The sequence below is a fragment of the Pelagibius litoralis genome, from assembly GCF_011683915.1.
GTDB classification, from domain to species: domain Bacteria; phylum Pseudomonadota; class Alphaproteobacteria; order Kiloniellales; family Kiloniellaceae; genus Pelagibius; species Pelagibius litoralis.
In genome coordinates, this window is sequence record NZ_JAAQPH010000026.1 from 1 (window position 1) to 56,983 (window position 56,983).

General features: G+C 62.9%; 50 protein-coding genes and 1 pseudogene (1 of these 51 cut by a window edge). 27 read left to right on the plus strand and 24 right to left on the minus strand.

Annotated elements, in window-relative coordinates; translation table 11 throughout:
- Window positions 1–115, plus strand: a pseudogene (locus tag HBA54_RS24455) (IS5/IS1182 family transposase); the annotation flags it as partial.
- A gap of 9 nt (window positions 116–124) precedes the next feature.
- Here the strand turns inward: HBA54_RS24455 and HBA54_RS24460 are convergent.
- From HBA54_RS24460 to HBA54_RS24500, 9 genes are all read right to left on the minus strand, one after another.
- The gene (locus HBA54_RS24460; protein ID WP_167229853.1) at window positions 125–1,927 is read right to left on the minus strand and encodes an acyl-CoA dehydrogenase C-terminal domain-containing protein; all 1,803 of its coding nucleotides are present in this window, start codon (window positions 1,925–1,927) and stop codon (window positions 125–127) included.
- Window positions 1,928–1,949: 22 nt separating this feature from the next.
- Window positions 1,950–4,280 (minus strand): 3-hydroxyacyl-CoA dehydrogenase/enoyl-CoA hydratase family protein, encoded by a 2,331-nt coding sequence (locus HBA54_RS24465; protein WP_167229856.1) that lies wholly within the window; start codon window positions 4,278–4,280, stop codon window positions 1,950–1,952.
- The gene (locus tag HBA54_RS24470) at window positions 4,280–5,419 is read right to left on the minus strand and encodes a thiolase family protein (RefSeq protein WP_167229859.1); all 1,140 of its coding nucleotides are present in this window, start codon (window positions 5,417–5,419) and stop codon (window positions 4,280–4,282) included. Before HBA54_RS24470 ends, HBA54_RS24465 begins: the two co-directional genes overlap by 1 nt.
- Before the next feature lie 44 nt (window positions 5,420–5,463).
- Complete coding sequence (locus HBA54_RS24475) at window positions 5,464–5,862, minus strand: MerR family transcriptional regulator (protein WP_322096112.1); 399 nt, start codon at window positions 5,860–5,862, stop codon at window positions 5,464–5,466.
- Window positions 5,859–7,571 carry a long-chain-fatty-acid--CoA ligase gene (locus HBA54_RS24480; RefSeq protein ID WP_167229862.1) on the minus strand — a complete coding sequence of 571 codons (1,713 nt, stop codon included), beginning with the start codon at window positions 7,569–7,571 and terminating at the stop codon, window positions 5,859–5,861. The genes HBA54_RS24475 and HBA54_RS24480 overlap by 4 nt, the downstream gene beginning before the upstream one ends.
- Window positions 7,572–7,939: 368 nt before the next feature.
- Complete coding sequence (locus tag HBA54_RS29525; RefSeq protein ID WP_167229865.1) at window positions 7,940–14,044, minus strand: type I secretion C-terminal target domain-containing protein; 6,105 nt, start codon at window positions 14,042–14,044, stop codon at window positions 7,940–7,942.
- Window positions 14,045–14,540: 496 nt separating this feature from the next.
- Window positions 14,541–15,197, minus strand: a complete 657-nt coding sequence (locus tag HBA54_RS24490; protein ID WP_167229868.1) for a DUF2306 domain-containing protein — start codon at window positions 15,195–15,197, stop codon at window positions 14,541–14,543.
- A gap of 94 nt (window positions 15,198–15,291) precedes the next feature.
- The gene (locus tag HBA54_RS24495; RefSeq protein WP_167229871.1) at window positions 15,292–16,515 is read right to left on the minus strand and encodes a fumarylacetoacetate hydrolase family protein; all 1,224 of its coding nucleotides are present in this window, start codon (window positions 16,513–16,515) and stop codon (window positions 15,292–15,294) included.
- Window positions 16,516–16,523: 8 nt separating this feature from the next.
- Window positions 16,524–17,366 carry a MipA/OmpV family protein gene (locus tag HBA54_RS24500; protein ID WP_167229874.1) on the minus strand — a complete coding sequence of 281 codons (843 nt, stop codon included), beginning with the start codon at window positions 17,364–17,366 and terminating at the stop codon, window positions 16,524–16,526.
- Window positions 17,367–17,610: 244 nt separating this feature from the next.
- Between HBA54_RS24500 and HBA54_RS24505 the strand changes: the two genes are divergently transcribed.
- Window positions 17,611–18,249: a TetR/AcrR family transcriptional regulator gene (locus HBA54_RS24505; protein ID WP_167229877.1), complete on the plus strand. Its 639-nt coding sequence runs from the start codon at window positions 17,611–17,613 to the stop codon at window positions 18,247–18,249.
- Window positions 18,250–18,281: 32 nt separating this feature from the next.
- On the opposite strand, the gene HBA54_RS24510 is transcribed toward HBA54_RS24505, so the two are convergent.
- The 3 genes from HBA54_RS24510 to HBA54_RS24520 are packed head-to-tail and all read right to left on the minus strand — an operon-like array spanning window position 18,282 to window position 21,196.
- Complete coding sequence (locus HBA54_RS24510; protein WP_322096113.1) at window positions 18,282–19,556, minus strand: TRAP transporter large permease; 1,275 nt, start codon at window positions 19,554–19,556, stop codon at window positions 18,282–18,284.
- A 22-nt stretch (window positions 19,557–19,578) separates the two neighbouring features.
- A complete protein-coding gene (locus HBA54_RS24515) occupies window positions 19,579–20,169 on the minus strand; it encodes a TRAP transporter small permease (RefSeq protein ID WP_167229883.1) in 591 nt (196 codons plus the stop codon).
- A 28-nt stretch (window positions 20,170–20,197) separates the two neighbouring features.
- Complete coding sequence (locus HBA54_RS24520) at window positions 20,198–21,196, minus strand: sialic acid TRAP transporter substrate-binding protein SiaP (protein ID WP_167229885.1); 999 nt, start codon at window positions 21,194–21,196, stop codon at window positions 20,198–20,200.
- 180 nt (window positions 21,197–21,376) lie between these two features.
- Between HBA54_RS24520 and HBA54_RS24525 the strand changes: the two genes are divergently transcribed.
- The 3 genes from HBA54_RS24525 to HBA54_RS24535 are packed head-to-tail and all read left to right on the plus strand — an operon-like array spanning window position 21,377 to window position 24,858.
- Window positions 21,377–22,141, plus strand: coding sequence for a FadR/GntR family transcriptional regulator (locus tag HBA54_RS24525; protein WP_167229888.1), 765 nt, complete (start codon window positions 21,377–21,379; stop codon window positions 22,139–22,141).
- Between the two features lie 30 nt (window positions 22,142–22,171).
- A complete protein-coding gene (locus HBA54_RS24530; protein ID WP_167229891.1) occupies window positions 22,172–23,740 on the plus strand; it encodes a UxaA family hydrolase in 1,569 nt (522 codons plus the stop codon).
- A complete protein-coding gene (locus HBA54_RS24535) occupies window positions 23,737–24,858 on the plus strand; it encodes an Ldh family oxidoreductase (protein WP_322096114.1) in 1,122 nt (373 codons plus the stop codon). The genes HBA54_RS24530 and HBA54_RS24535 overlap by 4 nt, the downstream gene beginning before the upstream one ends.
- A gap of 18 nt (window positions 24,859–24,876) precedes the next feature.
- On the opposite strand, the gene HBA54_RS24540 is transcribed toward HBA54_RS24535, so the two are convergent.
- Both HBA54_RS24540 and HBA54_RS24545 read right to left on the minus strand, forming a co-directional pair.
- Entirely contained in the window at window positions 24,877–25,689 is an 813-nt protein-coding gene (locus HBA54_RS24540; RefSeq protein ID WP_167229894.1) for a DUF8692 domain-containing protein, read from the minus strand.
- Between the two features lie 162 nt (window positions 25,690–25,851).
- Window positions 25,852–26,088, minus strand: coding sequence for a DUF2061 domain-containing protein (locus HBA54_RS24545; protein WP_205944894.1), 237 nt, complete (start codon window positions 26,086–26,088; stop codon window positions 25,852–25,854).
- Window positions 26,089–26,286: 198 nt separating this feature from the next.
- On the opposite strand from HBA54_RS24545, the gene HBA54_RS24550 reads away from it, so the two are divergent.
- The 4 genes from HBA54_RS24550 to HBA54_RS24560 are packed head-to-tail and all read left to right on the plus strand — an operon-like array spanning window position 26,287 to window position 27,728.
- On the plus strand, window positions 26,287–26,997 hold the full coding sequence (locus tag HBA54_RS24550) for an HD domain-containing protein (protein WP_167229897.1): 711 nt from the start codon (window positions 26,287–26,289) through the stop codon (window positions 26,995–26,997).
- Window positions 26,998–27,007: 10 nt separating this feature from the next.
- On the plus strand, window positions 27,008–27,175 hold the full coding sequence (locus HBA54_RS28825; protein ID WP_205944895.1) for a hypothetical protein: 168 nt from the start codon (window positions 27,008–27,010) through the stop codon (window positions 27,173–27,175).
- 1 nt (window position 27,176) lies between these two features.
- A complete protein-coding gene (locus tag HBA54_RS24555; RefSeq protein WP_205944896.1) occupies window positions 27,177–27,374 on the plus strand; it encodes a transporter substrate-binding domain-containing protein in 198 nt (65 codons plus the stop codon).
- A 3-nt stretch (window positions 27,375–27,377) separates the two neighbouring features.
- A complete protein-coding gene (locus tag HBA54_RS24560) occupies window positions 27,378–27,728 on the plus strand; it encodes an ABC transporter permease subunit (RefSeq protein WP_167230059.1) in 351 nt (116 codons plus the stop codon).
- A 76-nt stretch (window positions 27,729–27,804) separates the two neighbouring features.
- Here the strand turns inward: HBA54_RS24560 and HBA54_RS24565 are convergent, their stop codons facing one another.
- Together HBA54_RS24565 and HBA54_RS24570 are read right to left on the minus strand one after the other, a co-directional pair.
- Window positions 27,805–28,887 carry a hypothetical protein gene (locus HBA54_RS24565; RefSeq protein WP_167229900.1) on the minus strand — a complete coding sequence of 361 codons (1,083 nt, stop codon included), beginning with the start codon at window positions 28,885–28,887 and terminating at the stop codon, window positions 27,805–27,807.
- A 71-nt stretch (window positions 28,888–28,958) separates the two neighbouring features.
- A complete protein-coding gene (locus HBA54_RS24570; RefSeq protein WP_167229903.1) occupies window positions 28,959–29,249 on the minus strand; it encodes a type 1 glutamine amidotransferase family protein in 291 nt (96 codons plus the stop codon).
- Between the two features lie 225 nt (window positions 29,250–29,474).
- Between HBA54_RS24570 and uxaC the strand changes: the two genes are divergently transcribed.
- The 8 genes from uxaC to HBA54_RS24610 all read left to right on the plus strand — a co-directional run bounded on the left by uxaC (window position 29,475) and on the right by HBA54_RS24610 (window position 39,160).
- The gene (gene uxaC, locus HBA54_RS24575) at window positions 29,475–30,890 is read left to right on the plus strand and encodes a glucuronate isomerase (protein ID WP_167229906.1); all 1,416 of its coding nucleotides are present in this window, start codon (window positions 29,475–29,477) and stop codon (window positions 30,888–30,890) included.
- A gap of 51 nt (window positions 30,891–30,941) precedes the next feature.
- Window positions 30,942–32,429, plus strand: coding sequence for a mannitol dehydrogenase family protein (locus HBA54_RS24580; protein WP_167229908.1), 1,488 nt, complete (start codon window positions 30,942–30,944; stop codon window positions 32,427–32,429).
- Window positions 32,430–32,539: 110 nt separating this feature from the next.
- The gene (locus HBA54_RS24585; RefSeq protein WP_167229911.1) at window positions 32,540–33,556 is read left to right on the plus strand and encodes a LacI family DNA-binding transcriptional regulator; all 1,017 of its coding nucleotides are present in this window, start codon (window positions 32,540–32,542) and stop codon (window positions 33,554–33,556) included.
- A gap of 35 nt (window positions 33,557–33,591) precedes the next feature.
- Window positions 33,592–34,878 carry an ABC transporter substrate-binding protein gene (locus HBA54_RS24590; RefSeq protein ID WP_167229914.1) on the plus strand — a complete coding sequence of 429 codons (1,287 nt, stop codon included), beginning with the start codon at window positions 33,592–33,594 and terminating at the stop codon, window positions 34,876–34,878.
- Window positions 34,879–34,958: 80 nt separating this feature from the next.
- Window positions 34,959–35,804, plus strand: a complete 846-nt coding sequence (locus HBA54_RS24595; protein WP_167229917.1) for a carbohydrate ABC transporter permease — start codon at window positions 34,959–34,961, stop codon at window positions 35,802–35,804.
- Window positions 35,804–36,673, plus strand: a complete 870-nt coding sequence (locus tag HBA54_RS24600) for a carbohydrate ABC transporter permease (protein WP_167229920.1) — start codon at window positions 35,804–35,806, stop codon at window positions 36,671–36,673. The genes HBA54_RS24595 and HBA54_RS24600 overlap by 1 nt, the downstream gene beginning before the upstream one ends.
- Window positions 36,674–36,725: 52 nt before the next feature.
- Window positions 36,726–37,787 (plus strand): ABC transporter ATP-binding protein, encoded by a 1,062-nt coding sequence (locus tag HBA54_RS24605; RefSeq protein WP_167229923.1) that lies wholly within the window; start codon window positions 36,726–36,728, stop codon window positions 37,785–37,787.
- A 32-nt stretch (window positions 37,788–37,819) separates the two neighbouring features.
- Entirely contained in the window at window positions 37,820–39,160 is a 1,341-nt protein-coding gene (locus tag HBA54_RS24610; protein WP_167229925.1) for an MGH1-like glycoside hydrolase domain-containing protein, read from the plus strand.
- Between the two features lie 3 nt (window positions 39,161–39,163).
- Here HBA54_RS24610 and HBA54_RS24615 read toward each other — a convergent pair whose 3' ends face one another.
- Window positions 39,164–40,363 (minus strand): AGE family epimerase/isomerase, encoded by a 1,200-nt coding sequence (locus HBA54_RS24615; protein ID WP_167229928.1) that lies wholly within the window; start codon window positions 40,361–40,363, stop codon window positions 39,164–39,166.
- Window positions 40,364–40,714: 351 nt separating this feature from the next.
- On the opposite strand from HBA54_RS24615, the gene HBA54_RS24620 reads away from it, so the two are divergent.
- The 4 genes from HBA54_RS24620 to HBA54_RS24635 all read left to right on the plus strand — a co-directional run bounded on the left by HBA54_RS24620 (window position 40,715) and on the right by HBA54_RS24635 (window position 43,169).
- Window positions 40,715–41,431, plus strand: coding sequence for a Crp/Fnr family transcriptional regulator (locus tag HBA54_RS24620; RefSeq protein WP_167229931.1), 717 nt, complete (start codon window positions 40,715–40,717; stop codon window positions 41,429–41,431).
- Window positions 41,432–41,843: 412 nt separating this feature from the next.
- Entirely contained in the window at window positions 41,844–42,335 is a 492-nt protein-coding gene (locus HBA54_RS24625) for an invasion associated locus B family protein (RefSeq protein WP_167229935.1), read from the plus strand.
- The gene (locus tag HBA54_RS24630) at window positions 42,313–42,744 is read left to right on the plus strand and encodes a c-type cytochrome (RefSeq protein ID WP_167229938.1); all 432 of its coding nucleotides are present in this window, start codon (window positions 42,313–42,315) and stop codon (window positions 42,742–42,744) included. Before HBA54_RS24625 ends, HBA54_RS24630 begins: the two co-directional genes overlap by 23 nt.
- Before the next feature lie 11 nt (window positions 42,745–42,755).
- Window positions 42,756–43,169 (plus strand): hypothetical protein, encoded by a 414-nt coding sequence (locus tag HBA54_RS24635; RefSeq protein WP_167229941.1) that lies wholly within the window; start codon window positions 42,756–42,758, stop codon window positions 43,167–43,169.
- Window positions 43,170–43,281: 112 nt separating this feature from the next.
- On the opposite strand, the gene HBA54_RS24640 is transcribed toward HBA54_RS24635, so the two are convergent.
- The 3 genes from HBA54_RS24640 to HBA54_RS24650 all read right to left on the minus strand — a co-directional run bounded on the left by HBA54_RS24640 (window position 43,282) and on the right by HBA54_RS24650 (window position 45,774).
- Window positions 43,282–43,722: a hypothetical protein gene (locus HBA54_RS24640; RefSeq protein ID WP_167229944.1), complete on the minus strand. Its 441-nt coding sequence runs from the start codon at window positions 43,720–43,722 to the stop codon at window positions 43,282–43,284.
- Window positions 43,723–43,823: 101 nt separating this feature from the next.
- Window positions 43,824–44,957 (minus strand): hypothetical protein, encoded by a 1,134-nt coding sequence (locus HBA54_RS24645; RefSeq protein ID WP_167229947.1) that lies wholly within the window; start codon window positions 44,955–44,957, stop codon window positions 43,824–43,826.
- Window positions 44,944–45,774, minus strand: a complete 831-nt coding sequence (locus tag HBA54_RS24650; protein ID WP_167229950.1) for a CsgG/HfaB family protein — start codon at window positions 45,772–45,774, stop codon at window positions 44,944–44,946. Before HBA54_RS24650 ends, HBA54_RS24645 begins: the two co-directional genes overlap by 14 nt.
- Before the next feature lie 329 nt (window positions 45,775–46,103).
- Between HBA54_RS24650 and HBA54_RS24655 the strand changes: the two genes are divergently transcribed.
- Together HBA54_RS24655 and HBA54_RS24660 are read left to right on the plus strand one after the other, a co-directional pair.
- Window positions 46,104–46,850: a helix-turn-helix transcriptional regulator gene (locus HBA54_RS24655; protein ID WP_167229954.1), complete on the plus strand. Its 747-nt coding sequence runs from the start codon at window positions 46,104–46,106 to the stop codon at window positions 46,848–46,850.
- 159 nt (window positions 46,851–47,009) lie between these two features.
- Entirely contained in the window at window positions 47,010–47,582 is a 573-nt protein-coding gene (locus HBA54_RS24660; protein ID WP_167229957.1) for a hypothetical protein, read from the plus strand.
- Window positions 47,583–47,749: 167 nt separating this feature from the next.
- On the opposite strand, the gene HBA54_RS24665 is transcribed toward HBA54_RS24660, so the two are convergent.
- From HBA54_RS24665 to HBA54_RS24680, 4 genes are all read right to left on the minus strand, one after another.
- The gene (locus HBA54_RS24665) at window positions 47,750–48,475 is read right to left on the minus strand and encodes a LuxR C-terminal-related transcriptional regulator (protein WP_167229960.1); all 726 of its coding nucleotides are present in this window, start codon (window positions 48,473–48,475) and stop codon (window positions 47,750–47,752) included.
- A gap of 224 nt (window positions 48,476–48,699) precedes the next feature.
- A complete protein-coding gene (locus HBA54_RS24670; RefSeq protein ID WP_167229963.1) occupies window positions 48,700–49,710 on the minus strand; it encodes a nickel/cobalt transporter in 1,011 nt (336 codons plus the stop codon).
- Window positions 49,707–50,387, minus strand: a complete 681-nt coding sequence (locus HBA54_RS24675; RefSeq protein WP_167229966.1) for a DUF1007 family protein — start codon at window positions 50,385–50,387, stop codon at window positions 49,707–49,709. Before HBA54_RS24675 ends, HBA54_RS24670 begins: the two co-directional genes overlap by 4 nt.
- 115 nt (window positions 50,388–50,502) lie before the next feature.
- Entirely contained in the window at window positions 50,503–51,204 is a 702-nt protein-coding gene (locus HBA54_RS24680) for a DUF8692 domain-containing protein (protein ID WP_167229969.1), read from the minus strand.
- A 556-nt stretch (window positions 51,205–51,760) separates the two neighbouring features.
- On the opposite strand from HBA54_RS24680, the gene HBA54_RS24685 reads away from it, so the two are divergent.
- The 4 genes from HBA54_RS24685 to HBA54_RS24700 form a co-directional block, all read left to right on the plus strand.
- A complete protein-coding gene (locus HBA54_RS24685; RefSeq protein ID WP_167229972.1) occupies window positions 51,761–52,066 on the plus strand; it encodes a DUF1127 domain-containing protein in 306 nt (101 codons plus the stop codon).
- Between the two features lie 327 nt (window positions 52,067–52,393).
- Window positions 52,394–55,921 carry a PAS domain S-box protein gene (locus HBA54_RS24690; protein ID WP_167229975.1) on the plus strand — a complete coding sequence of 1,176 codons (3,528 nt, stop codon included), beginning with the start codon at window positions 52,394–52,396 and terminating at the stop codon, window positions 55,919–55,921.
- 66 nt (window positions 55,922–55,987) lie between these two features.
- Window positions 55,988–56,710, plus strand: a complete 723-nt coding sequence (locus tag HBA54_RS24695; RefSeq protein WP_167229979.1) for a response regulator — start codon at window positions 55,988–55,990, stop codon at window positions 56,708–56,710.
- 158 nt (window positions 56,711–56,868) lie between these two features.
- Window positions 56,869–56,983: the beginning of a Crp/Fnr family transcriptional regulator gene (locus HBA54_RS24700; RefSeq protein ID WP_167229982.1), read on the plus strand. Its footprint extends 275 nt past the window's final position; the window shows 115 of its 390 coding nt (coding positions 1–115); it begins with the start codon at window positions 56,869–56,871; its stop codon lies off the right edge, out of view.

Genomic DNA, 56,983 nt, shown 5'->3' on the forward strand with positions numbered 1-56,983 from the left:
CATGTTCTGTCGGCTCAAAGATTTCCGAAGAATCGCCACCCGATACGACAAACGCGCAGATACTTTCCTATCTGCCGTCTTCATCGCCGCAATCATCACATGGTGGCTCAATTGAGTCCTGACCCTAGAACGCCGCTTCTTTCATGTCCATCAGCGGCGCCTTGCCGGTCATGATGGCGGCGAAGAGGCCGGAGCTCTTGGGCAGCAGGCGCTGGAAGAAGAAGCGTGCGGTGGCCAGTTTGGCTTCGTGGAACTCAGGCGTCTGGCCGTTGGATTCGGAACCATTGGTTTGCGCTAGGCTGACCTTCACCATGCGCGCCCACATATAGGCAAGGGCGGTCAACGCAAAAAGGTTCAGGTAGTCGGTGGCGGCGGCGCCCGCCTCCTCCGGGTCCTTCAAGCCCTGCTGGGCGATCCAGAGGGTCGATTGCTGGAGCCGGCTCAAGGCCTTCGCCAGCGGCGCGACGAACTCCGCCAGTTGCGGGTCGTTCTGGTTCTCCTCGATAAAGGCCTGCACCGGATGGAAGAAGCGGCGCAGCAGGCGGCCCATGTTCTGGCCCAGCTTACGGCCCACCAGGTCGAGCGCCTGAATACCGTTGGCGCCTTCATAGATCTGGGCGATGCGGGCATCGCGCACCAACTGCTCCATGCCCCATTCACGGATGTAGCCGTGACCGCCGAAAACCTGCATGCCCAGGTTCGTCGTCTCAAAGCCCTGGTCGGTGAAGAACGACTTGATGATCGGCGTCATCAGGGCGACCAGATCGTCGGCCTCCTGGCGCTTGGCTGCGTCGGGATGCTTCTCGGCGACGTCCACCGCCATGGCGACCCAGAAGGCCAGCGCCCGCGAGCCTTCGTTATAGGCCTTCATGGTCAGGAGATTCTTGCGCACGTCCGGATGCACGATGATCGGGTCAGCCGGCTTGTCGGGATGCTGCGGCCCGGCGAGGGAGCGGCCCTGCAGACGCTCCTTGGCGTAGGCCGCCGCCGACTGATAGGCGGTCTCCGCCAGGCCCAGGCCCTGCATGCCGACATCCAGGCGCGCGACGTTCATCATGGTGAACATCTTGGCCATGCCGCTGTGGGCTTCGCCCACCAGATAGCCCTCGGCCTCGTCGAAATTCATCACGCAGGTGGAGGAGGCCTTGATGCCCATCTTGTGCTCGATGGAGCCGCAGGCGACGCCGTTGCGCGGGCCGACGGAACCGTCTTCCTTCACCATGAACTTCGGCACCACGAAAAGCGAGATGCCCTTGGAGCCTTCCGGCGCATCCGGCAGCTTGGCCAGCACCAGATGGATGATGTTCTCGCTCATGTCGTGTTCGCCGGCGGAGATGAAGATCTTGGTGCCGGTGATCTTGTAACTGCCGTCGCCGTTCGGCTCGGCCCTGGTGCGGATCAGGCCTAGGTCGGTGCCGCAATGCGGCTCGGTCAGGCACATGGTGCCGGTCCAGCGGCCATGGATCATGTTGGGCAGGTAGGTGGCCTTCTGCTCGTCGCTGCCGTGCAGCTCCAGCGCGTTGCAGGCACCGTGGGTCAAGCCCGGATACATGCCGAAACTGAGGTTGGTCGAGCAGATCAGCTCGGTCAGCACGAACTGCAGGGTCTTGGGCAACCCCTGCCCGCCATGATCGGGGGACAAGGCCAGGCCGTTCCAACCCCCTTCGCAGAAGGCTTCGTAGAGTTCCTTGAATCCTTTGGGCGTGCGGACCACGCCGTTTTCGAAGATGCAGCCTTCTTCATCGCCGGAGCGGTTCAGGGGCAGCAACTCGTTCTCGCAAAACTTGGCGCCTTCTTCGATCACCGTGTCGACCAGATCGCGGCTGGCCTCTTCGAAACCCGGCAGACCGGCGATCCGGCCGTCGTAGTCCAAGAGGTCGTAGAGCACGAAACGGATGTCATCCAGGGGGGCGGAATAGCTAACCATGGTCTTTTTCCTCTAACGCCTCTTAGTTCCGAAGCGGTTTGCCGGTTTCCAGCGTATGTTCGACACGGGCCAGGGTGCCCGGCGTGCGCACCAGCCGCATGAAGGCTTCGCGTTCCATCTTCAGAACCGTCTCCTCGGGCAGTGGCTCGGTCATGTCGGCATCGTCGCCACCGGTCAGCACATCGGCCAACTCGGAGGCCACGACCATGTCGTGTTCGGTCGCAAGACCCTTGGCGTAGAGATCGCGAAGGGCGAAAGCGAGCGAGGCCTTGCCGGAGGGACCGGGCAGGGTCAGTTCCACCGGCTCCGGCGGCTGGTAGCCCTCGACCAGAGACAGCGCCTTTTTCTTGGCGTCGGCCAGCAGCCGTTCGCGGTTGAAGGTGATGTCGTCCTCGCGCCGCAGGAAGCCCAGTTCCCTGGCCTCGAAAGCGGACTTCGCCACCTTGGCCATGCCGATGGTCTCAAAGGCCGCCGCCACCGCCGGCATGGGACCTTTGGGCCGCCGTGGATCGCGGGCCAAGCGGCTCAACAGTTCCTTGCAGCCGCCCCAGGCCGGCACCACGCCGACCCCGGCCTCCACCAGACCGACATAGCTTTCGGCATGGGCCTGCACGGCATCGGAAGCCAGCAGGATTTCACAACCGCCGCCCAGCGCCAGCCCGGAAGGCGCGGCCACCACCGGGAAAGGCGAGCGCTTCAGGGCGGTGTAGGCCTTCTGGCCCTGGGCCACCATGTCCTCGATCATCGGCCAGGCGCCGACGTTGGCGGCGAACATGGCCAGACCCAGGTTGGCCCCGGCGGAGAAGTGGCTGCCTTCGTTGTAGATCACCAGGGCCTTGTAGTTCTTGCCGACGATATCCAAGGCCTTGGCGATGATCTTGAAGACATCCGGGTCCATGGTGTTCAGCTTGGTGTGAACCTCCAGGCAGACAACGCCGTCACCGATGTCCCAAAGGCTGGCCGAACCGCTCTTTGCCAGGGGCTCGCTGCCCAGCTTCACGTCGGACAGCAGCAGGACACCCTCACCGCGCTCGACATCGGCGTAGTCGCCGGCAACGGTCAGAACCTGCTGTCTGCCGTCCTTCACCCGGTAGAAGCCGTCGGCGGCGGCGGCCTTTTCCAACAGCGGCGGCACGGCCTTCCCCTCGGCCTTCAGCCGATCGGCGAAGTCGGCGGCGCCGAGCTTGTCGATCAGCTCGAAGGGGCCGAATTTCCAGTTGTAGCCAAGGCGCATGGCCCGGTCGACGGAGGGAACGTCGTCGGCGATCTCCGGCACCAGGGCGGCGGCATAGCCCAGCGTCTGGGACAGCACCGCCCAGGCGAAGAGACCGCCCTTGTCGTCATGCGCCACCAGGGCCTTGGGACCGCCCCGCCGGCTGGCCGAGACGCTGGCGAGCGACGGCTTGCCCGCAGGCGCATAGTCGCCGGTCTTCAGGTCGACGGCTTCCTTGACCCTTGCACCATTGGATTTGTTCAGGCGATAGAACCCGCCCTTGCCCTTGCGCCCGGTATAGCCCTCGGCAATCATTTCCTCCAACAGGGGGAAGGGCCGGCGCAGGCTTTGATAGGCATCGTCTTTTGTCAGGGTCGCCGCCAGCGACGCATCGACCTTGGGCATGAGATCCAGGCCGACAAGATCGAGCAGCGCGAAGACGCCTGTTTTGGGAACGCCGATGGGCCGGCCCATGACGGCATCGGCCTCCTCCACCGTCAGGCCGCGGTCCAGCGTTTCGACCACGGCGCACTGCAGCCAGAAGGTGCCGATGCGGTTGGCGACGAAACCCGGCGTGTCGTGGCAGAGCACGATGCCCTTGCCCAGTCTGCGGTCGGCGAAAGCAGAAAGCGTTTCCAGCACCGCGGGTTTGGTGTTGGGCCCCGTCACCAGCTCCAGCAGCGGCATGTAGCGCGGCGGGTTGAAGAAATGGGTGATCAGGAAGTCGCCACAGAAGCGATCCGGCATGTCCTTGGTCAGCAGGGAAAGCGGCAGGGTCGATGTGTTCGAGGAGATTATGGAGCCGTCCTTGCGCACGCCCTCCAGGCGCTCATAGAGAGCGCGCTTGATCTTCGGGTCTTCCAGCACCGCCTCGACGATCCAGTCGGCATCGGCCAGCTTGTCGAGATCGTCCTCGATATTGCCCGGGGTGATGAGCTTGGCCGCGCGCTTTGACATGAAGGGCGCGGGGTCGGCCTTCAGCATCTTAGCGACGGCGCCTTCGGCCAGGGCGTTGCGGTTGTCACCCTCCTTGGGCACGACATCCAGCAGCAGGACGGACACGCCTGCATTGGCGAGATGGGCGGCGATCCCCGCCCCCATCACGCCCGCACCGATAACGGCGGCTGTGACGATGGTCATCAGGCGGCCTCCAGCACCGTGGCGATCCCCTGCCCGCCGCCGATGCACTGGGTAGAGAGGGCCAACTGCTTGCCTTCGCGCTGCAGAAGCTGCGCCGCCTTGCCGGTGATCCGCGCGCCGGTCGCGCCCAGGGGATGGCCGAGCGCAATGGCGCCGCCGTCCAGGTTCACCTTAGCCAGGTCGAGGCCCAGTTCGTCAGCACAGGCCAGGGCCTGAGAGGCGAAAGCCTCGTTCAACTCGATAATGTCCAGATCGCCCGCCGCAATGCCGGCGCGCTCCAGCGCCTTGCGGCTTGCGGCCACCGGGCCGATGCCCATGATCTCCGGATCGCAACCGGCAACGGCGATGGAGCGCAGCCTGGCCAGGGGTTTCAGGCCGTGCGCCTTGGCGTAGTCCTCCGAGGTCACCAGCACCGCAGAGGCCCCGTCGGTCAGCGGCGAGGCTGTCCCGGCGGTAACGCTGCCGTCGGTCGAAAAAGCCGGCTTCAAGTCGGCCAGGGCGGCGGCGGAGGTGTCCGGCCGGATGCAGCCGTCAAGCTCGACCGAGGCACCGTTGGCCTGGATCGCGACGATCTCGTCCTTCAGCTTGCCCGCAGCCTGGGCGGCGGCGGCCTTCTGATGGCTGGCAACGGCAAATTCCTCCTGGCGCGCCCGCGGGATCTGGTGCTTCTGGGCGACATTCTCCGCCGTCTCGCCCATGGAGATGTAGGCCTGCGGGAAGCGCTCAGCGAGACCCGGGTGCAGCAGCGGATTGAACCCGGCCATGGGCACGCGGCTCATGGACTCGATCCCGGCGCAGATGAAGGCCTCTCCGGCGTTCATCTGAATGTTGCCGGCCGCCATGTGGATCGACTGCATGGAGGAACCGCAGAAACGGTTTACCGTGGTGCCGGCCACCGAGATCGGCAAGTCCGCCAGAAAGCCGATGAGGCGCGCCACGTTCAAGCCCTGTTCGCCCTCCGGGAAGGCGCAGCCGACAATCAGATCCTCAATGTCCTTGGGGTCGATCCCGGTCTTGCCAAGCAGGCCGCGCACCACCTGGGCCGCCATCTCGTCCGGCCGAACCTTCACCAGATCGCCCTTGCTTGCAAAGTGGAAGGGGGAGCGGACGTATCCTGCGATGACAACGTTCTTATGCATGGTCGGACCTTTCGGCGTTTGAGGCTGGTTCCGAGGCTTGGTGGCTATTCGGCCGCTTCGGCGTCGGCCCCCTTTGATTTCAGAAAGTCTTCGACGGCTGTTTCGATACCGCGCAGTTCCTGCAGGGTTTCTTCAAGATCCCTCTGCCGCGCTTCCAGGGCTTTGATGCGCTTGCGGGTTTTGGACAGAGTGAGGCGCATCTGCTCCACCTGTCCGGGATCCTGGTCATAGAGATCCAGCCATTCGGCAATCTCCCGCAGGGAAAAGCCCAGACGCTTGCCGCGCAGGATCAGGATAATCCGGCCGCGGTCGCGATGGGTGTAGACGCGGGTCTTACCGGCGCGCTGCGGCACAATAAGGCCCTTATCCTCGTAGAAACGCAGCGCCCGCGGCGTGACCTTCAGCTCCGCCGCCAATTCGGTCACGGAATAGAGTTTGTTCACGGCGACGATCTCTCGGCCTGCCGGGCCCGTTCCTCGGCGATCAGTTCCTTCTTCGAAAGTTTACCGATGATGGTCTTCGGCAGAGCCGCGCGGATTTCGATCAGGCGCGGCATTTCCATGGGCGAGAGCTTATCCTCCAGAAAGACCTGCAGGGGGCCCAGCTCAAGACTCTCGCCGTCCTTCAAACGGATGAAGGCTTTGGGAATCTCACCGCGGTAGTCGTCGGGCACGCCGATCACCGTCACCTCCGCGACCGCAGGATGACGATAGATCGCCTCTTCGATGTGGCGTGGATAGACGTTGTAGCCACTGGAGATGATGACCTCTTTCAGACGGTCGATCAGGAAGGTGTAGCCATCCTCGTCCATGTAACCGACATCGCCGGTGTGGACGCGCCCGTCGCGCAGGGTCTGGGCGGTCTCCTCCGGGCGCTGCCAGTAGCCGGCCATGACCTGGGGCCCGCGAATGCAAATCTCACCCACCTCCCCCTGGGGCATGAGTTTTTCCGAGTCTTCGAGGGAGCGGATTTCGATGGTCGTACCGGGCATCGGCAGCCCGACCGAGCCGTCTTTCTGAACGCCGACAAGCGGATTGCAGGTCGCCACCGGCGAGGTTTCGCTGAGGCCGTAGCCTTCCAGCAGCGTGGCGTTGGTGATCGCCTCAAAACCTTCGCGCACCTCCTGCGGCAGCGATGCCCCGCCGGAAAGGCAGTAACGGATGCAGGAGAGATCGTATGTTTCGATCTTCGGGGTATTGATGATGGCGTTATAGAGCGTCGGCACACCGGGGAAACAGGTCGGCTTGGTGCGGGCGATGGCCTTCAACAGCATCTTGATCTCGAAGCGCGGCAGCAGAACGATTTCCGACGCGCCGCGGATGCCCAGGTGCATGATCACCGTCATGGCGAAGACGTGGAACAGCGGCAGCACCGCCAGCATCCGTTCCTCCCCCATCTTGGCATCGATGAACCAGGTCCAGAGCTGGCTGGCATTGGCCGAGAGGTTGCCGTGGGTCAGCATCGCGCCCTTGGGGGTGCCGGTCGTGCCGCCGGTGTACTGCAGCACGGCCACGTCATCGATGGTCACCACGGCGGCTTCGAAGCTGCTGTCGTTGTCGATCAGATCGGCAAAGCGCAGATAGGCATCGGTTTTGGGCGCCTTGGCCAGGTCGCCGCGCTTGGCGATGGCGAAGAGCTGGCGGCTGGGAAAGCGCAGGATATCCGCCATGGCGCAGACCACGACCTTTTTCAGCGGCGTGCGCTCAAAGGCCGTGACCAGCTTCGGCAGCAGAATTTTCAGATCCAGGGTAACCGCGATCTCGGCCCCGGAATCGTCGATCAGGCCGAGCACCTCCTCCTCGGCATAGAGCGGGTTCACGTTGACGACGATGGCGCCCAGCTTCATCAGGGCGAAGTAGCAAACGACATAGTAGGGCGTGTTGGGCAGAAACAGCGCGACCCGCGATCCCTTTTCCACACCCAGGCCCTGAAAGCCACAGGCGGCCTTGTCGATCAGTACGCTGACCTCGTCATAGCTGTAACGTTTGCCGAGAAAATCGAGACAGGGACGGCCGCCGTAACCGGCGACGGCGCGGTCGAAAGCCTTGTAGAGCGGCTCCTGCAGAACCTCGCCACCCCAGTCAATGACCGGCGGATAGCTCTTGTCCCAGGGCTGCGCCTGGCGCTCTGCGCTCGTTTGTTCCAAAGCCATCTCCCACCACGTTATTCGTTGGCGACCCTTGATGGTCATGGGCTGGTGTCTCGCCGACGGCCGGCCCTGCCGGCGGCGCGACGCCCTTTATATGTATGGGCCCGAAAGGTTACGTCAAGAATATGACGTAAAGGTAAACCAGCCGCCGCTGTGTCAAATTCGGCCCCGAAACGAAGAGCCAAAGCCACCACCCTGAACTGTGACTTTGTGCGGAATAATCGTAAATGGCGAAAATTGGGCCGCCATGACCGGTCAGAAGCTGCCGCCATCTCTCAAAAACGGAGAGATAGAGGGAAAAGCAGACGGGTGGCGGCTTTCACCGCCACCCGTTGCCCGGGCGGGAGGGACCCGCCCTCCGGCGGACCTGGTCAGGCCGCCAGATTGCCGCTGTCGATCAGGGCCTGGATGATCTCGGCGTCACTGTTGCCAAGACTGGTCAGGTCCACACCCTCCAAGACAATGGTTGTCGTATCTTCGCCGGGGCCCTCTCCGTCGAGATCGACAGTGACCGTGGTGTTTTCGCCGTCAAAGGCGAAGTCCAGGAAGGCATCCAGATCCTCTGCAGACGCGCCCTCCGGCGCGCCCTCAAGCAAGTCACCGAGGTTAAGCACATCGCCGCCGGCCCCGGTGGTGAAGTCAGCGATCGTGTCGGTATCGCCGGCATCCGCCGCGGTGAAGACGAACTTATCACTGCCTTCACCGCCGACGAGGTAGTCATCGCCCTCGCCACCGAAAAGGATGTCGTTGCCGGCACCGCCGTCGAGGTAGTCGTTGCCGGCACCACCGAACAACTGATCGCTGTCCCGACCACCGTAGAGGTCATCGTTGCCGGCCCCGCCATAGAGCGTGTCGACACCGGCCCCGCCGAAGATGGTGTCTTCTCCATCGTCGCCGTAGAGCAGATCGTCGCCACCGGTTACCTCGCTGCCATCGCTGGCATCGCCGTAGATAAGGTCGTTGCCGCCGCCGCCAAAGATGGTGTCGTCGCCGCCGACCCCGACCTCCGTCGACCCGCCGCCGGTCGCCAGAGCGTCACCGGCGATCAAATCGTCGCCGTCACCGCCCAGGATGGAGTCGTCGCCACCATGGTCGACCCTTGCGACCCCACCGACGGAAAGCGCATCACCTGAAATGGTGTCGTTACCGCCGCCGGCAATGATGGTGTCCTGGCTCACCCGGTTGTCGGGGTCGCCCCCGGTCGGATCGTTCACCACCTCGGCATCGCCACCGCCGGTCGCCAGAGCATCGCCGGAGATCAGGTCATTACCGGACCCGGTCTCGATCCGATCGCTGCCGACGATGGCAAGACCGGCGACATTGGAATAGGTGTTGACGACCCTGGCCTTGGCCCCAACGCCCGTTGCCAAAGCATCGCCGGCGACGACATTGTCACCGTTGCCCGCCCTAATGGTGTCGTTACCGGCCGAGGCTGTGCCGCCGAAGAGGGCCACGACATTGTTTTTCACCGTGGCATCGCCGCCATCAGCACCCGTGCTGGCCGCGTCGCCGGCGATCACATCGCCGTCGCTGTCGTCCGAAGCCGTTATGGAGTCGTTGCCGGCCTGTGCAACGCCACCCAGGCTTGCGTTGGCGTCGTTACGCACCGTCGCGGTGCCGCCCGCCCCGACCGCCAGGGCATCGCCCGCGACCGTATCGGACCCGCCACCGATGGTGATTACGTCGTTGCCGGAACTGGCCAGGGCGGAGATCGCCCCCGCCGTGTTCGCGACGCTGGCAAGGGCGCCCTCCCCAACCGCCAGGGCATCGCCGGAAACCAGATCGTTTCCGGCGCCCGTGCCGATGGTGTCGTTGCCGGCAGATGTGGTTCCAAAGAGAGTCGCCAAGGCGCCGTTGGTGACATCAGCCGTGGCTTGGCCGTTGGTGGCAATCGCCAGGGCATCGCCCGCCACCACGTTGTCGCCGTCACCGGCGGAGATGCTGTCGTCGCCGGCTCGGCTGTCGCTGCCGGCCGCCGCGTTGCTCTGCTTGGCCGTGACTCCGGACCCGCCGATTGCCTGGGCACCGCCCGAGATACTGTCGGCACCGCCGCCCGTGGTGATCGTGTCGTTACCGACACTGGCATCGACAACAGCGACGTTGTTGCCGATCGCGGTGGCTGAGCCTTCGGAGATCGCCTGGGCCTCGCCCGCCACCCTGTTGTCGCCATCACCTGTGGTAATGGTGTCGTTGTCCACCAGGCCAGCGATGCCGGCAATGTTATTCTGCGTCGCGGAGGCTGACGTACCGCCATGGGCTTGGGCACCACCGGAGATGCTGTCGGCGCCACTGCCCGTGGTGATCTCATCGTTACCGGCACTGGCGTCGACAAGAGCGGCGTTGTTGCCGGTTGCGGTGGCTGTGCCATCGGCGATTGCCTGGGCATCACCCGCCACCATGTTGTTGCCATCGCCGGCGGCAATGGTATCGTTACCGGCCCTGTCGGCGAACAACGCCGCCTCGTTGACCTGGTTAGCCGTGGCCTCTGTACCGCCGACCGCCTGGGCGTCGCCCGAGATACTGTCTGCACCGCTGCCCGCGGTGATCTCGTCATTGCCGGCGGAACTGCCTTTCGTGGCAGAGTTGTTGCCGCCCGCCGTCGCCTTGCCGTCTGAGATCGCCTGGGAATCACCCGCAACCAGGTTATCCCCATTGCCGGCGGTAATGGTGTCATTGCCGGCATTGCCCCCTGCAGCAGCCTCGTTGCTATGCGTGGCTGTCGCGCTGTTCAAGCCCTTGGCCTGGGCGCCGCCGGAGATGATGTCATTGCCGCCGCCGGTGGTGATCTCGTCGTTGCCGGCCTCACTAAAATCTGCGGTGGCCGTGTTCTCGCCGACTGCCGTGGCATCGCCGTTGTTGGCGATGGCCTGGGCCTCGCCCGCCACCAGATTGTCGCCATCACCGGCCTTGATGGTGTCGTTGCCGGCGTCCGCGCCGCCCCCGGTCGCCGAGTTCACCAGCTTGGCGAAGGCGGCGGTTCCGCCGATCGCCTGGGCATCGCCGGAGACGGTGTCGGCACCATTGCCGGCAATAATGGAGTCATCGCCAACAACGGCATCGATCCCGTTGGCAAAGTTTTCGCCATAGGCCGTCGCCGCGCCGTCGCTGCTGATCGCCTGGGCATCGCCCGCCACCAGATTGTTGCCGTCACCGGCCTTGATGGTGTCGTTGTCGGCAAAGTCGAAGGGCCCTATCGCCGTGTTTGTCTGCTTGGCGAAGGCGGTGGTTCCACCGATCGCTTGGGCGCCACCCGAAATGGTGTCGGCGTCACCACCCGTCGTGATAGAATCGATACCCGCATCGGCGAAGCCACCCCCGGTTCCGTCGGCCAGGTTGTCACCATAGGCCGTCGCTGCGCCGCCGCTGCTGATCGCCTGGGCATCGCCGGCGACGGTGTTGGCACCTTCACCTGCCGCGATGGTGTCGTTGCCGGCCCGGATGGTGTCGTCACCGGCAGAACCGCCCGCCGTCGCGGTGTTGGTCTGCGTGGCCTTGGCCTCCGTACCGCCAATCGCCTGGGCATCGCCGGAGACGATGTCGGCACCGCTGCCCGTGGTGATCCCGTCGTTGCCGGCGGAACCGCCGTTGCCCAGATTCTCGCCTTGGGCAGAGGCGAAACCACCCGCGATCGCCTGGGCGTCACCGGCAACTTGGTTGTTGCCGTCACCCGCCGCGATGGTGTCGTTGCCGGCTCTGGTGCCGCCGTTGGCGGTGTTCAGCTGGGTCGCCTGGGCATTGGCCCCGCCGATCGCCTGGGCGCCGCCGGAGATGGTGTCGGCGCCGCCGCCGGCAACGATGGAGTCATCACCCGTGACGTTGCCGAAGCCCGCCGCCGTATTGGTCCCCAGAGCCGACGCTGTAGCGGATTTGGAGATCGCCTGCGCCTCGCCGGCCAGCGTGTTGTCGCCGTCACCGGCATCGATGGTGTCGTTGCCGGCCCGGTTGAAGTTCCCGCCCTGGGCAATGTTGGTGCCCTGCGCGTTGGCCACGCCGTCGGCGATTGCCTGGGCATCGCCGGCGATGATATCGGCGCCGTCCAGCGCGGAGATGCTGTCGTTGCCGGCAAGGCTGCCCTCGCCGCCGTCGGCGGTATTGAAGGCCTGAGCCACCGCATTGCCTTCCGCTCCATCGGCAAAAGCCTGGGCGTCACCGGCGATCCGATTGGCGCCGTCCAGCGCAGAGATGCTGTCGTTGCCGGCAGAACCCCGATCGGCGGCCGTATTCTCGACGACCGCTTTGGCAAAGCCGAAGTCGCCGCTTACGACCGCCAGCGCATCGCCGGCGATCATATTGTCGCCGTCGCCGCCATCGATGAGATCGCTGCCGATCGGAGCCTGGGAGGCGCCGAACACAGCCTTGTTGACGGCCATTGCTTCCGCAATGGCGCCGTCGGTTTCTTCACCGCCGGCGATGGCCGCCGCGTCACCGCCGATCACGTCAGAGCCTTCGCCGCCGTCGATCAGGTCATTGCCAAAGCCGGCGTCCGAGGAGTTAAGCTCCCCACGGTCGACGCTATCGTCGGTGTAAGCATAGGCCCGCGCGGTCTGCGTGTCTGTCGCCAGGGCATCGCCGGAGACCAGATCGTCTCCATTGCCGGCAAAGATACTGTCGTTACCGCCGAGGATAGCGATAGCCTCGTAATCCTCCGATAGACCGCTGGTGTTGTTCAACGCATCACCGGCGATCACATCTCTACCGGCATGGTTCAGATCATCATCGGGCAGCCCACCGACCTCATCCGATCCGTCACCGAAGATCTGGTCGTCGCCGGTTCCGCCGTCCAGGGAATCATCACCCTGGCCGCCGATCAGGTAGTCGCTGCCGGAACCCCCATAGAGGGCGTCGTTCCCAGCCTCGCCGAAAAGGAAATCGTTGTGATCGCTGAAGGTAGGCTCGTCATCCAGGTCGGCAACGCTGGTGTCTCCGCCTTCGCCGCCGTCAGCCTGGAGCTGCTCAAACTGGCCGAGAGCCTTTTGGGCCTGCTGCTCCGCCAGGTCCTGCGACCCACCGTAGAGGGAATCATCGCCTGACGCGCCCAACAGGAAATCGGGCCCGCCGTTACCTTCAACCAGATCGCCGCCGTCCTCGGCCTGCAGGAAGTTCTGTCCGGCCAGAGGGTCCGGGTTGTCCTGGCCCGGGTCCAGGTCGTCGTTCAAGGGATCGCCGGGATTGAGATCCGGCTCACCGAAAACCTCATCCGTGTTGTTGGCGTTGCCGTCGGTCGGCTGCGTGCCCGTGGTCCAGTCGTCCGGGCTGTCGGTATCGTCAGTGTCGACCCGCGAGAAAACTTTGTGACCGCTGGTGAGGATACCGTTGAAGGTCTCGAAGTCGAGGTCCAGCAGCGGCGAGCCGAAACCCTCCGGCGCGCCTGCAAAGTCGGGATTGTTCAACCCGTCCTGGTCAGCGCCGTTGGCGGCAAAGCCGTCTACATGCTGGTCGCCCTGATTGTCTTCGCCAGGGCGGAACACGACGTTCACGGCGATGGGATCGGTTGTATCCTCACCCAGATCCCAGAATTCGGCATCGTCGATTTCGAAGCCGTCGACCACGTTGCCATCGGCATCAAAGACCCGCGCAACGATGATTTCCTCACCGTCTTCACCGGTATCGTCTGCAACCTGGTAGAAGACGATGTAACCGCCCGGTGGGATGGTGACGCCATCCGGAATCGCAACGGTTATGACATCGCCATCCGGGTTGACGATCTCGATGGTCACGTCATCGAGCGAAATCTCATCATCTGAATTGTTCAGCAGCTCGATGTAGTTGAATTCCTGAAGCGGCTCGTTGGAAACACCTTCCTCATCCGCCGCAGATCCGGTGCCGGGCAGATCGGGAATGCGCAGCGCGACCCCCAGGCCGATCTCGTTGACCAGCACCGGCGGCGGCACGAACACGAATTCGATGACATCGGGTTCGACGCCTGCGGCGCCAAATGCGAGCTCGGTGGTGCCCAACGTATCCTGCGCCGACAGCAGATCGATGGTCTCGCCCAGGTCGTCGTTGTACTGCGATCCACCGCCGCTTAACGGGCCCTGGCCGGCAGCCGTTTCGAGGCTCGAGTCGTCGGTCCCCGCCAGCGCCAACGCCTGGCTCAGCAGCACCTCCGCGCCGATTTCAACACCGCCCACCGTGAAGCTCGGCGCGTCTCCGTCCTCGACCACAGTGACCATGTCGAGAAACACGATCTGGCTGTCCGGCGTGCCGTCGCCGTTGTCGTCGAACGCCAGGATGAAGTTGGCGCCCTCGACCTGCACCTGGGCCGCGCCCGGCGCGAAATCAAGATTGTAGGTCTGGCCTGCCGCTGCCTGAACCTCGACAGCCTGGCCAGGCGCTGGGCGCGCGAGGCTTACGACCGCGCCAGCCTGGCCGGGCGCCGTTGTGTTACCCGCGCTGCCGCCGACATAAATGTCCTCGGCGCGCTCCGCCACTGTGTCTTCCTGACCCTCGTAAACGCGCAACAGATCGTCTGTCATTTCCTATCTCCAAATTGACTAACTCGACATACGCAAAGACGCCAGAAACCGATCCAGAGAATCGATTTTTACATCCAAAGTTGCGCGGAGTGTCTTGGAGGGCCGTCGCATTAACAAGGTTTCAACCGTATCAAAGCATGGCATTATGTATTAGTTAACTGTTATAATCAGGCAAAACTGTTGTGATTGGTTAACAAATCGGACCAATTTCCTAAGAAACTCTTACTTAGCGGGTGTCAGAAAACCAAGGTTCATTCACAGCTTTTCCCACTAAAAAAGGATATAAACAAATGATACACACGCAATACGCGAGTGAAATAGAAACTACTGAGGGAGTTATTCGCGGCTGCGATGGCCTTCCCGGAGAACCCCGGAATTAGCCTGGGGACCGGCGTGTTTTTCATCAGTCTTCCAGAGCGACGATCCGATCACGGACCGGGCCCGGATCGCTTCCAGCGTGGCGGGAGACAACTGTTGGATGACTGCTGGATGACTGTTAGGCAGTCGCCCTGCGCCGCCGCGCCAGATACAACGCCGCCTCGACGGCGGCGACATTGGGCAGCCAGCAGGACAGGCTTAGCAGCGCCGAGACCTGGTTGTAGTCGAGCCCGAAGGCCTCGAAAACGAGAAGCTGAAGGCGCAGGGAAATCGCCGCAGCGGTCAGGGCATAGGACCGCAGCATCCACCGTCTATGCAGATCGAACCGGAGGTTCACGGCGTGCCGCCAGCCCTGGGCCGTGACCGCCATCCAGGCGACGGCCAAAGCCGAGAAGCCGAGTGTTGCGACCCAACCGCTTTCGACGTCCGGCGCAATCCAAAGCGCACTCGCCGCCCCCATCGCGCAGAACAGGACATAGCTTCGGCCGGCCCAGCGGTGAACGCCCGGCCAGCACCGGCGCGGCAGGGCCGAAAACTGGACCGCCCCAACCATCAGGGCCAGGGCCGAAGCTGTCGTATGCGCCACGAAGATCCAGCCGTTCGCGACGAAGGAGGCCTGCATCGACGGCGGCAGGGCCGCGGGGTCGCCGGAAAGGTATCGCAGCGACACCAACCCTACGGCGAAAGCCAGTATCAGGAGAACTGCCAGAGGCACGCCCCTTAACAAACCCGGCCTCAAGCGATAGAGACCATCGGCATCCGCGCTTGAGCGCATGTTATCCCTCCACCTCTCTGATCTGCACAAAAGGCGCCGCTCTCACGGTATTCGTCCTTTGTCTTGCCTGTTGCCTCTGCCAACGACAGCCGCGCTATTGCCGCTGAGGCGCAGGCCCGATGATCTGGGCTGAAATACCGCCCAACCGACTGCTGTGATGCTCAACCGCGTCGCCGGCCTGCAGAAAACTCTCGCTCTCCAGCCCTCTTCGAATCGCGCGACCGATGACGTAGTCGCGCGGCGAGGCAAAGGATAGAAATCCGCCCAGACAGAAGTAGGCGATCGCTCCGCAGGCAATCTCCCTGGTTTCCGGCGGCCGAAACAGAACACCCGCCGGCGTTCCGGACAGCAGAACCGCGCCTTTACGAATGATACCGTCTACGGTCAACGGCACGGCCTGTCCTTCGAAACGCCAGCGCTCATCGCCCCCGGCTTCAACGACGAAGGCAGCCATTTGCCGGAAATCGAGGATCATTTCCTTGCCTGCCGCATACTGCATCGGCGCACCGTTGAGTGTCGTCGCAATGACTTCGCTGGAGACAAAAGAGCGCCAATCCGCCGGAACGACGATGTAGGGGCCTGTCGGGAAAAGCCCGGGACCGCTTTTTGCGTCACTGAACCCCACCCCGCTAAGGCTGTCCTCTCCGGCAGGGATGCCGCGCAGCAAAGCGGCTCTATCGGTGAAGTCTCCACAGAGGAAAACCGCCTTCACCGCCTTGTCGAAGTCGTCAAGCGTGCGAATGTCCCGGTCGAAACGCATGCAAAGTTCAGCCTCGTAGTCGAGAAGAACCGCGGTGGGATCGGCCTGCAATGTCGTTGTCGAGGCTGTCGGCACCGCAAACTTTGGAAAGGCGAAGGTCCCTTCGTTGTTCACCTCCTCACCATGCTCGGCAAAGTTCGTGCCGAACGCGACGTGACCGCTTGCAGTCGCCGCAGGCAGCAATCGATCCCTGCGATACGACCGGGCCCGATCAGACTGCTCCTCGGCCAGCCGAACCAAAGCCCTGCGCCCGAGCACCGACATGGCATCGAAGACATCCGGATTGTCACGCCCAAGCCAGGCGCCAAGATCGATTCCGGCAACCTCCGTTCCGGTCTGCCCGACAACGAGCAACAGGCTGTGCGCGCTTTCACCGACGCGCAGCTTGGCGAAAGTCAGCGCTTCGTCGAAAGGCGCAATAACGCTCTTCGGCGCGGAGTTAACCGGGTCCAAGCTCTGCCGCTCCAGTGGAGCGGTGCAGACCAGAAAGACGCTGCCAAAGGCGACCGCGACAAAGGCCGCGGCCACCAGGGCGTGTCTTTTTTTCAGGGCCAGCATGACGGATATCAAAACCGGTATGAAATGGCCAGGCCGCCGAAAAGCTGATCGGGCGACCCCTCATCATCGACGATCGGGCTGTCGGCGGCGTCGCCGAGCAGACGCGTGTACTCGACGCGGCCGAGCACACCCCAACGTTCCGTGAAGTTGTAGCTGAGCGTCGCCTCGACGCCGACGTCCTTCAGGCCGCCGTCCGAATCGTAGCGCTGCAGGCCGCTGCGCGCCGAATCCCGGGCATCGATCCCGAAATAGGTCTGCATGTAGTCGTCGCTTGCAAAAGTGATCCCGGTATCGAGACCCAGGCGCCATCGCTGACCGAAGAAAATCGCGTAGCCGCCACCCAAGGTCGCCGTCAGGCCCTCATGCGTGCCGGTGACATCGGCAAGCACCTGGGCGCTCAACTCGAACTCGTCCCTGGGATCGAAAAGCTCGGTGAACTGATAGCGAAGGAAACCGCCAAATTCGAAGGCGTCGTCAATCGACGAGAGGCGGTCGACAACGTCATTGCTGACGTCATCGCGTCCGGGGCGATAGGTCACGGCAGGGCCGAACTGGAAGCGGGAGTCGGGCAGCACGTTGAGACGCGCGTCGAGACCTTCGATCTCAAGGCTGAGACCAAGCGCGTCGACCCGGCTGATGATCAGCGGAACCGGCTCATAGTCGGACGAGCCTTCATATTCCGGCGACACCGCCGGGCCGAGGGCGATGAAACCGCTGACGCCACCGCCGGATTCTGAAGGCCCCTGTTCTGAAGACTGGGATTCGTCAGCCAGGGCCGGCGCCGAAAACAGCCAGGGCGCGGATGTAAGCGCTGCAACGATAAAACGGAAAGGCAATGATTGTTCCTGCACGCTCGAAAAGCTCCTCTCAACAGGTCGATTTCGGCTGCATTGTGAGGAGAAGCCGGCAATCTGAAAACTCGCGTTCAGCCGCTGGTAAAGGCTGGCGGGAGGGCACCGAAGCTTTCGCGAAAACACTGGAAAAATTGGAGACAAGCCGCATTTAAGACTCTGTCCCTGCAACACGGCTGCTCGCGTTTCGCGGCGAGCGAAGGGGTTGCGGGAACCGATGCCCCTGGGTGGAACCGCTATCAATATGAGCAAGATCTCACATAAGAAAGCCGCCAAGGCTTCGACCCGGCCCCGGCGAATGCCGCGGCAGGAACGCTCCCGCGCGATGGTCGACGTCATCGTTGAAGCAACCTGGAAGGTGCTGGCCGAAGAAGGCTATGCCGCGGCCAGCACAAACCGCATCGCAGAGCGTGCCGGCACCAGCGTCGGCTCCCTCTACCAGTATTTTCCGAACAAAGACGCCATCGTCGCGGCGGTCCAACGGCGCCATCACGCCGACCTGGGCGCCGTCATGGCGACAGCCTTTGCGGAGGCCGCGGGACAACCGCTCGAGAAAGCCACGCGCCGGCTGGTGCGTGCCAGCCTGGACGCGCATCTGCTGGACCCGGACCTGCACCGCACCCTGTCCCAGCGGGTGCCGGACTCGGTCAACCCGGAGACCCGGGGAACCCTGAAGAATGGTATCCAGGCGCAGATTCGCAGCTGGCTGGAGGGCTACCGCCCGGCGCTGACCGTCACCGATCTCGATACCGCCGCCTTTGTCGTGCTGCACCTGGTGGAGTCGGTGTCCCACGCCGCCATCCTCGATCAGGACGAAACACCGGATCCCGCGCGCGTCGAAGACGAACTGACAGCGACGGTGGTGCGCTACCTGACGGGGTGACGCGAGGCGGCCCCGCAGGCCGCCATGTCAGGTCATCGGTACAGCAGGGTCGGCAGAAACATGGAAAGCGCCGGCACGAAGGTGACCAGCAGCAGCACGGCGACCAGCGGAATCAGGAAAGGCGCGGTCGCCGCCACACAGCGCTCAAAGGGCACGCCGGAGACCCGCGAAAGCACATAGATGACCATGCCGACCGGCGGCGTCAGCAGGCCGATCATCAGGTTCAGGATCATGACCACGCCGAAGTGCACCGGGTCGATACCCAGCTTCACAACGATGGGCAGCAGCACCGGCACCAGAATGGTGATGGCGGCGATGGTTTCCATGAAGCAGCCGACGATCAGCAGGATGACGTTGATCATCAGCAGGATGAGGATCGGGTTCTCGGTCACCTGCAGGATCAGGTCGGCAAAAAGCTCGGTCACCCGGTTGCTGGTGAGAATCCAGGCGAAGATCGACGCGGCAGCGACGATGAACATCACCACCGCGGTGGTTTCGATGGTGTCGAAACTGACCCGCAGCAGGCGGCGCGGCGTCAGCGTGCGATAGACCAGCAGGCCGAGCAGCAGCGCGTAGGCCGAAGCCGCAATGGCCGCCTCGGTCGGCGTAAAGACGCCCCCCAGGATGCCGCCGACGATGATCACCGGGGTCAGCAGCGACAGGAAGGCGCGCTTGAAACCGGCCAGCAGGATCGCCCAGGCAAAGCGGGCATCGCGCGGGTAGTTCCGCGCCCGGGCGTACCAGGCGACCATGGCCATCAGCGATGCGGCCATCAGCAGGCCGGGAATGAAACCGGCGGCGAAGAGCTGGCCGATGGAGGCCGAAGCCATCACGCCATAGATCACCATCGGCAGCGAAGGCGGAATGATCGGACCGATCGTCGACGACGCCGCCGTGACGCCGACCGAGAAGTCGGCGTCGTAGCCGGCGTCACGCATCGCCTTGATCTCAATGGTGCCGAGCCCGCCGGCATCGGCGACCGCCGCGCCGGACATGCCGGCGAAGACCACGCTGGCACCGACGTTCACATGACCCAGGCCGCCACGCATCCAGCCGACGCAGGCCTTGGCAAAATCGAAGATGCGGTTGGTGATGCCGGCGGTGTTCATAAGATTGCCGGCCAGAATGAAAAAGGGCACCGCCAGCAGCGGGAAGGAATCTACCCCGTTCACCATGCGGTGGATCACCACCAGATCCGGCACCTGGCCGGACAGCAGAATGAAGACCAACGAGGAGAAGCCCAGGGCGATGGCGATCGGCACGCCGAAAACCAGCAGCACGAAGACCATGATGAACAACAACGCCATCAACATAAAACCAGCGCTCCGCTCAATCGATCATCTGGCGCTCGCCCGGGCGGGTCAGCGCGGAATAACCCTGGCGCCAATGCCGCCAAGCCACCCGTAGGGCATAGAAGGTCATGAGGAGGAAGGCGACGAAGACGACCCAATAAACCACATCCTTGCCAAGCTCGATGGAGGCCATCTTCTGGTTGGTCTTCAAGGCCAGCTTGGCGGTAATCCAGGTTGCCAGACCGAAGAAGACGACCCGCAGCAGATCGACCAGGGTCGAGAAGCCGCGCCCCCAGGCGCCCGGCAGGTAGCGATAAAAGAATTCGACGGTGATGTGGCTGTTCTTGCGTACCGCCAGGGCGGCGCCGACAAAGGTGACGCCGATAAGCAGATAGCGGGCGATCTCTTCCGTCCAGCCGATGGAATCGTTCAGCACATAGCGGGAGAAGAACTGCAGGAAGACAACCCCGGCCAACACCCAGAACAACAGCAGGACAACCGAATCTTCGGGCCGGATGTCGCTCAGGTCGACAGCGCCGTCGTAGTCTTCGGGAAGCCCGGGATCGGAGAGCGAGGGGTCGGGAGAAGAGGGAGACGCCGGCGGCGCCTCCCCTTTTTTGTCATCCATGGTACCAGCCATAAGACGGTTCAGCGCCTTACTGAATGGCCTGCAGTTTGTCGTAGGTCGCCTGGTCCCAGGTCGCCGCGGGGCCGTTGTGCAGCGGCACCACCGCAGCGCGGAAGGACGCACGATCGACCTCGTTCACCGTCTTGCCCTGGTCGCGGAACCAGGCCACCAGGCTGTTCTCCGCCGCGATGATATCGTCGGTGCAGTTCTGCGCCGCGTCCTTCAGCACGCCGATGAGCATCGCCTTGTCGTCGTCCGACATGCCGTTCCAGGTGGAACCGGAAACAATCGTCATCAGCGCATCGGTGATGTGGCCGGTCAGGGTGATGTAGTCCTGTACTTCGTAGAACTTCTTGAACTGGATCGTCGGCAGCGGATTTTCCTGCGCATCGACGACGCCCTGCTGAAGCGCCAGATAGACTTCGGCAAAGGCGATCGGGGTCGGATTGGCGCCGACAGCCTCCGGGAACATTTTGTAGAGCGGTGCGTTGGGCACGCGGATCTTCAGGTTGTTCATATCGCCGGGGCTTTTGATCTCCTTGTTGGAGGTCACATGACGCTGGCCATAGTAGGTCAGGGTAACCACCTCGTTGCCGGTGCTGTCGCGGTAGCCGCCGACCATGTCGCCGAAGAGATCACTGTCGCGGTAGGCCGCCCAGTGCTTGAAGTCGCGGAACATGTAGGGTGAGCCGCCGATGGCGATGGGCCCGTAGGAACGGCCGGCGAAGAGCTGGCCGGTGTAGATGATGTCGACCGTGCCGAGGGTCAGCCCCTCGTTGATGTCGACTTCCTTGCCCAGCGAGGAAGCCGGGAAAACTTCGATCTCGTACTTGCCGGCGGAGCGCTTCTTCATCTCCTCGCCGGCCCAGACGGCCCATTTGTGATAGGGCGAACCTGTCTCGTAGACATGGGCCCATTTGAGGACCTGGGCAGCCGTCGCCTGACCGGGCAGGCCGGTGACCAGAACCGCCAAGGCAATGGCGATGACACCAAGGCCAAGCACTGGCCGCTTGCAAGAAATCCGCATGGTTTCCTCCCGAGGATTCTTTATTGAAACACGCACCTTAGCGGTGCTTTACGGGATCAGATAAATTGGCCTGACCACCTGATAGCTTGACCTTTCTAGCATTCCTTTGCACCCTGTGGCTAGCGGGAATCGGCGCTGGGCGCCATCGAACCGCACCCTCTAACAAGGCAGATCGTCGCCATGCCGGTCGAAGTGATCCAGACCAAACGGCTCTTCCAACAGGTTTTCGAACAGCTGGCCGAGCTGATCGGCAAGGGCGAATTCCCCCTGGGAAAACGGCTGCCGGCGGAACGCGATCTGGCGCGGCAACTGGGCGTCAGCCGGGCCACGGTACGCGAGGCGATGATCGCCCTGGAACTGTCCGGTCTGGTCGAAGTACGGGTCGGTTCGGGGATCTTTGTCGTTGCCGAGCGCGCCGCGGGCCCCGCCCTGACACCGCAGCAGGATCTCGGCTTGGGCCCCTTCGAACTGATTGAGGCCCGCCGCATGGTGGAGGGTGAAATCGCCTACTTCGCCGCCCAGCAGATTCAAGACAGCGATCTCGAAACACTGGAAGCGGCGTTGCGCCTGATGGAGCACGAACACGCCGAAGGCTTCCAGAGCGAGCGGGGCGATCGGGCCTTTCACCTTGCCATCGCCCAGGCCACCCGCAACAACGCCCTGATCAAGATGGTGGAGGTCCTCTGGGATCTGCGCGAAGCCTCACCCATGTGGGCGAAGCTCCATGAAAGGGTTCGCGCCGCGCAGGTCCGACCGGCATCTTTGGACGATCACCGGCGCATCATCGAAGCGCTGCGGCAGGGCGACCCGGCACTGGCAAGAAGCACAATGGATGTCCATCTGCGGCGTGTCGCCGACGATCTCCTGCGGATTTCAGAAGCCGAATTTGCCGGCGAAGTCGGCGCCGAAGAAAGACAACGCGGACGGCGCGCAGTCGGCCGCTAGACGCAAACCTTCGAGGAAACGGATCAATCCATGACGAGCCCAGATCGTACAGAGGCTGCCGCTGCCGAGGGTGATCAGGGCAGCCTGGTCATCCGGCTCAGCCCCAACGACAACGTGGTGGTCAGCCGTGCTGAAATTCTGGAAGCAACCGGCGTGCCGCAGGAAGGCGTTACCACCCGCAATATCATCCCGACCGGCCACAAACTCGCCACCCGGACCATTGCACCGGGCGATCCCGTCGTGAAGTACGACCAGATCATCGGCTTCGCCAAGCAGGCCATCGCCGCGGGCGAGCATGTTCACGTTCACAACTGCGGCATGGGGGCCTTCGAGCGCGACTACGCCCACGGCGAAGGCGCCAAGCCGACCGCCTTTGTGCCGGAGAACGAGCGCGCCACCTTTCAAGGCTACCGCCGCGCCGACGGACGGGCCGGCACCCGCAACTACATCGGCATCCTGACCTCGGTGAACTGCTCGGCCACCGTGGCGCGCTACATCGCCGAAGCCTTCAACAGAACCGGCATTCTGAGCGACTACCCCAACATCGACGGCGTGGCGGCTTTCGTCCACTCCACCGGCTGCGGCATGGCCGACAGCGGCGACGGCTATGAGGCGCTGCAGCGCACGCTCTGGGGCTACGCGCGGCACCCCAACTTCGCCGGGATCCTGATGGTCGGGCTGGGTTGCGAGGTTAATCAGATTCCCTTCCTGCTCGATGCCTACGGCCTGAAGCCGGGCGCGGGTTTCCAGACCATGACGATACAAGGCAGCGGCGGCACCCGGCGCACGGTGGATGAAGCGATTGAGCGCATCACCGCCATGCTGCCCGCCGCCAACGCCGCCAAGCGGGAAACCCTGCCCGCCAGCGAGCTGACCCTGGCGCTGCAATGCGGCGGTTCGGACGGTTACTCCGGCATCACCGCCAACCCGGCGCTCGGCGCCGCGGCCGACCTGCTGGTGCGCCACGGCGGCACCGCGATCCTGAGCGAAACGCCGGAGATCTATGGCGCCGAACACCTGTTGACCCGCCGCGCCGTCAACCGCGACATCGGCGAGAAGCTGATCGAGCGCATCCATTGGTGGGAGGACTACACCAAGCGCAACGGCGGCGAGATGAACAACAACCCCTCCCCCGGCAACAAGGCCGGCGGACTCACCACCATTCTGGAGAAGTCGCTGGGCGCAGCCGCCAAAGGCGGCACCACCAACCTGACCGGCGTCTACAAATACGCCGAACCGGTCACCGCCAAGGGCTTCGCCTTCATGGACAGCCCGGGCTACGACCCCTGCTCGGTGACCGGCCAGGTGGCTTCCGGCGCCAATGTGGTCTGCTTCACCACCGGGCGCGGCTCAGTCTTCGGCTTCAAACCCTCCCCCTCGATCAAACTGGCGACCAACACCACCATGTACCGGCGCATGGAAGAGGACATGGACATCAACTGCGGCGGCATCGCAGACGGCGAAGCCTCGGTCGCGGCTGTCGGCCAGGCGGTTTTCGAAAAGGTCCTGGCGGTCGCCAGCGGCGAACCCTCAAAGTCGGAAGCTCTGGGCTTCGGTGACGCCGAGTTCATCCCCTGGCAAATCGGAGCGGTGATGTGAGCGATACCCACAAGGTATTCAAAGAAACAGCGGCCAAGAGCACCGCGGCGGACGAAGCCGTCAGGATCCAGGAGCCGGAACTGGCGCGCTTCCTGCGCGATGCCCTCTCAGTTGCCGGTGCCGACGCGCCCTCAACAGAGGCCGCCGTGCGTGCCCTGGTCGGCGCCTCCCTCCGGGGGGTCGACAGTCACGGGGTGCGGCTTTTGCCGCACTATGTGAAGGTACTGCAGGGCGGACGGGTGAAAGGCCGGCCGCAGCTGCGCTTCGAAAAGCGCGCCGCCGCCGTCGGCAACCTGGATGCCGGCAATGCCCTGGGCCACCTGGCCGGCTACCGCGCGATGGAAGAGGCGATGATCCTGGCCGAGGACGCCGGAATCGGCGCCGTGGCGGTGAGCAACTCCTCGCACTTCGGGGCCGCCGGCGCCTACAGCCTGGCGGCGGCAGAGGCGGGCTATCTCGGGCTTTGCGTCTGCAACAGCGATTCCGCGGTTCTCGCCCACAGCGGCCGCGATGTCTTTCACGGCACCAACCCGATCAGTTTTGCCGCCCCTGTCGCCGGGCAGCGGCCCTACCTGATCGACATGGCAACCAGTTCGATCCCCTTCAACCGGGTCCTGCAGTTCAAGGCGATCGGCAAGACCCTGCCGCCGGAGGTGACGGTGGACAACCAGGGCCGGATGACCCAGGACCCGGCAGCGGCCAACGCCCTGCTGCCCCTGGGCGGCAGCACTTATGGCTACAAGGGTGCCGCCCTGGCCGGCATGGTCGACGTGATGTCGGCCATGCTGAGCGGTATGCGGCTCAGCCACGAGATCCCCAACATGATCACATCCGACTGGTCGGAGCCGCGCAGGATGGGCCAGTTCTTCCTGGCCCTGAAGCCCGAGACATTCCTGCCCGGCGAAATCTATGCCGAACGCATGGCGGCCTACCTGAAGGCGCTGCGTGGTGAAAGCGCGCAGTCCGGTGAAACCGTGATGGCCGCCGGTGACCGGGAATGGGCGGTGGAACGCGAACGCAGCGCCATCGGTATTCCCCTGGATGCGCATAACTGGCAGGCATTCGGGGAACTCGCGCAGTCTCTGCGCGTGACGCCACTGACGCCGGTATCGATCTGACAGGCAAGAAAGAACCGGCTATTCGAAGCAGATCGTCGTCTTGTTGTGGGACGCGCGCAGCTGCCTGAAGATGAACAGCAGAAACAGCAGCACGCCCGCGTACTCAAGGCTTTCCTCTATCGTTGCGAAAGCCCGGTAGTGCAGCGTCTCGATACCGGCCACCTCCGCCTGGGCGCCGCCCAGCATCTCCATACCGATCGCTCCGGATAGAAAAACGACCGCCGAACCGATCAACAGGCCGCGGTCGAATCCCTTGAAGCTGAGAATAAACGGCACGAAGCAGAGCAACCCGGCAAGGCAGATCACCAAGGCCGGCAGCGTCCAGGCGAAATAGAACAGTCCGCTGTTGTCGATGCGCGCACTCAGCACCGCAGACAGCCATTCATGGATCATCGCGATCTCATCGAGCGACAGCGCGCAGAAGATGATCGCCAGCAGGAACCAGGGAATCGCCTGGCGCCGCTTTTCCCGATTGACCTGCACTGCAACGAAAAGCAGCGACAAGGCACAGAACATCATCAGGCTGGTGGCAAACCAGGTGGGCAGGCTGGACTCGGTATCCAGATCGAGCCGGTAGATACGGTCAGAAAGCCCGGCTTCCGGCACCGCGAAAATCAAGACGTCCTGCAGCAGGCTCAACAGAACGATGACGGCGGCGCAAAGCCACAAGACACCAAACACATAACGCAGCTTGATCGTCAGGATCTGGCGAACCTGCGCCGCCTCTCCTGCAACCGGGCGACCTTCCGCGGCGGGCGGCGAAGGCCTTTCCAGGTCTGTTCTTTTTGTAGGCGTAGCTTGTCCGGGCGTAAGGGCTGCTTGTCTGGACATGACGGACCCCGATGGAGAGCAGGATTTGTTCTCCGTCAGGATGCGTCACAACACTGTCATTCAATTGTAATATTCTTGTGGCCACTACCGGCCGCAGCGGAATCGGCGCTTAAGCGAACCCGACAATCCAGCGGCCAACCGACCGCCCGCTTGGCTTTCCAATCAGCCGGCCAGATGCCCGCCCTGGGGCAAGCTCACCGGCCGCGACGCAGAAGCCAGCCAGTCGAAACGCTGCCAGAAACGTTCGTGGAAGAAGAAGACGACCGTGTTGACCGCCGGCTCGATCAGCGCGACCCCGGTGGCGATCAGGACCGATCCGGTCAGGGCATAGGTCACGCCAAACCCGACACCGAAATGCAGCACCGCAAAAGACAGTGTCTTTGCTATATCCCGCGCCATGGCCTCTCCTTCCTTGGAACGATTCTAATTGAGAGTGATTATTAGTTACGTTCCAAAGATATCTTTGTCAACCCCGGTATAAATTCCTGCATGACTCCGGCTTTGACAGACCCTCTGAGTTCTTCGACACTTCCGTTCAGGGAAAGTGGCGGCGCTATGACTGCCCGTAAGGGGATGCGGAAAAATCAGGGGTACGGCATGAGCGACCGTAAGGCGTGGGCTCCGGAAATGGGGCAAAGCGGCGACACCGGTTTTGATATCGGTGAAAGGCGCCCAACAAAAACAACCGCAGACAACCGCTGTGGTGACCGCAGCCCCCTGCTGGAGGCGGACTGGCGCTATATCGAAACGACCGAGCTGGACGACCTCAGCGCCGAGGACTGGACGCTCCTGAACCGGCAGCGCAGGCCCTACTACGCGGACGAACAGGCGCGCCAGGCGCTGAGGTTTCTGAGTTGCAGCGAACACGACAGAAGCTTCGGCTACCAGATCAATAACTATCGCCACTGCCTGCAGACGGCGACAATGGCGCACAACGCCGGCGAAGACGAGGAAACCGTCGTCGTCGCCCTGCTGCACGACATCGGCTTCGTCGCCTGCCCTGACAGCCATGGCGAATTCGCCGCTTCGCTGTTGGCCAACTATATCTCGGAAAAGAACCTCTGGATGCTGCGCCATCACGCGATCTTTCAACAGATCCACCTGGCCGGCGTGCCGGACCATGGCTTTGATCCGGATGAGCGGGAGCGTTGGCGCGGGCATCCGTTCTTTGAGTGGACCGCCAATTTCGTCGACCGCTACGACCAGCGCGCCATGTGCCCGCATTACGACACGGCGCCGCTCAGCTTCTTTGAGCCCATGGTGCAACGGCTCTTTGCCCGGCCGGCGCGCACTCTGACGGTCGACTAGAGCATGACAGATGAACGGCACGATCAAGAAGGGCTGTCCTGAGGTGCGGGGACCGAAGGTATTGGGAAACGAAGGGGATCACAAAATGAATCAGGTCAGACTTGTTCTGGCGTCAGTGTTGCTTGGCTGTCTTGCCTGGACCGCACCGGCCGCGGCGCAGGATTCGAGCCTCATCTAAGGTGTTGGAATCGGGCAAGCTCAGGGTCGGCACGACGGGCGATTGGAACCCGATGTCGATGAAAGACCCGGCAAGCGGCGGCTACGCCGGTTTCGACATCGACGTCATGACCGAGCTGGCCAAGGACCTGGGCGTAGAGATCGAGTTCGTTCCGACGGAATGGAAGACCCTGGTACCGGGCATCGTGGCCGATAATTAGGGCATCACGACCAGCGCTTCCGTCACATCGCAACGCATCCGTAGCGCCGCCTCCTTCGGCCTTTCCAACTTCCAGAAAATGCGCCTCGCGGTACTGTCCCAGGCGATCCGCCGCATCCTGCCGGCCATGGGCAAACAGTTCGTCTATATGCTGAAAATGTCGTCGCTGGTCTGCGTGCTCGGCCTGTCCGAGCTGACGCGCCGCGCCAACGAACTCTCGGTCACCGTCTACCGCCCGCTGGAGACCTACACCATCCTGCTGCTCGAATACCTGGCGCTGGTGCTGGTCGTCTCCTGGCTGGTGCGCCGCCCCGAGAAACGCATGGGCGCCAACGTGCCGGAGGGTGGGTGCTAAAAGCCTCGCGGGACCTCGCATTGACCCTTGCACAAATCACACTACGCTTCCGGTCTTGAGATCACTGTTCTTTGGATCAGCGCCGGGGCTCCAGGACAAAACCCAGGATCCGTGGATTTCCGGTGAAGGGATCAATGCAGCCCGGAAGCATCTGGTACTCGGCGCAGACACCCCGCAAGATGATGACGCCGTCCCCCAGCATCACGTCATAGTGGCGGGTCACCGTTACATCTTCATCGTAGATCTCAGGTACTTCGCCCTTGGCCTTCACCTCACCCTCATAGCGTGACGGCGTAAGCTGGAGCCGATCTCTGTCCAGCCGCCAGCGGCCGCTTTCCTTGTGCGTTATCTCAAGTGTCGACTCGCCCGTCATAACGTCGAAGTCAAAGTGGGACCACTTTGAAACGTAGCGCCCGTTCTCCCGCAGTTCGATATCCGGAGACCCGGAAGAAAGTGCGGCAATCGCGAAGTTATCCTCTTCCAAGAGAACGTCTCCGCGCACTCTCCCTCCCTCCCAATCGCCGACGACATCCTCGGCTTCGGGCCAAACCGCCGCATCACGTTTCCGCACATGCTGATAGCTTGGCGACCCGGTCGCCTGAGCGTCCATCACCTTGAGTGAGTCGAGAATTGATCTGAGTGTCGCTGCCCGGGGCGCCACGGCCTCGATCCCGCCTTCATAGGCGACGGACGCGAAGATGCCGCTGCGGCCGGGGCGGCTGATCTGAACATGATGGACAACCGGATCACCGATCACAGTCGAGCCGAAAGCACCTTTCGTCACCATGGATAGCGCCAGGACACTCTGACGTGTCTCGTCAGGCCCGCCCGTCGTGTTGCGGACCATGGAAGCGTGAAGGCGCCCAGTCGCCCTGATCTCGGTGGCGCGGAGGTCGTGAAACAAGAAGAGTTCCTCGTTGTCCTCCCAACCCGTCGACAACAGGATAAAATTGTAGTCCGGGCCCTCCGCAAGAAGGACGGTGCCGCTTTCATCCAATGAAGCGATCCAGCTGTCTGGCAGCAGGAGATCGAAGCTGCCCTGTATGAAGCGGGTATTGAGCGATACATCCTGGGCTGCCGCCCCTGGCACCGCATGCAAAAGCCCTATCAGCATGGCGGTGCCGACGAGATTCAGATGGCGCCTGAAAGCCGTGAGCAAAGAAACTCCCCTTTCCGGATTTCCCGACTCAACCATAGCATGAACGTGACGCGACGGCGCGAAACTCGTTGTCAGCCGGCCGTCATTCCTGTTTCCGATGCATCCAACCAGGCCTTCAAGGTGGTGGCAATCTCCAGGGTGTGGCCGATGAACCAGCGCTCCAGCCCTTGCGCCGTCGCCTCGATATGGAACTGGGTGGCGAGGACGAGCAGAAGGTCGACGGCCTGGAACGCCGGGTCGCTCAGGTCGTCGAGACCGGCTTCGCGGTAGCCGGTCTCATAGCCCTGCGCTTGCAACACCGGTTGGAAGCTGCCGAGGTCTTCAAAGGCGACATGGCGGATGGCAAGGGCTGTCTTATTCATGGCGGGGCCTCATATTGGCAGGCGGCTGCGGCGCGCACCTGGGTGACGCCCCAACCTGCCGAAGCAAGCACACAAAGGGGGTCAGGCTGCTTTACCTGCATGACCCCGCTCTGCCATAACTTCCGGAATAAGGTCCGCTAGAAATATGGGCTCACGCTACGCCATGCAAGATCCTGTCGGCCGCCTGCTGCGCGGAGAGCAACCTAAGAGAAAAACAGAGACCTCATGACCAAACCGCTGCAGCTTCACGAAGATCGCCTGTTTCCGGCAGAGGCGTCACAACGGGGCGTCGCGCGGCGGCTTTACGCTGAGATCAAGGATCTTCCGATCGTCTCGCCGCACGGCCATACCGACCCGGCCTGGTTCGCGGAAGACCAGCCTTTCGGCAATCCCGCAGAGCTCTTCATCATTCCCGACCACTACCTCTTCCGCATGCTCTACAGCCAGGGCGTGGACCTTGAGGATCTCGGCGTGCCGCGCCGCGACGGCGGGCCGGTGGAACGCGACGGGCGCAGGATCTGGCGGCGCTTTGCCGAGCACTACCACCTCTTTCGCGGCACCCCCTCGCGCCTCTGGTTCGATCATGCCCTCTCGGTCGTCCTGGGCATCGACGAACAGTTGACGCCGGAGAGCGCCGACCGGCTCTACGACCGTCTGTCGGAGCGGTTACAGCAGAGCGATGCCCGGCCGCGCGCCCTCTTCGACCGCTTCAACATAGAGGTTCTGGCAACCACGGAATCACCGCTCGATGACCTCGCGCATCACAAGGTGATCCGCGACAGCAACTGGGACGGCCGGGTGATCACGGCTTTCAGGCCCGACCCGGTGGTCGATCCCGACTTCGAGGGTTTTCGCGGGAATGTCGAAGAACTCGGCAAGCTGACCGGCGAAGATACGGCGGGTTGGGACGGCTACCTGGCCGCCCAGCGCCAACGCCGGGCCTTTTTCTCGGAGATGGGGGCGACCTCCAGCGATCACGGCCACCCCAGCGCCGCCACTGCCGACCTTGATCCGGGCGCCTGCCGGACACTCTTCGCCAAGTGTCTCGCCGGCGACGGATCGCCCGAGGATCACGAACTGTTCCGCGCGCAGATGCTGACGGAAATGGCGCGCATGAGCCTGGATGACGGCCTGGTGATGCAGATCCATCCCGGTTCCTTGCGCAACCACAACGCCGGGCTGTTCGAGCGCTTCGGCCGCGACAAGGGCGCCGACATCCCGACGCGGACCGACTATGTCGCGGGGCTGAAACCGCTGCTCGACCGCTTCGGCAATGAGAAGGCCCTCTCCGTCATCCTCTTCACCCTGGATGAAACGAGCTACAGCCGGGAACTCGCTCCCCTGGCCGGGCATTATCCGATCCTGAAGGTCGGCCCGGCCTGGTGGTTCTACGACAGTCCGGAGGGCATGCTGCGCTACCGCCGCGCTCTCACCGAGACCGCGGGTTTCTACAACACTGTCGGCTTCAACGACGATACACGCGCCTTTCTGTCGATCCCGGCACGCCATGATGTGGCAAGGCGTGTCGACTGCGCTTACCTGGCGGAGCTGGTCTGCACCCACCGCCTGGGCGAGGACGAGGCCTTGGAGGTCGCCCATGACCTTACCTACCGCCTGGTGAAGCAGGCCTACAAGCTGTGAGGCCGGACACGATGAGGCCCAATTGGCGCGTTGCCCCATGAAGCGGCCCCCATGAAGCGACTGAGTGAGAAAACGCTCGCCGAACTGCCTTCCGAGATCCAGCGCCCGGCCTATGACCGCCAGGCCTGTCAGACGGGCATCGTCCATCTTGGTATCGGTGCCTTTCACCGCGCCCATCAGGCGGTCTATAGCGACGACGTCTTGGCCGCAGGCGAACAGTCCTGGGCAATCTGCGGGGCCAGCCTGCGCGGCCCCGGCGTGCGCGACCAACTGGCACCGCAGGACGGGCTCTATACCCAGGCCGTGGCGGGACCGGAGGGAGAAAGCCTGCGCGTCATCGGCGCGGTGAAGGAGGTGTTCTTCGCCGCCGAAAATCCGGCTGCCCTGGTGGCGCGTCTGGCCGACCCGCAGACCCGCATCGTCTCCCTCACCGTCACCGAGAAAGGCTATTGTCACGACCCGGCCAGCGGCGCCCTGCAGCACGACCACCCCGACATCCGCCACGACCTGCAGCACCCGGAACAACCCCGGTCGGCGCTGGGATTTCTCCTGGCCGGACTGCGCCGGCGATATGAGCGCGGCCAGACACCCTTCACAGTATTGTCCTGCGACAACCTGCCCCACAACGGCGCGACCCTGCGGGGTCTCGTGCTGGAACTGGCCGAGGCGGTCGATCCTGCACTGATGCGTTGGATCGAGGCAGAAACTTCCTTTCCTTCGACCATGATCGACCGCATCGTCCCCGCGACCACCGAGGACGACCGGCAACGGGTTTCCGAACGTCTCGGCCTGCGCGACGAGGGCGTCGTGATCTGCGAGCCTTTCCGCCAATGGGTGATCGAGGATCGTTTCGCCGCCGGCCGGCCCCTCTGGGAGCAGGCGGGTGCGCAGATGGTGAGCGACGTTGCGCCCTTTGAAGAGATGAAGCTGCGGCTGCTCAACGGCAGCCATTCCATGCTGGCCTATCTCGGCTATCTCTGCGGCCACGAGACCATCGCCGACACCATGGCCGACGATACCCTGCGCCGCCTCACCAGGCGCTTCATGGATCGCGAAGCGGGACCGACCCTGAAACTGCCGCCGGGCGCCGATCTGGAAAGCTACAAGCAGGCCCTGATCGAGCGTTTCGCCAACCCCGGCCTGCAGCACCGCACCTGGCAGATCGCCATGGACGGCAGCCAGAAGCTGCCGCAGAGGCTGTTGGCTACGATCCGCGACCGCCTGCGGGTCGGCGCAGCGATAGATCTGCTGGCGCTGGCCGTCACCGGCTGGATGCGTTACACGGCCGGCCACGACGAGGCAGGGGCCGTCATCGACGTCCGCGACCCCCTGGCCGGGAAACTTGTCGAAAGCTACGCCGCCGGCCAAGGCGATCCGTCAAGGATCGTCGACGCCTTTCTGCAGCTCCGAGAGGTCTTCGATCCCGATCTCGCCGACAATCCCGACCTGCGAAAGGCGCTGACCGGCGCACTCGGGCTGATCCTGACGCGGGGCACCAGGGCAGCCGCCGAAGCAACCTTGGCGCGCATCTCCATCTGAACCCACCCAATGGCCATCGTCGCGGCCTTCCACTGTATTGAAATAATATTGCGTATTGACGGCAATATTATTTCCTTTTACACTTTCCAAAACGTTTTGGATCGCAGGAAATGACCCTCAAACGAGTCGCCGAGGACCTAAACCTCTCTGTCACCACGGTTTCCAGGGCACTGAACGGCTACCCTGACGTGAGTGAAGCAACGCGGGAAAAGGTGAGAGAAGCGGCCCGGAAGGTCGGCTATGTCCCCAACCGCCTCGCCCAGGCCCTGCAGCGGGGCACCTCTGAGGCGGTCGGCATCATTCTGCCGAGCCAGTTCGGCCACTTCGAAGATCCGTTCTTTCTGGAGCTGCTGGTGGGGATCGGCGAGCGCCTGCACAGCGCCAACCTGGACCTGGTGGTCTGTGCCGTGCCGGAGGGACCGGCCGAAGTCGACGCCTACAAGCGCCTGGTCGAGGGCAGGCGGGCGGATGCCGTGATCATCGCCCGAACCCGGCGCCATGACGAACGGATCGACTATCTGATCGAGCAAGGCGTTCCCTTCGTCACCCATGGCCGCGCGGAAACCGCGACGCCCATCGCCTTCATCGATGCCGACGCCCGGACAGCCTTTCGCCGGGCCACCGAACGTCTGATCGAACTTGGCCATCGGCGCATCGCCCTGATCGGCGCGCCCGAAGAACTCTTCACCGCCGGCGAACGCAAGACCGGCTACGAGGAAGCCCTGCGCGCTGCCGGCATTACCTTCGATCCAGACCTTTATGCCGTCACCAGGCTCAACGAACGCGGCGGCACGGCCGCGGCCGAGCGCCTGTTGGGCGGCGACAAGCGGCCGACCGCCCTGCTCTGCGCCAACGATGCCATCGCCCTCGGGGCGCTGCGCATCGCCCGCCGCCTTGGTATCGCAGTGCCGGATGAACTGTCGATCGTCGGCTTCGACGATCTGCCGATGGCCGCACAGGCCGAGCCGCCCCTCACCACTATGCGCCAGGACATCCGCGGTGCCGGCGCGCGCCTGGCGGAGATGGTTTGCGCACGCCTGGGCGGCACCGCCATCGCCGATCTGCAGGAACTTCTGGAAGCACCCTTGATCGAGCGCGAGTCGACCGGGCTCGCGTCCCAGACCTGAACAGACAACAACAAAAAAACACAGTGGAGGAAAAGATGAAGACCATGCTCAAGACCGGATTGTCGGCAGCCGCCGTCTCCGCCCTTTTGTTCACCAGCCTTGCTGTTTCAGCCGAGACGATTTTTCTCTCGACCCAGGCACGCCCCATCGAAGAAGCCGAAGCCATGCGCAACACGGTTCTCGGCGCCTATCAGGGTGAGGTCGACTACATCCCGCAGGAAGACGGTCCCTTCCTGAACCGGGTTCTGGCCGAGGCCGAGGCCGGCGACGTCTCCATCGGCCTGCTGGGTGCCCTGCATGGGAACTTCCCGGTGCTTGCCGGCGCCGATGCCCTGGCGCCGGTCGACGACATCATGGCATCGCTCGGCGACCGCAAGCTGATCAACACCTTCGTGGAGCTGGGCAAGCTGGGCACCGACAAGCAGCACTACGTTCCCTGGATGCAGGCCAGCTACGTCATGGCGGCCAACCGCGAAGCGCTGCAGTACCTGCCCGAGGGCGCCGACGTGATGGCGCTGACCTACGATCAGCTGGCCACCTGGAGCGCCAACGTCCAGACCGCGACGGGTGAGCGCAAGCTGGGCTTCCCCGCCGGGCGCAAGGGCCTGATGCACCGCTTCTTCCAGGGTTATCTCTACCCCTCCTTCACCAACTCCGTCGTGACCGAATACCGCGGCGAGAAAGCAGCGGCGATGTGGGCCGGTTTCCGGGATCTCTGGAAGACTGTGAACCCGCGCTCCACCTCCTACGACTTCATGCAGGAGCCGCTGCTGGCCGGAGAAGTCTGGATCGCTTTCGATCATACGGCCCGTCTGATGGACGCCTTCAACCAGCGTCCGGACGACTTCATTGCCTTCCCGGCCCCCGCCGGCCCCGAAGGCCGCGGTTTCATGCCCGTCGTGGCCGGCCTGGCGGTGCCGGCAAACGGACCGGACCGGGCTGCCGCCGCGAAACTGATCGACTACATGACCCGCCCGGAAACCCAGATCGCCACCCTGAAGGCCATCGGTTTCTTCCCGGCCATCGAGATGGACCTGCCGGACGACCTGCCGCGCGGCGTCCAGATCGCCGGGGCCGCGGTTTCGGCCCAGTCCGCCTCCCCCGACGCCAATCCCAGCCTGCTGCCGGTCGGCCTGGGCGACAAGGGCCGGGAGTTCAACAAGGTCTTCATGGACACCTTCCAACTGATCGTGCTGCGCAAGGCCGACATCGCGGAAACCCTGGACCGCCAGGCCGGCAACCTGCGCAAGCTGATGGAAGAGACGGGCGCCCCCTGCTGGGCGCCGGATCCGTCCAGCGCCGGTGCCTGCCCGGTAAAGTAGTCCGCCACGATCGATCCGCCCCTGCCGAAGAAGCGCCGCCGCGAAGCGCGCACCTTTGGCAGGCGGCACGGGGGTGACCGATGATCACTGAAAGAACCCTGCCCTATTGGCTGCTGGCGCCGAGCCTGGTCTTTTTGATCGCGCTCTTTGCCTATCCCTTCGCCGATGCCTTCTTCATTGCCTTTCGCGCCGATGGGCAGTGGACCTTCGACAATTTCCGCACCATGGTCGACGACATCAACTTCGGCCTGTCGCTGTGGAACACCATGCTGCTGGTGTTGATCGTCGTGCCTCTGCAGATCGCCATCGCGCTGACCATGGCGATGATGCTGACCAAGATCCGTGCCGGCCGCGACCTCGTGCTCTATGTCTGGACCATTCCGCTCGGCATTTCCGATCTGGCCGCCGGCGTGGTCTGGCTCGCTCTTTTGAGCGAACGCGGCTACATCAATACCGTCCTTTCCGCCCTCGGCATCGTCGACGGGCCGGCGTTGTGGCTGAGCTATGAGACGCCGGTGGCGCTCTTCATCGCGGTTATCCTGGCGGAGGTCTGGCGCGCCACCGCCATCGTCATGGTGATCCTGGTGGCCGGCGTGCAGCTTATCCCCAAGGAATACAACGAAGCGGCGGAAATCTTCGGCGCGTCGGCCTGGCAGCGCTTCGTCAAGATCACCCTGCCCCTGCTGAAGCCCAGCCTGCAGACCGCCCTGATCCTGCGCACCCTGCTGGCCTTCGAGGTTTTCGCCGTGGTGGTCGCCCTGGGCGGCCGCGACCTGCCGGTACTGATGGGCGAGGCCTTCCTCTGGCAGTTCGACTACCGCGACAGCGGTGTGGCTTCGGCCTATGCCGTTCTCATCCTGCTCATCTCCATCGCCTTCACCCTGGTTTACCTGCGGGTGCTGCGCGTTAAAGAGGAGGCCGAGTGATGACTGCCCTCACCAAAGACAACCTGCCGGAAAAACCCGGCCTCGCGGACCGGCTGCTGCCACGCTGGAGCGTCGGACAATGGCTCTTCGCCGCGATCTGCCTGATCCTCTGCCTCTGGGTCCTGCTGCCGATCTACCTGCTCGTGCTCAGCGCCTTCTCGCCGCGCGACGCCGTCTTCGCCTGGCCGAAGGCCTTTCTGCCGCTCGATCTCTCGACCGACACCATTGCCTTTTTCTTCGGGGTCCGTGGGGTTCTGGCGGCCTTCTTCAATTCGGTCATGGTGGCGGTCCTGACCATGGTGATCTCCATCGGCCTCGGCGCGCCCGCCGGCTATGCCCTGGCCCGCTTTCGTTTCCGCGGCAAGGACAGCTTCCGCCTGATGATCGTCATGACCCGCGCCTTCCCGATTGCCATTCTGGCGCTGCCGCTGACCGTAACCTTCATCAAGGTCGGGCTCTACGACACCGTCTTCGGCGTGGCGCTGGTCCACTCGGCCCTGGCCCTGCCCTTCGCCGTCCTGATCAGCTCCAGCCTTTTTATGGGGATACCCTTCGAGCTGGAAGAGGCCGCCTGGACCATGGGCTGCACCCGCTTCCAGGCCTTCATGCGCGTGGTCATGCCGATCGCGACGCCGGGCCTGGCGGCGGCGGCGATTTTCGCCTTCGTGATCTCCTGGAACGAGGTCTTCGCGGCGACCATCCTGACCCTGCAGCACCCGACCCTGACGGCCTTTCTGCTGACCACCCTGGCGGAATCACCGCTCTACTTCCGTTTTGCCGGCGGCTTCTTCCTGGTGGTCCCGGCGCTGATCTTTATTTTCGCGGTGCGCAAATACCTCTTCAGCATGTGGGGCATCGCCAACCGCTGAACCACGAAACAGGTGCCTCCAAAGGGCGCCCGAAGCAAGGGAGTAAAAAGCCATGGCTGCCGGCATCTATGTCGATAAAGTTCGCAAGGTCTTCGGCACCTTCGAGGCCCTGAAGTCCGTATCCCTGGACGTACAGCCGGAGGAGTTCACCGTTCTGCTCGGCCCCTCGGGCTGCGGTAAGACGACCCTGCTGCGCATCATCGCCGGCCTGGAGACGGAAACCTCCGGAGAGTTGAGGATCGGCGATAAAAGGGTCAACGGCCTGCCGCCGCGCAACCGCAACATCGCCATGGTGTTCCAGAACTATGCGGTGTTTCCACATCTGACGATCTTCGAGAACATCGCCTTCGGCCTGCGCATGAAAAAGCTGCTGAACAGCGAGATCGAACCGCGGGTGAAAAAGGCCGCCGGCATGATGCACATCGAACATCTGCTGGACCGCTACTCGGCCCAGCTCTCCGGTGGCCAGCGCCAGCGCGTCGCGGTCGCCCGCGCCCTGGCGATGGAGCCGGAGGTCCTGTTGATGGATGAGCCATTGTCGAACCTGGACGCCCTGCTGCGCCTGGAGATGCGCGCCGAATTGAAGGGCCTGCTGGCGGAAAGCCGCACCACAACCATCTACGTCACCCACGATCAGGTCGAAGCCATGAGCCTGGCCGACCGCATCGCCGTGATGCACGGTGGCCACATCATCCAGTACGACCGCCCCATCGAGGTCTATCAGAACCCGGCCAACGCCTTCTGCGGCGGCTTCATCGGCAATCCGCCGATGAACTTCCTGCAGGCGGAACGCGAGAACGGCCACTGCCGGATCGCCGGCGCCGCCCTGCCCGGCCCCAGCGCCAGCCAGGGCAACGGGCGGGTCACCCTGGGAATCCGGCCGGAGGATGTATTGGTGGCGGAAACCGCTGCCTCGGAACATCTGACCGGGCGGGTGACGGTGGTCGAACCGCTCGGCCCCCACAACCTGCTGACCCTCGCGGTCGACCAACAACTGTTTCGCGTCACAACCGCCGCTGACTCCCCCATCAAAAGCGGCCAGGAGGTCTATCTTGCGCTGGCCCCGGAACGGCGGCGCTGGTTCGACACTGAAAGCGGCAAAGCGCTCCATTGATGACAGGTTCAAGAAGAGGCGATTGACTGAAGATGGCTGAGGCAACAGCGCCAGAGGCGCCCAAAAACTTGAGTGACCCGGAGGTCTGCACGCGCGAGGCCGAGCGCATTCTCAAAGAAAACGACCGCGGCGGCTATACCGTGCCGACCCCGGGGCTCTATCCGTTCCAATGGAACTGGGACAGCTGTTTCGTGGCACTCGGCTGGGCAACCTTCGACGAAGTGCGCGCCTGGCAGGAAATCGACAGTCTCTTTGCCGCCCAGTGGCCCGACGGCATGGTCCCTCACATCGCTTTCCACAGAGAAGACCCGGGATACTTTCCGGGCCCCGACGTCTGGGGCAAGGCGGCGATCTGGGGTGATCGACCTGCCGTCGCCACGTCGGGGATCAGCGATCCGCCGGTTGCTGCCAGCATTGTTCTGAAGCTTTGGCAGGGCGCCCGCGACCGGCAACAGGCCGGCGCCGCCGCGCAGCGGCTCTATCCCAAGCTGATGGCCTGGCACCGCTGGTTCCACGGCGCGCGCGACCCGGCGGCGGATGGCATGGTCGCCATTCTCCACCCCTGGGAATCCGGACGGGACAACAGCCCTGACTGGGATACCGCCCTTTCCCGGGTACCGGCGGACGGTTTGCCGCCGTTCGAGCGCCGCGACCTCGACAAGATCGACGCCGCGCAACGGCCCCGCAAGGAACAGTACGACCGCTACCTTTCCCTCATCCTGACATTCCGCGAGAGAGGTTACGACCCGGAGGCCATCTATGCCGCCTCTGCCTTCAAGATGGTCGATGTCGGCACGCTCGCCATCCTGCTGCGCGCAGACCGCGATCTCAGGGTGCTGGCCGAGGCCCTGGGCCACCAGCAAGACATCCCGGAGTTCGATCGCTGGATCGCGCGGGGCGAAGACGCACTGGAGCGGCTTTGGGACGAGGAGGCCGGAAGCTTTCGATCCTTCGACCTGGTATCCGGTACCTTCGCCGACGCCATCACCTCAGCCTCTTTCCTGCCGCTCTATGCCGGTGGCGTGAAACCTGAACGCCTGATCCAGATGATTGAGATTCTGGACCGATGGTTTGCCACGACTGCCTATCCGGTGCCGAGCTTCGATCCCGAGGACCAACGCTTCGACCGGCTGCGCTACTGGCGCGGGCCGACCTGGGCCATCGTCAATCACATGATCGCAGAGGGCCTGAGCGATTGCGGTTATGACGACCGGGCGGCCCGTATTGCAGAGGCCAGCGCGCGCGCCATCCGCCAAAGCGGTTTCTGGGAATACTTCGATCCCATCACCGGTCAGGGCCTCGGCGGAGACGACTTCACCTGGACCGCGGCCATGTGGCTGGCCTGGGCCAGGCACTTCGCAACCGAGAACTGAGCCTCAGGATTGCGCGCTGTCAGGCAGAACGCGCAGGACCTCCGCAAGCGCCAGGAAAAGATGATAGAGGCTGCTGGCCGGAATTGCCGGGGCGATCATCTTGCCGTCGCCATCCAGCTGATCCTGCCAGAGCGCATGATCGAAACTCACGAAATGGGTGAACATCGATTTCAGCAGCGGCTCGCTGCCGGCCTTGGCGGTCGGATCGCCGCAGCGTTCGGTCAGGGCGAGACAGGCCTTCAGTGCCTCGGTCTGGGGCCAGAGCCGCTTGCTGCCGCCCTTCAGTACCCGGCCTGTCTGGTCCAGTTCATCATAGGCCCCGAAAACACCACCCGGCCGGCGGTCGATGCCATGTTGCCAGCCCCAGGAAAACAGCTTTTCCATGATCGGCAGAACCGAGTCGTCTCCGGACAGCTGCCCGTAGCGATGGAGCAGCCAAACCCATTCAAAATGGTGACCGGGCTCACGCAGAAGCGCACCCTCGACCGCCATCTCGTTCCAATCCGAATCGAAGAACTCCGTCAACTGCCCCGTATCAGCGGCATAAAACCTGAGCTTGAAGAGATCGAGAATGCGTCCGGCCCGATCGAACCATTCCTGCTCGCCGCTCGCCTCATACAGAGCCAGCAGGGCTTCGAAAAGGTGCATGTGAGGATTCTGACGGCGCGGCAGCGGGATGGCCTCGCCCTCGGCTACCGCGTGGTCGGTGTAACCGTCGAAGCTGCCGTCTCGCTCCAGCCCCAGCGACGAATCGACAAATGCGATCGTCCGCTTGGCACGCTGCAAAACCTCCGGGTCGCCGCCGGCACGATAAAGCCAGGCCATCGCCAGCAGCATGAAAGCGTGGTCGTAGCAGTCCTTCGTCCGGTCGAGCGGAGTCCCGTCGCGCCGCAGGCGGTGGAACCAGCCTTCGCCGTCATGATCCCAGGCATGTTCAAGCAGAAAGGCATAGGCGCCGCGGGCCAGCGCCAGCCCGTCGGGGAACAACTGAAGGGTATGAGCCTGGGCATAGACGTAGATCTGTCGCGCCTGCAGCCTGACGCGCGTGTAGTCCTCGCTACTCGGTTGCGCCGACAGATCCAGCTTCTCGATAAAAGCGCCAGTCTGCGAATCAAAACCGGTGGCTGCCCAAAAAGGCAGCAGCTTCTGGCCCAGCCAACCGCCGAGATCTTCGATAGCAAAGGACATGGTCAGCTGTGACATTTTTGTTCCCGCCTTGGATGACGGTCCGAAATTGCGCCTCCAGAAGCGGTCTCAATAACGCGACAGCCCTGGCAACTCAAGGTCTGGCCAATAGGCCGGGCAGGCTTTGCAGCCTGACAAGGCAAAAACCTCAACGCGGGCATATGCCGCAGAACTACAATCATCAGCCAGTTGCATCCGGCCTTGTCCGGAGTAGTATTGCCCAGGCTTGTCGCCGCCCGGTTTTTGACACTTCGATTGGGGAATGGGCGGCGAACAGCGGAAGCTTGAAGCTTTCAGGTGACTTAGCCTTCCTGTTCCGGCAGCGACTCCGGGCAATACGGTGAGGGCCAAAAAGCGAAGATGGAGGCGATGACAGCCAACCAACGGCTCTCGGGGGGTACGGGTTACGCGCTTGAGCGGATCGAGATCTTCAAAGGTCTGGAAGCGAGCGAGATCGAGCGCCTTTCGCAGCGCATGAATTGGCGCAACTACCAGGCCCAGCAACAGATCATCGGCCACCAGGACGCCTCGACCGACGTCTACTTCATGGTTTCCGGAACGGTCCGGGTGATCCTGTTCTCGAGTGCCGGCAAGGAAGTGGCTTTTCGCGACATCTCAGCCGGCGAGTGCTTTGGCGAGTTCGCCGCCATCGACGGAGCGCCCCGCTCAGCCAACGTCATCGCTCTGACGGATGTGATGATCGGCTCCGTGCCGGCTGAAACTTTCCGTACCATCCTGCAGGAATACCCTGCCGTTTCCATGGCGATGCTGACCTACATCACCCGCCTGGTTCGCTCTTTGAGCGAGCGGATCTTCGAATTCAGTACGCTTGCCGTGAAAAATCGTATCCATTCGGAACTGCTGCGACTGGCGCGGGATCACATCGGCGACGACAATACGGCGCGCATCTCGCCGGCACCGACCCATGCCGATATCGCCAGCCGCATTTCGACCCATCGTGAGGCGGTGACCCGTGAGTTGAACGATTTGACCAAGAACGGTTTGATCAAACGCGACGGCCGCACCCTGATCGTCAGCGACGTCATCGAGTTGGAACGTATGGTCCACGAAGTCGCCGGCGACTGACCGCCCACTGAGGGGTTTTGTTCCCCGAGGTCCCGCAGCACCCGGTCGGCGGCAAGAATGCGAACCAGACCAGGATTTCCGACCAACAGCGCTCCAGGCCAAGCTCCGGATAAGGGAAAACCCCGTCCGATGGGCAGCGGACGGGGTTTTCAAGGCTCACTAAAGGTCCGTCATCGTGGCTTGAGGGAGGACCTCCACAACAACGCCCTAAACATAGGGCCGGGCCGCCAAAACCACTGTGGGATTTGTCACACCCAGGGCAAGAAACTGCGAATTCGGCAGAATTCCTTACCCCTTGAGGCCTAAGCCACAAGTCCCGCGCCCTTCTCCGCCTGCTCACTCGCCCCGCCGACCGTCTGGGCCCAGACTTCCCAGGAAAGCCGTTTCGACCGCAATCCCGGGAGAATGCACCATGAATAGGATGTTCAGCAGAGCCCTTTGCCTACCGCTCAAGCCCCTCGGGCTGGCCCTCGGCCTGGCTGCAGGCCTGACCGCCGGCAGCAGCCTCACGGCCACATCGGCCCTCGGTGACGTCGAACGCTGGAGCGTCGTCTGCGGTCAGTCGGCCTGCCTGGCCGATTACCAGGCACCGGGACTGCAGATCCTGATCGCACCCGAACGCGGCAGCCGGCGGCTGCGGGCCATCCTGCGCGTCAGCCACCAGGTGGGCGCCAACGCACCCATCGCGCTGCAACTCGACAGCGGCTGGACCACCAGTCTGCGGACCAGCGCCTGCAACGATCTGTTCTGCCAGGCTGCCGTCAGCTTGGAGGCGACCGACCAGGTTCTCGCCCGGTTCCGCAGGGACCTGCAAGGCGTGGCAGCCTATCGCGTGGCAGAGAAGACCGTCGTGGCCCGCTTTTCCTTGAAAGGCTTCAGCAATGCACTCAACCAGATCCAGTAGCCGCTGCCCGACCGGGCAGTGGCCCACCCGACGGCAGAGCCGAAACCGCGGCGCCGCGAGAGATACGCTGCTCCTGACCGGGATCGGCCTGGCAGCCGTCCTGTTCTGGGTCTGCCTGCCGCTTGTCGGCCCCGCGCGGGGCGACGAGATCACCGAGGGCCGCGATCTGGTGGCCCAATACTGCCTGCGCTGCCATGCGGCGCCGGAAGCCCCCTACAGCACGACGGCGGCACCGACCCTGCGCGAGATGGCCCAGGCGGTAGACTGGTCGACTCTGAGGTTACAGGCCTGGCTGGCGGCGGATCACCCGCCGATGCCGCGATTTAACCTGACCTCGGCAGAAATCTTCGCCCTGCGCAGTTACCTTTCCTCGATGAAGACCGACTCACTGCTGCACCCGGCGTTCTGAGGTCGCGGGCTATGCAAGAAAAGACCCCCGCGCGTATGGCCCTGATATCGCTCGCCCTCGCCTCACCGCTTTGCCTTGGCGGCTGCGTGACCGGGCTGGTCGGCGCGGCCGGCATGGCCCTGAATGCCGTCACCGGCGGCAGCGGAGCGACGGCCAGTAAAGCCGGCAGCCCCGGCGGGCAGGGCGCCTTCGATGGAAACTCGCCCAGGGAACTGCAGGATGCCCTGGCACAGACCGACGACAGCACGTCGCCGCTCTGCCGCCGCCGGCTGGAAGCCTACCGGCAAAAACACGCCGCAACGGAGGACGAAGCGCAAGGGGAGGTACAGACAGTAAGCAAGCCCGGCAGGCGTTGCGGTCTGCAGCCTCTCTGCCTGCCCGGCGCGGAGCGCCCCACCGAGATGATGGTTTGCCGCAGCCAATAGGCTGCTCATAGTTTGGAAGATCTCACGACATCGACAAAATGAAACGGCGGCCCGAAGCCGCCGTCGCATGTCTTTGCCCGGGCAGAGATCCCGTATAGGTATCCCGGGCCGGCTACTGGCTGGCGGCATCACCATCCAGGATCTCGCTGACCTCGTCGGCTCCGTTGTTCTGGGTCTGGGTGACGTTGTTCTCAGCCGTCTGATCGCCGACCGCCTCTTGTCCTAGATTCAAGGCGCCATCCGAGTTGTTCAGGATGATGCAGGACGAATTGCCCCGCGCCCCGGCGCTGCCTTCGCCACCGCAGACAAGATAGGTCGTGGTGCCGGAAACGGCGGCACTGCCGCTGCCGCTGTTGCCGTCCAGCAGGCCGGCGTCGACCTGCTTCATGAAGATCGCCATGCTGCCGCCGCTGCGCGCGGAAAAGCCCCAAGGCTGCTCATTCATCTGGGCCGATGCGTCACCGGCCAGGTGCGCCATCAGGGTAACCGCAAAGGCGGCGTAGACAAGAAAGGTCAGAACATCGACTGTAAAATGCATCAGGGTCGTTTTCATCTCCACCTCCTGGAAACTGGGTCTGCCACCCCGGGATGAGAAGGGGATGAGGGAGCAGAAAATCTCTGCTCCCTCCCCGGGGTCGGTAGGCTTGCTTGTGGTTAGCTGCCGCCGCCGATTTCCGGCGTGCTGACAGTGATGGACAGGTTGTTGCCCACGGCCGTAGCGACCGAAGACACCAGCGGACGCTCCAACGCACCAAGGTTGGTGTAGTTGTTGACCTCTACACCATAAGGCTGGGCGCCGAAGCAATCGAACTCACAAAAGTTCGTACCCACCTGCGACAGCGCCGAAGTGTTGGCATAGGCGAACTGGGTGATGTCGCCCATGACCACGGCGTCGTCGGCGACCTTGGCCTCGACGGTGATCGCCTTGTTGTTGGCAACCGCCGTCGCGGCACTGTCAACCGAGGCGTTGAGGATGTCGTCCACCTTTGACACGGCAGAGATCTCAGCCGGCTCGATCACGTTGAAGAGCGCAGCCAGGGTCAGCAACGCTGCCGCATCGTGGAACTCGTTCCGGTTGTTGCCGAAGTCCGCGCCGTCCTCGATCGACGCGAGGCTGATACCGTCGCCGCCCGGCCCGATCGGCACCGGCGTCGGGCTCGGATCGTCGCCGAACTCGCCGGTGTTGAAGACATACTGGCCTTCGTGGATCTCGACCATGACATCGCTGTCGATGCTGACGTTGTTGGCGATGGCCGTTGCGGTGCTGACCACCTCGGGCAACTCGGTCAGGGCATCGAAGGAGCCGGTCGGCTCGATCTCGATGTTCTCAACCGGGATGTCCTCAAAGGTCATGACCACGTCCAGATCGTCCGTGCCCTCGTCGAGAGTGCCGGAGACATCGGAGGAGCTTCCCATCAGGTCGCCGCCCAGATCGGCAACACCGGCCACGGTGCTGGGATCGGTCTCGTCGTCGGTCATGCCGTCCAGGGTGACCGTGAAGTCGACCGTGCCGGCACCGACGCCGCCGCCTTCGTTCGGTTGGTTGTTGTAGACGCCGTTCACGTAGGATTCGGCCGTCACGTCGCCGATGTAGATCTGCAGATCTTCCAGCAGTACCAGACCGACGGGATCGATATCGACATCGATGTCGACATCCTTGGTCACATGCTCGATGACTTCCAGATCCCAGTGCCAGTCGACCTGATCGAAGGCCGCCGCCGGGGATACGGCAAGGCCAAGGGCGGCCACCGCAGCTCCACAGAGCAGTACAGACTTATTCGCTTTCATCTTCTATCTCCTTTAAGTATCCAGCGAAGTGATCGGTCTCCACGAGATCGCAGCCTTGGATCGCGGGCAGACCCAGAAAGTCCGTCATAAGAAGGTAGACACCCATCTCCACGACGGATCTGACGCCGAGTTGCAACGGCTCGTTGCGAATCATTCCAGCGTCAAATTCAATGAGGGTATTACCGAAGAAGCGGAAGACGTTGGCCTCCACTTCGAAGCCGTAAATCTGCTTCTGCAGCGAGGTTGCATAGGCAACCGAGAAGTTGCGCGCGTTGACCACACGCAGGTCCAGCGCCACGTTGATCACAACCGTGCGCCCGCCGCCGCCAATACCGTTGACGAAGAGCCGGGCACCGCCGGAGGTAATGTTGTAGTTCAGCTCGGTCAGCGCACCGACGACGATGAAGTCGCTGGCGGGAAGCTCATACTCCGACAATCCGCGACCGAGACGGCCCTGCTCGGAGAGCTTCATCTCCGCCAGGGGAATCCGCAGATCGAGCCGCTCGATCAACCGCGCCTTGCGGGTTTTCCAGAGCGCGGAGATGACCATCTCCGACACGCCCTGACTGAGGGCGTGGCCGTTGTCGTCATAGTTCACCTGCCCGGTCTTGTCGGCGACCTCACCGACCGAGAACACCGGCAGGTTGGCGCCTTCAGATTGGGCCAGGCCCGAGAGGCACTGGCTATAAGGCGTGTGGTTGCTGGTAACCGGAAAACTGAAGACCGGCGCCACACCGGTATCCGGAAACGGTGGGCCGGCACAGGCACTAAGCGCCATCGCGGCCGAAACTACGTAGGCGCAAGCTTTTGCTCGCATGATCCATCCCCTATGCATCGATCTGTCTCCATCAATCCGGCGGCAATACATTTCGCCCGGAACCAATGGTTGGAGATGGTACGAGAATTATTTAATGAATAAAGAGAGCGAAGGAGTATTTTAAAATAAACAAGCATTAATACTTTCACAAATAGGTAACTACATAGATATAAGTCACCTCAGTATTACCACCCTATACGAAAGTATTACTATGCCTGCGCGAAAGATTGTGAGAAAGCCCCGTGCTAGTCTCTCGGAAATCGTGGCGCAACAGCCGCCGGAACGGCCCGAACCGGGCCATTACAGGTCACTCTGGAGGTTCACCCATCATGTACGACCGCAACACTCAGCCGCCAGGCCCGCAGGCAGAGACTGATCACCGCCGCTGCGCTTTGTTGGCGTCGGGGATCGATACCGCACCCCTTTTGGATGCCCTGCGGCGGGTGCCGAACACCCGCATCGGCGACATCTGCATCTTTCCCGCCAACGGGCTCGGCGAGCCGGAGGCCGACTATCTGATCCTGGCGGTAGAGGACGGCAGCCGGCTGGGGCGCCTCGAACAACAGATCGACCGCTGGTCGGGCGAGAAAACCCGCGTGCTGCTGGCGGTTCCGGAATCGAAATGCGCCTTTCTGGGCGACCTGGCCCAGCGCGCCGATGGCCTGATCCTTCTCGACGCGGGCCTGGACTACCTCGAGGAAAGTCTCAGCCTCGCGCGCGAAGGCTATTCGGTCATGCCGGCCCCGCGCGACGGCGGTTCCGGAACCTATTGCCACCTCGATATGCTCTGCCGCCTCAACGACAGCGAGCAGGCCATCCTCAAACTGTTGGCCATCGGCGACAGCAACCGCAGCATCGCCGAGCAGTTGAACGAGAGCGAGACAAGGGTGAAGTCGCTGGTGCGCGCGATCCTGGTGAAACTGGAATGCCGCAACCGGACAGAAGCCGCGGTCCTGGCGGCGACAGTCCTGCTGCCGCTGCAGGAAAGTCTGCACAAGAATGATGCCGGCGACGGTAAGGGACCGACGTCTACCCCCAATGGAACACCGACCAAGGGGTCTGACGACTGGCCCTGAGGCTATATGGGGGTATTACCTCTTCTTGCGCATTGAAACCAACGGCCATTCCCCGAAAGTGATAAGTTACACGCCCTAGCTGCGGCAGGTTTGCTCTTTGGACCGGCACCCCGCCTGGACGCCTTGGCGTAACTCTTCGCTCACTATCGGAGTTCCGGAATGGCACATCATCATCAGTCCCGCACCTCTTCCAAACGGCCGGCAAGTCGTTTTGTCCGCTATGGCTTCGGCGCCCTTGTTGCCGTTGTTGCAGCGGCCGGCGCCGCACCGGAGGCCGAGGCGCAGTGGAACAATAAACCCTTTTCGTTCGGCGGTGGCGGTGCCGGCATGAGTTTCGCCGGCCGTCAGGCAATCCTGCAGCAGGAAATCCTGGGACTGACGCCCGACAATCTGCGGCGCGGATCGAACGGCGCCCTGGTCGATGTTTCGGAGGGACCGGGATCGACCGCTATCGTCAACGCGCAGGCCGCTGCGTTTCTGCCGGGCGCCGCCGGCCGCGGCAGCAGCTTTCGTCGCAGCCCTGCCGATGGTGCGGGCGTTTTCAATCCCTTCTTCGCACCGAAGGGCGGCGGCGGGTCTTCGACGCCCAGCTTCCTGACAAGCCTGAAAACCTCGGCCACCATCGCCTCTTGGACAAACATGGTGACGGCGGGTTCCAGCAGGGGCGCGGTCGTGATTTATCCGGGAAGCGGCAGCTCGATCGATGCCTGGACCGCTCAAGTCGGCGGTTAGCTGCAACGGCTGAATTCGGCAGCGGGTAGGCGCGAAGGAAGTATCCGAAAATCCAGGAAGCCGACGGTCAGCCGCTTTGAGGGCCGACCGCCGGTGGATAGGGAAGCGTCACGACCAGCAATCCCAGCGAGGCTGCAGGCCGGCCCGGAGAGCCAGAGACCAATCAATCAGCCGGTCAGCTGTGAAAGGGCTGGCGCCCCGTTGGAAGCGGGAAACATAGGATCGGCCCCACCCCCGAAAGGGAGACCCGGGGCCATTCCATGATTGAGCGCCCAGATTGCCGCTTGAGTCCTGTTGCCCGCCTTGATCTTACGCAGCAGGCTTTTCATATGCACCTTGACCGTCGCCTCGGTGATGTGGAGACGGTTTGCGATGACTTTGTTGGCATCGCCGTAAACCAGGCAGCGCAGGATCTCCTGCTCGCGATCGGAAAGACCATATTCCTCAATGCGCGCGTTGCCGACCGGTGCGACGCCGACGGCGCCGTTGATCAAGGCGGTTGCCAGATCCGTCGGCATCACCTTCTGACCCATCATGGCCAGCTTCAAGGAATGGATCAGCGCTTCGAGCGAAATGTCCTTCAGCAGAAAGGCATCGGCCCCGGCGTTCAGGCAGGCGGCCAGAGTCCTCGGGTCCCGCTCATCGGTCAGAACGACAATCGGCGTGTCAGGCAGGGCGTCCTGCAAGTGGCGGAGGTCTTCGACCAGCAGCGAGACATCGCCGCGCAACTCAATGAGGATCAGTTGCAGCTCATCCGGCTCAACGGCCTCATTGATCGCAGAGACGCTGGCCACTTCATGGCAAACGTTGAAGGAACTCCCTCTCAGCAGGCTTTTCAGCCCTTCGAGGAACAGGCGGTTTCGCCCTACGAGTAGCGTATTGACTTCAGACATAACGGTGCTCTCCCTTCCCTTTCGCCCACCAACCCCTCGGCTAGACAAAAAAGTCTCCCCGGTCCATCGGCTCCGCCTCCACGACGGATGGGACCAACGTCCGTTAACAAAGAAGGTAAAGCTCATACAGGGAAGGGTCTGTGAGGATTACCACAGAAGGGGGAACTGTAATTTCATCCAATCATAACAATGATTTAGAAGATTACAGCGCTATTACAGCACTATTAAAGAGGGCCTGTAGCCCGCAGCGACACGATAAAAAGCCCGCTGCCGAGAAGGATCAACAGTACCGCGCCGCCGAAACCAAGCAGTTGATAGAAGGTCTCGACCCAGCGGACTCTCCCGCCCATAACCGTGACCGCCAGACGCTTTGACCAGAGCGTGAGCAAGGCAAGCGCGGAAACCGTCATCGCCGTTCCAAGCGACATGGCGGCTGTCGCGGCAATGCCCGCCAGAAGAACGCCCTGGGCCAGGGCAAACAGCAACACCAATACCGCACCGCTGCAGGGCCGCAGGCCGACGGCGGCGACGACTCCCCAACCCGCGGACAGGAAACCCCGGCGCGACAGCAGCGCCGGGTCCGGCGCATGATTGTGTCCGCATTGGGCAGGGTCATGGCCGTGATCATGACCTTCCGTCTCTTCACCGGTCCCCTTGGCACCCCGCCAGGACCGCAGCAGCGACCACAGGAGCCATAGGCCCACCAGGGCGACCAGCGCATAGCTTGCGCTTTCCAGCAGACCCACCGAAGCGGTCACCCGCAATCCGCTCATATCGAGCAGCACCGCCAGCAGGCCGACCAGGACGACGGCTGTGAGGCCCTGGAGAAACGACGCCAGAAAAGCCAGGACAATGCCGCGCCTGACCACAGACTCATTGGCCAGCAGATAGGTGGAGATCACCGCCTTGCCGTGCCCTGGGCCGACCGCATGGAAGACCCCGTAGAGAAAACTCAGGGCAACCAGGAAGAGCGCCGCCTCGCCCGCGGCATCACCCTTAAGGGCACGGACGGCACCGGCCAGGCGGCGGTGCAGGTCGCCCTGCATCTGGTGGACGTACAGCAGAAGGGTCTGCCAGGGGCCGGCGGATGCCGGTTGGCCGGCCGCGGCTTCCGGCGGCGGTACCAGCGGCGTCTGTGCCGCCGCCTGCGGGCCGCCCCAAAGCACACAAAAGACCAGCAGCAACACGGCGCAAAGGCCGGCCTGTCTTGGAATCCAACGAAAGGCTGGCGTCATTGAATAACCGCTGGGCTGGCGCAGCTGAGCGTTGCGCGGGAAGCGAACCGGGCCGCAATGCTCTGGCCTCCGGCATCGAAAATATCGGTGTCGGCTAGATTGAGGGTTTCGGTGTCTGCGCCCCTGGTCAGGCGCAGCGCGCACCCCTCCGGCGCGCCATCGGAGAGTATGACGGGCGTCTCCCGCCCAGGCTCAATCGAGATGTAGAAGCTGGGATCGTAGCTGGAAAAGGAGAACTGCGCGGTACGCGGATCGACAGGCACGCTCAGGGGCAACACAAAGCGCAGACTGAGGATGCCGTCGTCAAACCGGGAACTGTAATCGCGGACCTTCTCATAGGCCGCATCGACACCGTCCACCTTGACGTATGTGAAGTAGCGATAGCTCTCCAAGGACGTCACGTTCAGTTCGGCAAGCGGCCTCAGTTCGGCCTCGTCCAACTTCCCGTCCGCGTTCTTGTCCAGATCCTCTACCGCAAAGAGGCTGTAGAACTCGTCAAAATGCCACTCGACCTCAAGGGCGGTGACATGGTGATTGTCATCAAAGATCAGGCGGACCACGGAATCGATCCAGACATGAGGGTGCGCCACCGAGCGATTCGCCGTTAAAGACAGCATCACGAAAACCGCCAGGGCAGCGCCTAAAACTCTTTTCCACCGCGCAGATCGCTGCGTCATCTCGACTTTCTCCAAGATATTGGCCAGCTTAGCCTGGGTCCGACGCCGGAGAAAGTCTGTCGCACAACGGCCCTAACGACGGGTTAACGGATCTTCGCGAAGCCGCGCCAAGCGATCAACACTCATGCCCCAGGCGTCGCCCGGCGTCCAGTATCCAGGCCGCTCTGAGATGAAAAGCTGTCCAGAGTGCTATGCCGACGAACTTGCTGCCATCCTCCAGCACCCAGGGCCAGGTTCCCTCTACCTGGTCCGTCAGCTTGGCGACGTCGGCGGCCACGCTGACGCCCAGCAGTGCGACCGCAAGCAGCGGCGCAAAGACCCCGATGTGGCTCAGAACACCGCGAAAAGCCCCGATGTAACAAAAAGCCGAAATGCCATAAACGACAAACAAGGCAATGTCGCCATGGGCCATGCGCAGCTTCAGGTTTTCGTGAACCATGAAGAGGTCGTCGAACAGCAGCACGGCCGAGAAACCGGCCACAGCGAAGAGAAAAAGACTGCGGCGCCGGGAATCGCGGTCGCGCATCAGCCGCAAGCCGACAAAGGCACAAACGGCTGCCGTCGTGCACCAAAGCAAGGCGCCGAGGTTGGAGAGAAACCCAAGATGAGGGGCCGACTTCTTCCCCATGATCGCGAGCGGATCGCGCGTCAGGTCGGGAAAAGGCACACGTGTCTGCAGGGCCAGCAGTGCCACCAGCAGCACGGCGCCAACAAAGACCGCAGCGACGATCAGCGCCGTCGTTGCCGTCGCCGACAAGCCGTGGTCTTCGCCGAGCGCAGCTTCACCCCGGGGACCACGCAGAGGGAAAAGGGACACAGCGGCTCCTGAATTGTGACTTCTGAGTTATTCTTTTTTGATTGTTTTGAGAAGGATATCGACGTCACGCGGGCCGCGGCAAATGTCCTATTTAAGGCGAGTGACCGGGGAGTAATTCTTTGTTTCCTTGCCGTGACGCAGAAAGCGGCAGCATCACCGGCCCGGACCGAACAATCCCGCCGCCAGGGCGAACTGTATCAATTGTTTCAGCTTTTCTGAGATCCCCTGCAATCGCAGCGCCGCTCCGTAACTGGGCGCAGATGCCGACCGCCGATCCATAGAGTTTTGTTTTTCCTCGATTAATCGAGGATCAGATGACCTTCGCCGAGGCTGAAAGAACGACTCCAGGCCGCGAATGCCCGGCAACGCATCAGGCGCACGGCGGCTCGAACAGCCAACAATTGATACCAAAAGGGGCTTCGCGCGACATCGGCGGGAAACAGGCGCTCCTTATATCTGGCATCCATGGTGATCGGCGGCTGCAGGGAGAACGCACCGCCGGGCACAATGGGCGAACCGCATAACCAATCAGTTCACTTAGGAGCTTGGTGGAGCAATGAGCAATCCCGATGTATTTGGCTCGCCAATGGTTCTGCCCGGTGTTCGACCGGCCAGCCCGTTCGGTGCAGCTATCCGACCAACCATTCAGAAACAGGCCGCGCGCGGCGCGGCGGAGATCCTGCGGCAGATTATCGGCCCTCTTGCGCGCCGCTTGCGCATCCGCAAGACCGTTACGGATCTTTCCAAGCTGGATGATCACATGCTGCGCGATATCGGCTTGAACCGCTCGATGATCATCAGTGCCGCGCATGAAGCCGAAGAGCGGTTGCCCAGCAGCCGCAGCAGGTTTCGGTCGCAGTAAACAGTATGTAAGCCGGCCCGGTGCGTTGGGAGGCGCACCGGCTCGGTCATTCGATTTTTGGGGCAACCGTTAAAACAGACGGAATCTTACTTAAGGTCAATTTCACTGGGGCGGGCAGATTTGGTGGCAGGACCATCACAACAATCGACAGTCGTGGACTTGCGAAAAAACGCAGCTTTCGCCTCGGGTCCGGCTGTACCTATCTATTCTTTTCTCTGGTGTGCCCCTCGGCTACTCTGCCTTCCTGCTGACTTGGCAGCCTGCCGCCGGCCGGCTCGCCCGGTTCCGGCGGACAAGCAAGACAAACGCGTCACAGGAGGCCTCGCAATGGCGCGGGCGACACCCGAAAGCCCCCTCGCCTTCGACCTGCCTGGCGGGGCGGAACGCCAGTTGCTCGATCTGGTGGCGGCCCGCCTCTCTGTCGTTCTCTATCGCGGACAACTCGCCAAGGGAAAACTGAACCTCGACTTCGTGAGCCCAGGCGCGGAACAACAGATCGGTAAGAGCGCCGAACAGCTCTGCGGCCGGGAAAACGCCCTGGCCGAGCTCATTCACCCCGACGACCGCGTGGCCTACGAAGAGGCGCTTGCGGCAGTCCTGGAAAGCGGCGCCGCCAGTGTCGACTACCGTGTCGCGGTCGAAACGGGGGTCTATGCCTGGCGGCGCGATGAGATGTCGCTGGCCGCAAGTTCCGGCAAGGCCGCGAGCGACCCGGCGATCAACGGCTGCATTGTCAGCATCGAGCAGGAAAAAGACACCGAACCCGACCCGGACGCCTTGGCCGCACAGCGCGCGGCCATCATCGACCAAGCCGCTCATCCCATCGTGCTGAGCGACCGGGAGGGGCGGATCGCTGAAATCAATCGCGCGGCAGTCGCCCTTTTCTTTGCCGACGGACAAAGCAGCCGGGACGCTTCGAGAGTCAGCGACCTCTTCGATCCCGACAGTCGCAGCAGCTTTCTGGAAGCGGTGGATCTGCTGCTCCAGACAGCCGGAGAGCAAGCCGCCGGCAAAACCCTCACCCTGATCGCGCGCCACAGCGACGGCCGCGACCTGCCGGTCGAAGTCATGCTCTCGGTTATCGATCTGGGCGAAGACCGTGCCATTGTTACCGAGCTGAGGGATATCAGCGAGCGCGTCACCGCGGAGGCAGCGATCAGCCACCTCTGGCAGCTTCTCCAGGATGCGGTCGAAAGCATTCCCAACGGCTTTGCCATTTATGACGTGGATGACAAGCTGGTGCTGTGCAACGCGGCTTTTTCCGAGATCTACGATCTGACGCCGCAAGCCATGGTGGGCAGTTCCACCTACGACAACTACTGCGATGTCCTGCCGCAACTGCAGAGCATAGACGGCGAAATCATAGAGGGCCTTTCGATTACACCCGAACTGTGGTTGAGCCACGTCCGGCAGTCGGAAAGCGAGCCCGTAGAGTTTCAGTTGAAGAGCGGTGCCTGGAAACAGACGACAACCCATCCCATCCACGGTGGCGGGCGGGTTTATGTACGCACCGATATCACTAAGCTGAAGGAAGCGGAGATATCGCTTCGCAAAAGCGAGCAGCAGTTCCGCAGCCTCGTCGAGAACAACCCCTTCCCACTCTGGCTCACCGATGTCGACACCGGTATCGTGCTGTACCATAGCCCTGCAGCGGCAGCGTTGCTTGGTTATGACTGGCCAGTCACCCAGCATTACAAATCCGAACGCGCCTATGCCGACCCCGCAGACCGTCGGCACTGTACCGACGAGCTGCTGGCCGCAGGCCGCCTGGATGGCCGCGAAACTCTTTTCCGGAAAGCCGACGGCACGGTGTTCTGGGGCGCCGTATTTTCACGACTCTGCGAACATGACGGGAAAACCATTGCCATCGGCGGCGTGGTCGATCTGACCGAACAGCGCGACAAGGAAACCCAGCTCCGCCAAGCCCAGGAAACGCTGCAGGACGCAGTGGAGTCTCTCTCCGAGGGTTTTGCGCTCTACGACGCCGAAGACCGCCTGGTCACCTGCAACCAGCGCTACCGCGAATTCAACAAACTGAGCAACGATGTCCTGGAACCTGGCGTGCGCTGGGCCGACTTTATCCGAACCGGCGCCGAGCGGGGCCAGTACGTCGGCGCGGAAGGCCGGGTCGAAGAATGGCTCGAGGAGCGCAGAAACCTGCGCCTCCAGTTCGGCACCGACTTGGAGTTTCAGCAGGCCGACGGGCGTTGGTTCCAGTTCACCAACCAACCGACACGCCAGGGCGGCATCGTGGTGACCCGCACCGACATCACCAATCGCAAGGAGATGGAACGGGCGCTGCGGGAGAGTGAGAACCTGGTGCGCAGTATCCTGGAGGCTTCGCCGGTCCCTGTGGCAATGACGCGGGCCAGTGATGGCCTGATCATCTACGAAAGCCCGGCTTCGCGCGCCCTCTTCGGACAGATGCAGCGGTCCGGCGAAGCGACCTACATAGCCGACCTTTATGTCGATCCGCGCGATCGCCAGCGTTACCTCACGCTGCTGCGCGAACGGCGCATGCTGCAAGGTTTCGAGGTCGAGCTTCGCAAAGCCGACGGTGGGCATGTCTGGGCCTCCCTGACCGCCAGCCTGATCGAATACCAGGGCGAGGAGATGATCGTTGCCAGCGCCTATGACCAGACCGAGAGGCGCGCGGCCGAGACCGAGATGGCGCGGCATCGCGAAGCGCTCTACCAGAGCGAAAAACTGAGCGCCCTCGGCTCCCTCCTCGCCGGGGTTGCTCATGAGCTCAACAATCCGCTTTCCGTCGTCGTCGGCCATGCGCAGCTCTTGAAAGAAACCGCCAGTGATGCCCGTATCATCGAGCGGGCGACAAAGATCGGTAATGCCGCAGACCGCTGCTCGCGCATCGTCAAATCGTTCCTGGCCATGGCCCGTCAACGGCCGCCGGAACGCAGGGTCGTCGACCTGTGCGACATCGTCCAGGCCACCTTGGATGTCACGGGCTACTCGCTGCGCACCGCCAATATCGACATCATCGTCGATATCGACCCCAAGGTACCGCCGGTCTGGGCCGACCCCGACCAGATGAACCAGGTGGTCACCAACCTTACAGTCAACGCACAGCAAGCCATGATGGAGGTTCGCGAGAGGCCGCGGGAACTGAAGATTACCGCCCGCTACGATAACCATCGCCAGGAAGTCGTTCTCGAAGTCGCTGACACCGGGACGGGCATTCCAGAGGAAATCTGCAGCCGCGTCTTTGAACCCTTCTTCACCACCAAGGAAATCGGCGAAGGCACCGGCATCGGCCTTGCCGTGAGTCACCGGATCGTCGAAGCCCACGATGGGCGCATTCGCGTCGACAGTGAAGTCGGTCGCGGCTCCACCTTTACCGTCAGCCTGCCGGCGAGCTGGGAGAAAACGCGCGAACCGTCGAGCAACAAGAAGACCGTTGCAGGATGTCTGGGCGCAAAAGCCAGCATCCTGATCATCGACGACGAACCGGATGTGGCACAGATGCTGTGCGATATCCTCGCAACTCAGGGGCACCGTGTCGAAACAGCCGAGTCCGGCGAAAAGGCGCTGACGATGCTGGACGCCAGCAGCTTCGATGTCATCCTGAGCGATGTGCGGATGCCGCATCTTGACGGCCCCAGCCTTTATGCTGCGCTTGAAAGGCGCGACCCGGATCTGTTGAAGCGGACGGCCTTCGTTTCAGGCGATACGCTGAGCCCTTCGGCCCGGGCGTTTCTGAAGCGGGTTCACCGGCCTTTCATAGAGAAGCCCTTTACCCTGGAAGAAGTCCGCGATCTGGTCGACCGGATATTGGGCCGGGAGCAGGAACAGCGTTCGAAGGCAGCAACCGCGGCCGTGGAATCGGACGAAACATGAAAAGCGGGATATGGGTAGCGTCTAATGTTGAACACTGTTGAGAGAGCTGGTTAGGGAGCCGTTGAAATGCAGGGGCGAAAGCACATCGTCGTCGTCGATGACGAGCCGGGAATTCGCGAAACCATCGAGGAGTATCTGGAGCTTCACGACTTCCAGGTAACCGCCGTCAGCGGCGGCGAGGGCCTACGCGAGGTGATCAACGAAAAGGACGTCGATCTGGTCCTCCTGGATATTCGCATGCCCGGCGAAGACGGACTCTCCCTTGCGCGCTATCTGCGCGAAAGCACCGAGGTGGGCATTATCATGCTGACGGCGGCGGGCGAGGTGGTCGACCGTATCGTCGGCCTGGAAATGGGCGCCGATGACTATCTGGCCAAACCCGTCGATCTGCGCGAGCTCCTGGCCCGCATCAAGGCGGTGCTGCGACGCGCCTCGGAACAAGAAGATTCCGAGGCAACCCGCACCGACAACGCTGCGCGCGTCGTTCACTTCGGGGATTTCACTCTGAACCTGGAGTCCCACAAGCTCTTCGAGCCCTCCGGTGCGGAAATTCCCCTGACCAGCATGGAATTCGACCTCCTGAAGGCCTTCGCCGATCACCCGAACCACGTGCTCACCCGCGACCAACTGCTGAACCTTGCACACAATCGTGATTGGGAGCCCTTCGATCGCTCGATCGACATTCGTATCGCGCGCATTCGGCGCAAGATCGAAGGCGATCCGGCAAAACCGCAGGTGATCAAGACCGTACGCGGCGCCGGCTACATCTTCTCCACCGCAAAGACCTGAGCCATACCGAATTCGGCCGCAGCAGACTGAGCTGCGTCAACAAGCCGGGTTTTCTGCAGGTTCGGGACAAACGCCCATGCAAAGACAAGTACCGTCATGAAACCGTCACAAAAATGAGGCATCTTGCGGCCAGTCAATCGGGAGGGGGGTTTAGCGCCATGGACATTGCCGACAAGCGCGAGATGGATTTCGGCATTCTCACGAACATCGGCCTGGAACCGCTGGGTTTCGAGGCCGGTCAGACCATCATCGAGCAGGATACCACCGGCCATG

What these genes read in the sequence shown, in the direction of transcription:
- HBA54_RS24460 (WP_167229853.1), bottom strand. Translation starts at nt 1,927, where the DNA reads ATGGTTAGCTATTCCGCCCCCCTGGATGACATCCGTTTCGTGCTCTAC.
- HBA54_RS24465 (WP_167229856.1), bottom strand. Translation starts at nt 4,280, where the DNA reads ATGACCATCGTCACAGCCGCCGTTATCGGTGCGGGCGTGATGGGGGCG.
- HBA54_RS24470 (WP_167229859.1), bottom strand. Translation starts at nt 5,419, where the DNA reads ATGCATAAGAACGTTGTCATCGCAGGATACGTCCGCTCCCCCTTCCAC.
- HBA54_RS24480 (WP_167229862.1), bottom strand. Translation starts at nt 7,571, where the DNA reads ATGGCTTTGGAACAAACGAGCGCAGAGCGCCAGGCGCAGCCCTGGGAC.
- HBA54_RS29525 (WP_167229865.1), bottom strand. Translation starts at nt 14,044, where the DNA reads ATGACAGACGATCTGTTGCGCGTTTACGAGGGTCAGGAAGACACAGTG.
- HBA54_RS24490 (WP_167229868.1), bottom strand. Translation starts at nt 15,197, where the DNA reads ATGCGCTCAAGCGCGGATGCCGATGGTCTCTATCGCTTGAGGCCGGGT.
- HBA54_RS24495 (WP_167229871.1), bottom strand. Translation starts at nt 16,515, where the DNA reads ATGCTGGCCCTGAAAAAAAGACACGCCCTGGTGGCCGCGGCCTTTGTC.
- HBA54_RS24505 (WP_167229877.1), top strand. Translation starts at nt 17,611, where the DNA reads ATGAGCAAGATCTCACATAAGAAAGCCGCCAAGGCTTCGACCCGGCCC.
- HBA54_RS24510 (WP_322096113.1), bottom strand. Translation starts at nt 19,556, where the DNA reads ATGGCGTTGTTGTTCATCATGGTCTTCGTGCTGCTGGTTTTCGGCGTG.
- HBA54_RS24515 (WP_167229883.1), bottom strand. Translation starts at nt 20,169, where the DNA reads ATGGATGACAAAAAAGGGGAGGCGCCGCCGGCGTCTCCCTCTTCTCCC.
- HBA54_RS24520 (WP_167229885.1), bottom strand. Translation starts at nt 21,196, where the DNA reads ATGCGGATTTCTTGCAAGCGGCCAGTGCTTGGCCTTGGTGTCATCGCC.
- HBA54_RS24525 (WP_167229888.1), top strand. Translation starts at nt 21,377, where the DNA reads ATGCCGGTCGAAGTGATCCAGACCAAACGGCTCTTCCAACAGGTTTTC.
- HBA54_RS24530 (WP_167229891.1), top strand. Translation starts at nt 22,172, where the DNA reads ATGACGAGCCCAGATCGTACAGAGGCTGCCGCTGCCGAGGGTGATCAG.
- HBA54_RS24540 (WP_167229894.1), bottom strand. Translation starts at nt 25,689, where the DNA reads ATGTCCAGACAAGCAGCCCTTACGCCCGGACAAGCTACGCCTACAAAA.
- HBA54_RS24545 (WP_205944894.1), bottom strand. Translation starts at nt 26,088, where the DNA reads ATGGCGCGGGATATAGCAAAGACACTGTCTTTTGCGGTGCTGCATTTC.
- HBA54_RS24550 (WP_167229897.1), top strand. Translation starts at nt 26,287, where the DNA reads ATGAGCGACCGTAAGGCGTGGGCTCCGGAAATGGGGCAAAGCGGCGAC.
- HBA54_RS28825 (WP_205944895.1), top strand. Translation starts at nt 27,008, where the DNA reads ATGAACGGCACGATCAAGAAGGGCTGTCCTGAGGTGCGGGGACCGAAG.
- HBA54_RS24570 (WP_167229903.1), bottom strand. Translation starts at nt 29,249, where the DNA reads ATGAATAAGACAGCCCTTGCCATCCGCCATGTCGCCTTTGAAGACCTC.
- uxaC (WP_167229906.1), top strand. Translation starts at nt 29,475, where the DNA reads ATGACCAAACCGCTGCAGCTTCACGAAGATCGCCTGTTTCCGGCAGAG.
- HBA54_RS24580 (WP_167229908.1), top strand. Translation starts at nt 30,942, where the DNA reads ATGAAGCGACTGAGTGAGAAAACGCTCGCCGAACTGCCTTCCGAGATC.
- HBA54_RS24585 (WP_167229911.1), top strand. Translation starts at nt 32,540, where the DNA reads ATGACCCTCAAACGAGTCGCCGAGGACCTAAACCTCTCTGTCACCACG.
- HBA54_RS24590 (WP_167229914.1), top strand. Translation starts at nt 33,592, where the DNA reads ATGAAGACCATGCTCAAGACCGGATTGTCGGCAGCCGCCGTCTCCGCC.
- HBA54_RS24595 (WP_167229917.1), top strand. Translation starts at nt 34,959, where the DNA reads ATGATCACTGAAAGAACCCTGCCCTATTGGCTGCTGGCGCCGAGCCTG.
- HBA54_RS24600 (WP_167229920.1), top strand. Translation starts at nt 35,804, where the DNA reads ATGACTGCCCTCACCAAAGACAACCTGCCGGAAAAACCCGGCCTCGCG.
- HBA54_RS24605 (WP_167229923.1), top strand. Translation starts at nt 36,726, where the DNA reads ATGGCTGCCGGCATCTATGTCGATAAAGTTCGCAAGGTCTTCGGCACC.
- HBA54_RS24610 (WP_167229925.1), top strand. Translation starts at nt 37,820, where the DNA reads ATGGCTGAGGCAACAGCGCCAGAGGCGCCCAAAAACTTGAGTGACCCG.
- HBA54_RS24615 (WP_167229928.1), bottom strand. Translation starts at nt 40,363, where the DNA reads ATGTCACAGCTGACCATGTCCTTTGCTATCGAAGATCTCGGCGGTTGG.
- HBA54_RS24620 (WP_167229931.1), top strand. Translation starts at nt 40,715, where the DNA reads ATGACAGCCAACCAACGGCTCTCGGGGGGTACGGGTTACGCGCTTGAG.
- HBA54_RS24625 (WP_167229935.1), top strand. Translation starts at nt 41,844, where the DNA reads ATGAATAGGATGTTCAGCAGAGCCCTTTGCCTACCGCTCAAGCCCCTC.
- HBA54_RS24630 (WP_167229938.1), top strand. Translation starts at nt 42,313, where the DNA reads ATGCACTCAACCAGATCCAGTAGCCGCTGCCCGACCGGGCAGTGGCCC.
- HBA54_RS24635 (WP_167229941.1), top strand. Translation starts at nt 42,756, where the DNA reads ATGCAAGAAAAGACCCCCGCGCGTATGGCCCTGATATCGCTCGCCCTC.
- HBA54_RS24640 (WP_167229944.1), bottom strand. Translation starts at nt 43,722, where the DNA reads ATGAAAACGACCCTGATGCATTTTACAGTCGATGTTCTGACCTTTCTT.
- HBA54_RS24645 (WP_167229947.1), bottom strand. Translation starts at nt 44,957, where the DNA reads ATGAAAGCGAATAAGTCTGTACTGCTCTGTGGAGCTGCGGTGGCCGCC.
- HBA54_RS24650 (WP_167229950.1), bottom strand. Translation starts at nt 45,774, where the DNA reads ATGCGAGCAAAAGCTTGCGCCTACGTAGTTTCGGCCGCGATGGCGCTT.
- HBA54_RS24655 (WP_167229954.1), top strand. Translation starts at nt 46,104, where the DNA reads ATGTACGACCGCAACACTCAGCCGCCAGGCCCGCAGGCAGAGACTGAT.
- HBA54_RS24660 (WP_167229957.1), top strand. Translation starts at nt 47,010, where the DNA reads ATGGCACATCATCATCAGTCCCGCACCTCTTCCAAACGGCCGGCAAGT.
- HBA54_RS24665 (WP_167229960.1), bottom strand. Translation starts at nt 48,475, where the DNA reads ATGTCTGAAGTCAATACGCTACTCGTAGGGCGAAACCGCCTGTTCCTC.
- HBA54_RS24670 (WP_167229963.1), bottom strand. Translation starts at nt 49,710, where the DNA reads ATGACGCCAGCCTTTCGTTGGATTCCAAGACAGGCCGGCCTTTGCGCC.
- HBA54_RS24675 (WP_167229966.1), bottom strand. Translation starts at nt 50,387, where the DNA reads ATGACGCAGCGATCTGCGCGGTGGAAAAGAGTTTTAGGCGCTGCCCTG.
- HBA54_RS24685 (WP_167229972.1), top strand. Translation starts at nt 51,761, where the DNA reads ATGAGCAATCCCGATGTATTTGGCTCGCCAATGGTTCTGCCCGGTGTT.
- HBA54_RS24690 (WP_167229975.1), top strand. Translation starts at nt 52,394, where the DNA reads ATGGCGCGGGCGACACCCGAAAGCCCCCTCGCCTTCGACCTGCCTGGC.
- HBA54_RS24695 (WP_167229979.1), top strand. Translation starts at nt 55,988, where the DNA reads ATGCAGGGGCGAAAGCACATCGTCGTCGTCGATGACGAGCCGGGAATT.